Raw genomic sequence first — 56,885 nt, forward strand, 5'->3', positions numbered from 1 at the left:
GGCGGCGACGCGGCGGCGCTGGCGGCGGCCGTTGCGGCCCTGCTCGACGACCCGGACCGGCGCCGGACCATGGGCGCCGCCGCCCAGCGCCGTGCCGCGGCCGAGCATGCGCTGCCGGTCGCCGCCCGTCGGCTCGATGCCATTTTGGGCGGGCTCGTATGACGCCGTTCGCAGCACTGCGCCATGCGCCGACCGCCTGGAACGAGGCGGGCCGGCTGCAGGGCCGGTCCGATCCGCCGCTCAGCCCCGAGGGTCGAGCGCTCGCCCGGCGCTGGTGCCTGCCCCGGGAGGTCGCGGGCTTCCGCTGGCTTGCGAGCCCGCTCGGCCGCGCCGTCGAGACGGCGGAATGCCTGGGGCTTGATGCGGTGATCGAGCCGGCGCTGATCGAGATGGCCTGGGGCGAGTGGGAGGGCCGGACCTTGGCCGGCCTGCGCGCCGCCGACCCGGCCGGCATGGCCTTGGCCGAGGCGCGCGGGCTCGATCTCTCACCGCCCGGCGGCGAGAGCCCACGGATGGTGCAGGCGCGCCTCCGCCCGCTGCTCGAACGGCTTGCCGCCGAACGCCGCCCGACTGGTGCGGTCACGCATAAGGGCGTGCTGCGCGCGCTCCTGGCGCTCGCCACCGGCTGGGATGTGAGAGAGGCCCCGCCGATCAAGCTCAGGCCGGCGACTGTCCATCTCTTCGCGCTCGATCCGGACGGACGGCCACGGCTCCTGCAGGCCAATGTCGAGCTCGACCCCAATTTCAGGTTCGACCGATGACCATCCGCGTGCTGATCCATGTCCAGCACCTGCTGGGCACCGGCCACCTGCAGCGCTCCGCGCTCATCGCCCGCGCGCTCGTCGCCGAGGGGGCGGCCGTGACGCTGGTGACCGGCGGCATGCCGCTGCCGGGCTTCCGCATCGAGGGCGCCCGGATCGTGCAATTGCCGCCCTTGCGCGCGACCGACGCGACGTTCCGCACGCTCGTTGGCAGCGACGGCCGGCCGCTCGACGCGGCGCTCGAGGCGGAACGGCGGCAGCTGGTGCTGGCGGCCTTCGCCGAGAGCCGGCCCCAGGTCGTCGTGACCGAGACCTATCCATTCGGGCGCCGCGCGCTGCGCTTCGAGCTCGAGCCGCTGATCGAGGCCGTGCGCGCGGCCAGGCCGCGGCCGGCGCTCGTCGCCTCGATCCGCGACATCCTGGTGGCAAAGCCGGATGCGGCGAAGCGCCACGCCATGATCGAGCGGTTCGAGGCCGATTACGACCGGCTGCTGGTTCATGCCGACCCGCAGCTGATCCGGCTCGAGGCGAGCCTGCCGGAGGCGGAGGCGCTCGCCGACCGGACCCGCTACACCGGCTTCGTGGCGCCGGCCGCTGCGATCCCCGGCCCGGGCGTGCCGGCCGGCGAGGTCGTGGTCTCGGCCGGCGGCGGCGTGGTCGGTGCCGGCCTGTTGCGCACGGCACTCGAGGCCCGGCCGCTCACCCGCTATGCCGCGACACCCTGGCGCCTCGTTACCGGGCGAAACCTGCCTGAGGATAAGCTCGCGGCGCTCGAACGGCTTGCGGGCGACGGTGTCGCGATCGAGCGGTTCCGGCCCGATCTGCCGGCACTCTTCGCCCGGGCGGCACTGTCGATCAGCCAGGCCGGCTACAACACCGCGATCGAGCTGCTGCAGGCGCGCGTGCCGATGGTGCTGGTGCCGTTCGCGGAAGCGGCCGAGACCGAGCAGACCGTGCGTGCCCGGCTGCTCGCCGCGGCCGGGGCCGCCCAGATGGTCGAGGCCGCGGCACTCGACGCCGCCACCCTCGCTGCGGCGATCGACCAGGCGCGGCGGCCGCCGCTCGTGGCGGTCGATCTGGACGGCGCCCGCAACGCGGCGTGGAACATCCTGCACCTGGCCACAGAAAGAACGCCATGAAAGGGCGCGAAAAGCCGCCGATCCGTGTTACAGAGAAATTCGGAATGCCGCCTCGGCCGCCCACGTCCGCTCGTTATAAGAAGGTTGTTCGCCCTTGAGCCTTTCAGCCCATCCCGTCGCACCGTCCCTGGGGACGTCGATCTGGGCACGGCTCGAAGCCGAGCTCGACGCCTGGGCTGCGGCCGGACACACGGCCCGTTTCTGGTGGCGCGACGACGATGCGACCGAACCGACCGCGGCGCTCGACCGGCTGCTGGCGCTCGCCGGCACGGTGCCGTTGGCGCTCGCCGTCATCCCGGACCGGTCGACGGGCCAGCTGGCTCGTCGGCTCGGCAACGCCGGCAACGTGACCGTGCTGCAGCATGGCATCGCCCATCTCAACCTGGCGCCACCCGGCGCCAAGAAAGCGGAGCTCGGCACGGCACGAACGGCCACGATGCTGGCGAACGCGCTCGGCACCGCACGGCGCCGGCTCGAGGCCCTGTTCGGGCCGCAATTCCGGCCCGTGCTGGTGCCGCCCTGGAACCGCATCGCCGATGATCTGCTGCCGCTCCTGCCGCTGGCCGGTTTCGTCGGCCTGTCGACCGCCGGGCCGCGCCGGACGATCGAGGCCGCGCCCGGCCTGCGGCAGGTCAACACGCATATCGACCCGGTCGACTGGCACGGCACCCGGCGCTGCCGGCCGGTCGCCGATCTCGTGGACGAGACGGTGCGGGCACTCGCCGAGCGCCGCCTGGCGTTGGCTGAAGATCGGTCGGCCGAGGAGCCATTGCGCGAGGATGGGGAGCCGATCGGCCTTCTGACCCATCACCTGCTTGACGACGCGGGGACCGAACGGTTCACGGCCGACCTTGCGGCGATGATCCGGCAGCATCCGTCCGCCGCCTGGACCGGTGTCCGGGAGATCTGGCCCCCATGAGCAAGGGCATGAGCGAGCATCGCTATCCGACCCGCAGCCTGATCGAGGACTATGCCCGGGGCGCCGCCGGGCTCGTCTTTCTCGCAATCGCGCTCGTACCGATGCATTGGGCGTTGCACCTTATCTTCGGACTCGTCGCCGCGTTGCTGCTCGCCTTCGGCGTCCGCACCATTTTGCGCGGGCGCAGCCGGATCCTCGTCGACGACGATGCCATCACGGTCGAAGGGCCGCGGGCCCGCCGGATCGCCTGGCCGGCGCTCGCCGGGCTCAAGCTGCGCTATTTCTCGACCCGCCGCGACCGCAAGCGCGGCTGGATGGAGCTTACGCTCACCGGCCCGGGCGCGACGCTTACGATCGAGAGCCAGATCGAAGGCTTCGAGACCATCGTCCGGCGCGCGGCGCGTGCGGCGGCCGAGAGCGGCCTTGCCGTCGATCCCTCGACCGAGGGCAACCTTGCCGCCCTCGACATTCCCGTGCCGCGCGGGGCCGAGCTCGGCAGGATGGTGCCCGGCTGATGGCCGATCTGCTGGAGATCCGCGACCTCAAGGTCAGTTTCGCGACCCCGGCCGGCCCGTTCGAGGCGGTCCGCGGCGTAAGCTTCCGCGTGCCGCAGGGCGGCACGGTGGCGCTCGTCGGCGAAAGCGGCTCCGGCAAGTCGGTGGTGAGCCAGGCGATCATGGGCATCCTGCCGTCGGCGGGCCGTATCACCGGCGGCGAGATCCTGTTCAACGAGCCGGGGTCGCCCCCATCGATCGACAGGGCACCGATCGACAGGGCACCGATCGACATCGCCGCCTTCGACCGCAACGGCCCGGAGCTCCGGGCGATCCGTGGCGGCAGCATCTCGATCATCTTCCAGGAGCCGATGACTTCGCTGTCGCCGCTGCACACGGTCGGCGATCAGGTTTCCGAAGCGCTGCTGTTGCATCGGCAGGTGAGCAAGTCCGAGGCGCTCGAGCTCACGGCCGAGATGCTGCGGCTCGTGGGCTTCAAGCATCCGAAGCGCGCACTCTCGACATATGCCTTCGAGCTGTCGGGCGGCCTGCGCCAGCGGGCGATGATCGCCATGGCGCTCGTCTGCCGCCCGTCGCTCTTGATCGCCGACGAGCCCACCACCGCACTCGACGTGACGATCCAGGCGCAGATCCTGAAGCTGATCAAGGACCTGCAGGCCGAGCTCGGCATGGCGCTCCTGCTCATCACGCACGACTTGGGCGTGGTCGCGAACGTCGCCGAGGAGGTCGTGGTCATGTACCGCGGCCGGATTGTCGAGCGCGGCAGCGCCGACGACCTGTTCCGCGACCCGCGGCACCCGTATCTGAAGGCGCTCTTGGCCGCGGTGCCGCGATTCGACATGGGGCCCGAGGACCGGCTGGTGCCGATCCGTGAGATCCCGCCGATCTCGGAGACAAAGTTCCTGGCGCCGCGCCAGGTCGAGCGCGACCGGCCGAACGCGCCGCTGCTCACGATCGAAGGGTTGGCCAAGAGTTTCACGACCCGCCGCGGCGGCGAGCCGGTGAAGGCGGTCGACGGCATCGACCTCGCGATCAACGCCGGTGAATGCCTGGGCCTGGTCGGCGAGAGCGGCTGCGGCAAGACCACACTCTCGAAGATGCTGCTGCGCGCCTTGCAGCCCGACGCCGGATCGGTCCGCCTGCGCGACGGCGACCGGGACATCGATGTGCTGGCGCTCGAGGGCCGCGCGCTCACGGAGTTCCGGCGCCGGGTGCAATATGTCTTCCAGGATCCGTTCAGCGCGCTCAACCCGCGCATGACCGTGTTCGACATCCTGGCCGAACCGCTCCTGGTCCACGGCATCGGCGATGCGGCTGAACGGCGCGCCCGGGTCGAGGAGCTGGTCCGCCTGGTCGGGCTCGACCGGCAGCAGCTGAAGCGCTATCCGCACAGTTTCTCCGGCGGCCAGCGCCAGCGCATCGGCATCGCCCGGGCGCTGGCGCTCAACCCGGATCTGCTCATCTGCGACGAGCCGGTCTCCGCCCTCGACGTGTCGATCCAGGCGCAGGTGCTGAACCTGCTCAAGGACCTGCAGCAGCGGCTTGGTCTCACATACCTCTTCGTCTCGCATAATCTGGCGGTCGTCGACTATGTGGCCGACCGGATCGCGGTCATGTGCGCCGGCCGCATCGTCGAGCTGGCACCGCGCCGTACGCTGTTCCGCGATCCGCAGCATCCCTACACCAAGGCGCTGCTGGCCGCGGTGCCGACGCCGGATCTCGGCCACAAGCTCGATTTCGACGCGCTGATGGGCGGCCAGGCCTCGAACCCGGCCGCCTGGCCGCAGCCGTTCACGCGGGACGAGACCCATCGCCCGCGGCCGATCGACTTGGGCGGCGGCCACTGGGTCGAGGCGCTCGGCGCCCTGCCGGTGGGCGCGCTGAAAACGGGCGCACTCACATGAGGCCCCTTGGCATGCGCCGGCTCGCGAGCGTCCTCGCCCTCACGGCTTTGCTGCTGGGCAGCGGCGAGGCCCGGGCACTGACCTATATCGAGACGCCGTCGCTCGCCGAGGATGTCGCGGCCGGCAAGCTGCCGCCGGTCGACAAGCGGGTGCCGACAGATCCGGCGGTCGAGAGCGGGCGCCCGGGCCAACCCGGCGGCGAACTGCACGTGCTCATCAGCAGCGCGCGGGACACGCGGCTGCTCGCAATCATCGGCTATGCCCGGCTCATGGCCTATACGCCCGCCTACGACCTGGTCCCGGACATCCTGGAGAGCGTCGACCAGCACGATCAGCGCATCTATACGCTGCACCTCCGGCCCGGCCACCGCTGGTCCGACGGCGAGCCCTTCACGTCCGAGGATTTCCGCTACTGGTGGGAGGACGTGGCGAACAACAGCAAGCTGTCGCCGACCGGCCCGCCCGTGGCGCTGCTGCGCGAGGGCGAGAAGCCCAAGGTCGAGATCCTGGACCCGCTGACCGTGCGCTATTCCTGGTCGGCGCCGATGCCGACCTTCCTGTCGCTGCTCGCGAGCCCGACGCCGATCACGATCTATCGGCCGGCCCATTACCTGAAGCAGTTCCACGCCAAATACGCCGACAAGGACAAGCTCGATGCCCTCGTCCAGGCGGCGCATGTCCGGAACTGGGCCCAGCTGCACAATCGTGTCGACAATCCGGTGCGCAACGACAATCCGGACCTGCCGACGCTCGATCCCTGGGTGCTGAAGACCGCACCGCCGTCGGAGCGCTTCGTTTTCGAGCGCAACCCGTATTACTACCGGGTCGACCGTGAGGGCCGGCAGCTGCCCTACATCGACCGGATCGACGCCGCGGTCGCCGACAGCAAGATCATCCCGGCCAAGGTCGGCGCCGGCGAGGCGGACCTGCAGTCGCGCTACCTGCGCTTCGACAATTACACGTTCCTGAAGGCCAGCGAGGCGCGCAACAGCTATCGCGTACGCCTGTGGAAGACCGGCTATGGCAGCCAGCTGGCGCTCTATCCGAACCTGAATGTCAACGATCCCGCATGGCGGAACCTGTTGCGCGACGTGCGGTTCCGGCGCGCGCTGTCGCTCGCGATCGACCGGCACGAGATCAACAACGTGATCTATTACGGGCTGGCGCTCGAAGGCCAGAACACCATGCTGCCGGACTCGCCGCTCTACAGTGCGGCCGACCGCAAGGCCTGGGCCGAGTACGACCCGGGCCAAGCGCGGCGGTTGCTCGACGAGATCGGCCTCACCAAGAAGAACAGCGAAGGCATCCGCCTGATGCCGGACGGACGGCCACTGCAGATCGTCGTCGAGATGGCGGGAGCCGCCGCCGAAGAGGGCGACGTGCTCGAGCTCATCCGCGACAATTGGCGCGAGGTCGGCATCAAGCTGTTTGCGAAGCCGCTGCAGATCGAGGTGATGCATAACCGCATCTTCTCGGGCGAGACCGTGATGTGCATCGACCGCGGCCTCGAGAACGGGCTCGCGAACGCCGAAATGAGCCCGGCCCATCTGGCGCCGACACTGCAGAGCGACTGGCAATGGCCGCGCTGGGGCCAGTTCTACGAGACCCACGGCATGTCGGGCGAGGCGCCGGACCTGCCGGTCGGGATGGATCTTCTGAAGCTCGCCCGCCAATGGATGGACGCGACGGATTTCGAGGCGCGCCAGGCGCTCTGGCGGCGCATGCTCGCGATCCATGCGGACCAGGTACTGACGATCGGCCTGGTCGCCGAGGTGCCGCAGCCGGTCGTCGTCTCAGACCGGCTGCGTAATATCCCGGAACAGGGCGTCTACAACTTCGATCCGGGCGCCTTCTTCGGCGTCTACAAGCCCGACCGCTTCTGGTTCGTCCCGGAAGCGCCGGCCGACCAACCGTCCTGACGGAGAGCGAACCGGATGTTCGGCTATGTCGTCCATCGGCTGCTGGTGATGATCCCGACCCTGCTCGCGATCAGCCTGATCGTGTTCATCATCATCCAGCTGCCGCCGGGCGACTATCTCTCGACCTACATGGCCGAACTGCAGGCCCAGGGCGAGGCGGTCGACCCGCAGAAGATCGCATTCCTGCGCGAGGCCTACGGCCTCGATCGGCCGGCCTGGCAGCAATACCTCTTCTGGCTCTGGGGCCTGCTGCACGGCGACATGGGCTATTCCTTCGCCTATAACCTGCCGGTGAGCCAGGTTGTGGGCGACCGGCTGTCGCTCACCTTCATCGTCAGCTTCTCGTGCATCCTCTTTACCTGGGTCGTGGCCTTCCCGATCGGCATCTATTCCGCGACCCACCAGTATAGCTGGGCCGACTACGGCCTGACTTTCCTGGGCTTCGTCGGCCTGGCCACGCCGAACTTCCTGCTGGCGCTCGTGCTGCTCTATTGCGCCAACACCTGGTTCGGCGTCTCGATCGGCGGCCTCATGGACGACAACTACATCGGCCGGCCCTGGAGCTTCGGCAAGGTCGGCTCGGTCCTGGCCCACCTCTGGCTGCCGGTGATCGTCATCGGCCTCTCGGGCACCGCCGGCATGATCCGGCGCCTGCGCGCCAATCTCTTGGACGAGCTGCAGAAGCAATATGTCGTGACCGCGCGCGCCAAGGGCCTGTCGCCGTTCAAGACGCTCGTCAAATATCCGCTGCGCATGGCGCTGAACCCGTTCATCGCCGATATCGGCACGCTTCTGCCCCATGTCGTCTCGGGCTCGGCGATCGTGTCGGTCGTCCTCTCGCTGCCGACGACCGGGCCGATGCTGCTCGACGCGCTCCGCTCCCAGGACATGTACCTCGCCGGCTCGTTTCTGATGTTCCTGGCGCTCTTGACCGTGCTGGGCGTGTTCCTGTCCGACCTGGCGCTGGCGGTGCTCGACCCGCGCATCCGCTTGGGCGCCGGGAGCCTCAAATGAGCGAGACCCGCACGCCGCTCGAGCATTTCGTTTCGGACGAGCCGTTCGAGCCGAACCGGATCGAGCCGATGACGGCGGCGCAGGAGCGCTACTACCGCGCGTCGCAATGGCGGATGATGTGGTGGCGCCTCAAGCGTCACCGGCTCGCCGTCATCTCGGGCGCCGTCCTGGGGCTGCTCTATCTCTCGATCCTGGTGAGCGAGGTGCTGGCGCCCTACAACCTGCACAGCCGCCATACCGATTACATCTATGCCCCGCCACAGCAGGTGCATCTGTTCGACCAAGGCCACTTCGTCGGCCCGTTCGTCTATGGCTTCGACTACACCCTCGACATGAGCAACTTGAAGCGGGTCTATACGCCGAACCCGTCCGAGGTCCAGCCGATCCGCTTCTTCTGCGTCGGCGACGCCTATGATTTCTGGGGCCTTGTCCCGAGCCGCTTCCACCTGATCTGCCCGACCGAGGGCGGCACGCTGTTCCTGCTCGGCACCGACCGCCTGGGCCGCGACATGCTCTCGCGCATTGTCTATGGCACGCGCATTTCGCTGACCATCGGGCTCCTCGGCATCACCATCAGCTTCACGCTCGGCATCGTTATCGGCGGGCTCGCCGGCTATTACGGCAGCTGGGTCGATGCGGTGACCCAGCGCGTGATCGAGATCATCCGCTCGTTCCCGGAGCTGCCGCTGTGGATGGCGCTGTCGGCGGCACTGCCGGTGACCTGGAGCCCGCTCTGGGTCTATTTCGGCATTACCATCATCCTGGGCTTCCTCGACTGGACCGGCCTCGCCCGCGCCGTGCGCTCGAAGTTCCTCGCACTGCGCGAGGAGGATTTCGCGACCGCCGCCATCCTGATGGGCGCCTCGCCGCGGCGCGTCATCTTCCGCCACCTGCTGCCGAGCTTCCTTTCGCACCTGATCGCATCCGCCACGATCTCGATCCCGTCGATGATCCTGGGCGAGACGGCGCTGAGCTTCCTGGGCCTGGGGCTCCGCTCGCCCATCACCAGCTGGGGCGTGCTCCTGAACGAGGCGCAGAACATCAATGTGGTGGCCCTATATCCCTGGCTGATGCTGCCGGTCGTGCCGGTCTTCACCGTCGTGCTCGCCTTCAACTTCTTCGGCGACGGGCTCCGCGACGCGGCCGATCCGTATCGTTAAACCCCCATCCGTCATTCCCGCGAAGGCGGGAATGACGGACGTTGATAAAGATTTTGTCAAAATCATATATTGATCGTCTCACTTGAGCGGAGACGATCGATGCGGCTCACCAATCTCGATATGGACGTGCTGCGCACGCTGGTGACGGCGATCGAGCTCGGCGGGTTCGCGCGGGCGGCGGCGCGGCTTGGCCGGTCGCAGTCGGCAGTCAGCCTGCAGATGCGCCGGCTCGAGGAGCAGCTGGGTGCCACCCTGCTGCGCAAGCAGGGGCGCGGCCTGGCCCTGACCGAAGCGGGCGACGTCGTGCTGGGTTATGCCCGGCGCATCCTGGCCTTGAACGACGAGACGGTCGCGGCCGTGCGCGGGCTCGATCTTGCGGGCGCAGTCAAGCTCGGCCTGCCGCAGGATTTCGCCGAAGTCTGGCTGCCGGCGGCGCTCGGCCGGTTCGCGCGCGCCCATCCGCAGGTGCGCATCGAGGCGCGTGTCGACCGCAACTTCGTGCTCCTGGAGGAACTGACCGCCGGCCGGCTCGACCTGGCGCTGATCTGGGGCGAAGCGCAGCACCCGGGTGCCGAAGTCGTGGCGCGCCTGCCGATCCGTTGGATCGGCCGCAGCGACGTCTCATTCGACCCGGCAGCGCCCTTGCCGCTGATCGCGTTCCAGCCGCCGTGCCAGTTCCGCACCGACGCCATTGCAGCGCTCGACCGGATCGGCCGGCCCTGGCGCCTGAGCTTCACCAGCCCGAGCCTCGCGGGACTATGGGCCGCCGCCGAGGCCGGGCTGGGCGTCACCATGCGGACGCGCATCGGCCTGCCGGCGACGCTCACCGTGCTCGACAACCTGCCGGCACTGCCCGATATCGCACTGACCCTGCACCAGGCGGGGCGCGCGACACCGGTGGTTGACCGGCTGAAGCAGATCCTGGTCGAGACGGTGCACGACGGCATCGGCACCGTGGAGCTGGGTGCTGCCGCGTGAGGCTGGCGCCTGAGACGGGAGCCTGAGACGGGCCTCAGAGTGTGAGCGTCATGCCCTCGCGGGCGACGAGCGTGCCAGGCCGGCGCGCGGCCGCGGCGGCCCCGATCGCGTCCAGCTGATCGTCGGTGCGGCGCGGCGCATGATGGAACAGCACGAGCGTCTTGGCGCCCGATGCTTCCATCAGCTTGATGCCCTCCTGCCAGGTCGAGTGACCCCAGCCGACCTTTTCCGGATATTCCGTGTCGGTGAACATCGCGTCGTAGATGACGTAGTCGGCGCCGGCGATCAGCCCCAGGATATTGTCGTCGAGCCGCCCCGGGAAATGCTCGGTGTCGGTGATGTAGCAAAGCGCGCGTCCACCATATTCGACGCGATAGCCGGTCGCCCGGTTCGGGTGGTTGAGCGGCGCCGTCTTGACCTGGACGCCCGGACAGGGCTGCAGCGTGTCGCCGGCGCGGAAATCGATGAAGGTCTTGTTGGAGTGGAGCGCGTCGACCGGGATCGGAAACAGCGGGTCGGCCATCATCGTGTTCAGCACATCCTCGACCGTGCGCTCCGGCGCCAGGTGGCCGGCGTAGATCTTGAGCCGGTTCTCGGCACTGAACGCCGGCGTGAAGAACGGCAGGCCCACGATATGGTCGAGATGGGTGTGGGTCAGGAAGATGCTGAACTCGAGCGGGCCCGAGATCGGTTCGAGGCTATGGCCGAGCGGCCGGATGCCGCTGCCGGCATCGAGGATCAATCGCTGCTTGCCGCAGACGACCTCGAGGCAGGGCGTATTGCCGCCGTAGCGGACGGTGGCAGGCCCGGGGGCTGAAATGCTGCCGCGCACGCCCCAGAAAGTGCAGGTGAAGGGCCCTTGGGCCGAGGCCTTCGGGCCGGTTTCGTCGCTCACAGCGCTCATGCCCCAGCTTGCCATCCCTGTGTCGGCCTCACGGCCGGCGTCACGGCACCAGGCGATACCCGCCGGGTTCCGTAATCAGTAGTTCCGCCTTGGAAGGATCGGTTTCGATCTTCTGCCTGAGGCGATAGACGTGCGTTTCGAGCGTATGCGTGGTTACAGCCGCGTTGTAGCCCCAGACCTCGTTGAGCAGCAGCTCGCGGCCGGTCGGCCGGTCGCCAGCGCGCAACAGGTACTTCAGGATAGCGGTTTCCTTCTCGGTGAGCCGCACCTTTTTCTTGCCGCCGTCGGCAACCAGGAGTTTTGCGCTCGGCCGGAAGCTGTAGGGTCCGATGGTGAAGATCGCGTCTTCGCTCTGCTCGTGCTGGCGCAGCTGGGCGCGGAGCCGGGCCAGGAGCACGCCCAGGCGGAACGGCTTCGTCACATAGTCGTTGGCGCCGGCGTCGAGGCCGAGGATCGTGTCCGCCTCGCTGTCCGCCCCGGTCAGCATGACGATCGGCGCGCGCACGCCGCTGCGCCTGAGGAGCCGGCAGAGCTCGCGCCCGTCCATGTCGGGCAGGCCCACGTCGAGCACGACGACGTCGAAATAATGTTGCTTGGCGATCTCGAGCGCCGCCGCGGCGCTGTCGGCGAGTTCGGTCACGAATTCCTCATGCAGCCGCAGCTGCTCGGCCAGCGCTTCGCGCAGGGCCTGGTCGTCGTCGACCAGCAGAATCTTCTTCGGTGCCGTCATGGCGTTCCTTTGATCGTCGCCCGCCGGATCAGCGGTTGAACGGCCGTCCAATTCGCCCGAGAGCATAGGGAGCGGCTCGCGAGCGTGCAATCCGGGGCGTGCAATCCGGCAGGATGTCCGGGTCTTTGGTCAAGCCCGCCGGTCACGTTCAGCCGTCGAGCCCCTAGCCATCGAGCCCCACCAGGCGATCGAACGATCGGCCCCAGAGCCGCGCCGTCCCTGCCCAGTCGAGGAAGCCTGCCGCCGCGGCGACGGCGCCCGCCGCGTAAAGCCGGCGCAGGTCCGCGTCGCCGATCATTCGGTCGAGCGCCGCCGTCAGCGCCGCCCGGTCACCGGCCGGCACCAGGATGCCGGCCGTATCCGGCACGGTCTCGGGAATGGCGCCGGCGTCGGTGCCAATCACCGGCAGACCATGGGCCATCGCCTCGGCATAGGCCATGCCGTAACCCTCGTAGAAGGACGGCAGCACGAACACGTCCGCCGCACGATAGGCCTCGGGCAGGATCTCGGGCGGCCATTCGCCCGCGAGCTCGACCTGGGCCGCGAGCCCGTGATCGGCAATCGCCGCATGGAGCGCCGCCACGGTTTCCGGGTCCCGCTCCAGGCTGCCGATCGCTGTCAGCCGCCAGTCGCGCCGGTCGAGCGCCGCCAGCGCGTCCACCAGCAGGCGATGACCCTTGCGCGGCGTTACGGTCGCCACCGTGAGCAACCGGACCGGGCCTGCCCGATCCGTCACGAGCACCGGCGCCGCCGTCGGCCGGTCGGTGCCCGGCGGGACCACGATGATGCGGTCCTGTGGCACGCCATAGGCGGTGACATCGGCGGCGCTGCGCGGGCTCGGGCAGAGCACGCCGCGGCAGAGCGGCAGCAGCGTCCGTTCAAGCGCTGCGTAGCGGTCGGCGTCCTTGGGTGCGAGGCCGGTCTCGAGCGCCAGCGCATGATGGACCAGCACGACGATGGCGAGCCGCCGGGCCGCCGCCGGCAGTGCCTCCTCGAACGCCGCGAGCGCGAGGCCGTCGATGCAGACGAGCGCGCCGTCGGGCAGCGCTGCGAGCACCGCCGCGGCACTGGCACGCGCCACCGTATCCGCGTCCGGAAAGCGGCCCCTCAGTTCGACAAGCCCGACCGGACGGCCATCCGTACGCAGTCCCTCAACGACCCGGCGGTCATAGAGGTAGCCGCCGGTGATCTGGTCGATCGAACCCGGAACGATGAAGGTAAGTGCGCGCTCCATGGCCGGGACTCAGAGCGGCGCGTCGTAGCCGGCCCAGGCGACCGGGGATTCGCGCAGGACCACTTGGAGCGAGGCGAGCGCCCCGGCCGTGCCGGGGCCGAGCGCGCCGGCGGCAACCTGCGCCTTGAGGCGCTGGTGCAGCGCGCCGGCCAGGAACTCGGTCGTGGTGTTGCGTCCGGCGAATTCCGGCAGCTCGTCGAGATTGGCGAAAGCGATGGGCGCCAGCACTTCCTTCAGCAGCTCGAGCGCGCGGCCGATGTCGCACACGATGCCGTCGTCGTCGAGCCGTTCGCGCCGGAACGTCGCCTCGACCGTGTAGGTGGCGCCGTGCAGCCGCTGCGCCGGGCCGAAGATGGCGCCGCGGAAACTATGGGCGATCATGACATGGTCGCTGACGGTGACGCTGTACATGGTGGGGGATCCTGAAGCCTCAAGGATAGAGCACGAGGCGGCACAACGCGCCCACGGCATCGTCGGCGAGCCGCGCCATGGTATCGGGCAGTTCGGAGAATGCACTGTCGCCGTCGAGGAAATGGTCATAGACCGGATCGGCGAGCAGATCGAGCGCGAGCGCGAGCCGCCGCCGGTGTGGCCAGCGCGGCCGCTGGGCGGGCGCCACCTGGCCGACCTGGGACGCGCGGATAGTAAGCCTGCGGGCATGGAACGCCTCGCCTAAGCGCAGCGTCACTGGCCGGTCACCATACCAGCTCATGTCGAGCACGGTCGCCTCGACGCCGGCGAGCCGGAGTGCCAGCGCCAGGCCGTCGGCCGCACCGCTCGCCTGGATGACCAGGTCCTGGTCGTCCGGCGCCGCCGCGGGCGACGCAAAGCCGCAGCCGAGCGCCCGGGCGAGATCGGCGCGCGCCGGATTGCGGTCGATGAGCGTCACCGCTGCGCCCGGCAGCCGCGCCGCAAGGGCCGCGACCAGGCCGCCGACGACGCCGGCGCCGATGATCGCGATGTGCTGGCCCGGCAGCGCGCACGCATCCCAGAGCCCGTTGAGCGCGGTTTCGAGATTGGCCGCCAGCACGGCACGCCGGGTCGGCACGGCATCCGGCACCGGCAGCACCGCCGCGGCCGGCACGACGAAACGGTCCTGATGGGGATGGAGGCAGAAGACCCGGCGGCCGAGGAGCGCTGCCGGCCCCGTTTCGACCTCGCCGACCGCGCTGTAGCCGTATTTGACCGGGCCGGGGAAGTCGCCCTCCTGGAACGGGCAGCGCATCGCCTGATGCTGGCTCACCGGCACGCCGCCGCGATAGACCAGCGTCTCCGTGCCGCGGCTGATGCCGCTCGCCAGCATGCGGACGAGCACCTCGTCCGGCCCCGGTGCCGCGAGCGGCGCCGGCCGGATGGCACCCTGGCCGGGTGCCACAACCCAGAAGGCGCGGGCCGTTCCGCTCACGAGAAATCGCACTCGAACAGCATGTCCTCGCCGAGCGCGAAGCGGCGGAGCCGGGGGCGCAGGCCCTGGGCCAGGTCCTGGATCTCCGGCAGCTGGATGCCGGGCCGGCCCGACCCGATGATGAGCGGCGAGATCGTGAGCTGCAGCCGGTCGAGGGCACCCTGGGCCAGGAAGCGCGACACGGTGATGCCGCCGCCTTCGACGAAGATCCAGCTGAGCCCGCGGCGGCCGAGCAGGTCGACGATGGCGTGGCAGTCGAGCGTGCCGTCCCCGGCGCGCGGCACGGTCAGCACCTCGGCCTGGCCGAGCCGCGGCGGCGGCGCGCGATCGGCGGCGGTGATCACCAGGGTTGCGGCGGCGGCGTCGCGGAACAGGGCATAATCGGGCCCGAGCCCCAGCATCGGGTCGAGCACGACGCGGACCGGGTTGTCGCCCGGACAGCGCCGCACCGTCAGCTGCGGGTCGTCGAGCCGCACCGTGTCGGCACCGACCAGGATCGCATCGGCGAGCGCCCGCATGCGGTGATTGTGCAGCAGGTCCTCAGGTCCCGTGACCCAGCGCGAGGCGCCGTTCGCGGCCGCGATGCGCCCGTCCAGGCTCTGGCCCAGATGGGCGACGGTGAACGGCCGACGGGCCTGGACCGCGAGCGGCAAATAGAGATCGAGCAGGCGGCCGACCGCCGGCAGCGGCACGGGATCGGCCGACCAGCGGCCATCCGGCTCGATCCACAGCCGGCTGTCGCCGATTTCGAGCCACAATGTGCTGCCGTTCGCGGGCGTGCCCGTCCGGCGGGCTGCGCAAATCGCGTCCCAGGCACCGGCTTCGTCGAGTAGGATGGGTGCACGCACCGCTTCTGATCGTCCTGTTGGTCGGGAATGGCTTCCGGCAGACACCGGTCTTAATGCCGAACCTATCTAGCCCGAGTCCGCCACCAATGTCACAACCGCGTGAACGTGCAAAACATTCCCGAACGGGGCAAGCAGAGGTGGATCGATCGCTCGCGGGCCTCACCGTCGCGGGTGTTTTGGCGCTGGCCGGCCTTGCGGCGATGGGCGTCGCGCTGTCGCCGGCGGCACTCGCAGCCGCCCTCGCGGGCTGGCTCCTCTATGCCGGTATCGTCCGCCTGGCCGTGGCCCGCGCCGGCCTCGCCGGCTTCGGTGACGCCAATCGGGTGACGCTGCTGCGCGGTCTGCTCGTCGCTCTCTTGATGCCGTTCCTGATCGTGCCGGGAGGCTGGCTGCCGGTCGGCCTCGGCGCGCTGGCACTGGCACTCGACGGCGTCGACGGGCCGATCGCGCGCCGGACCGGCAGCGCCGGACCGTTCGGCGCGCGCTTCGACATGGAAACCGACGCGCTGACCGTACTGGTGCTGAGCGCGCTCGTGGCGGCGGAGGGTCGGGTCGGCGCCTGGGTGCTGCTGAGCGGCGCGCTCCGCTATCTCTATGTCGCGGCCGGGCAGGTCTGGCCGTGGCTGCGCCGGTCGCCGCCGCCGAGCTTCGCCCGCAAGCTCGTCTGCGTCGTGCAGATCGCGGCGCTGCTGGCCGCGCTCATGCCGATCCTGGCATCGCCCTGGCCATCGCGCGTCGCGGCGGTCGCCCTCGGCCTGCTCGTCTGGTCGTTCGGCCGCGACGTCATATGGCTCCTGCGCGAGCGGGACATGGCGGAATCGCCCGAGGCACCATATCTCAGCGGGAACGGCGGTGTATGATGCGCGCCGGATTGTCGGGTCGACGAGGATGTTGAAGCAAGCAATGGCCAAGACCGGTCAGGAACAGCGCGTATTGCCGCCGCACGAGGTCAACCGCGCGGTCGCCGACCTGCGCCGCGGCGACGTCGTGCTGCTGAGCGACGGCAGCCACGCCGCCCTCATCCAGGCGGCCGAGGCGATCGACGACGAGGGGCTGGCGCGGGCAGCGGCCCTCACCCGGGCCCGCCCCGTCCTGGCCACGACGTTGCGCCGCGCGATCACGCTCGACCTGGCGCCCGATCAGGATTCTGCCGGACGGACCGTCGAGCTGTTGCCGCCGGCGGACGCCAGTGCCGTGTTCCTGCGCGAGCTTGCCGACCCGACGGTCGTGCGCGAGGTGTCAGCGGCGCCGATCGGCGTCACGCAGACAGAGCCTGACAGCCTCACCGCCGGCGCCATCGAGCTTGCCAAGCTCGCCCGCCTGCTGCCCGCGATCGTCTGCTTCCCGATCCCGCCGCGCGAGGGTGCGCTGATCGCCCGGCGCGAGGGCATCATCGAGGTCGGCCTCACCCAGGTGTTCGATCACCGGACCGTGCTGGCGAAGACGTTGCGCCGCGTCGCCGAGGCGAGCGTGCCGCTGGTCGACGCCGAGGACACGCGCGTCATCGCCTTCCGCCCGGACGACGGCGGCACCGATCATCTGGCGATCATGATCGGCGAGCCCAAGGGACCGGCGCCGGTGCTGGCGCGCATCCATTCGGAATGTTTCACCGGCGACCTGCTCGGCAGCCTGCGCTGCGACTGCGGCGACCAGCTCAGGGGCGCCATCCGGGCGATTTCCGAGGCCGGCGGCGGCGTCGTGATCTATCTGGCCCAGGAAGGCCGCGGCATCGGCCTCGTCAACAAGCTCAGGGCCTACAAGCTGCAGGACACAGGCTTCGACACGGTCGACGCCAATTTGCAGCTGGGCTTCGAATCCGACGAGCGCGTCTATCAGCCGGCGGCCGAGATCCTGCGCCAGCTGGGGTTCGACAAGGTGCGGCTCATGACCAACAACCCGGAGAAGGTCAAGGCGCTTGCCCAGCACGACATCGAGATCGTCGAGCGCGTGCCCCATGTCTTCGCATCCAACGACCATAACCGCGGCTATCTCGAGACCAAGGCGAAACGCAGCGGCCATCTGTTCTGACCCGGCATTCCTTGCCGACCGGCAAGGGTGCTCCAAGCTAACCATCTGAAAAACAACAGGCCCGATCTGGCATCGGGCTTGCGTGGCCGACCCGGACACCCGTCAGGGGCCGGATATGGATACGCCTGTCACACCAACCACGGAGACGATCACCGTCCAGGGCCAAGCCCCGGTGCAGGCGGCGAAATCGCATCTGTGGGCGGGCGACCATTTCAGCTTTCACGACCTGCTGGACGCGATCAATCCGCTGCAGCACATCCCGATCATCAGCACGATCTATCGCGAGGTCACCGGCGACACGATCGGCAATGCCGCCCGCGTGGCGGGCGACGGGCTCTACGGCGGCGTCATCGGCGTCATCGCCGGCCTGTTCGACGTCAGCGTGCTCGAGGCGACCGGCAAGGACGTCGGCCAGACCGTGATCGCCGCGGTCACCGGCGACGACGACAAGCCGGCGGTCGCGGCGGCGAGCGATGCGCCGGCGCCCGCCACATCAACCACCGCCACAACGGCCGCGACGCCAGCCTCGCCGCCCCCGTCCACCGCGGCGGCGAGCGCGCCGAAGCCTGCCGCGGACCCGCCGCCGGCAGCGCAAGCCGCGGCAACCGGAATTCCGCTGGTGCCGGCGGCAGCCCCGGCGCCGTTGATGGCGCTCTCGACCGCGCCGAAGCTGATGCCGCTCAACGGTCAGGCGCGCAGCTTCCCGATCGACACCTCGCCCGAGGGCATCCTGGCGCTGCGCACGACGGCCAACAGCGCGCCGAGGCCGGTGCCGCTCAACATTCCCGGCGGCGCGATGCCGCAGTTCCCGCGCGTGCCGACGACCGGCACCGAGTTCGCCCAGCGCATGCAGGAAGGGCTCGACAAGTACAAAGCACTGTTGGCGTCGCGTGCGGCCGGTACCGGCGGCGCCGTCGATCAGCTACAGTAGTGATCGAGACCCAACACCCGAGGATGACCATGGACCTGCTGGTCTCGGGCGACGGCGTCGCCCGGTTCGGCGCGCACACCGTCCGCTGCGCGCTCGGCCGGGGCGGCCTCAGCGCCGACAAGCGCGAAGGTGACGGCGCAACGCCGATCGGCGCGTGGCCGCTGCGCCGCCTGCTCTATCGCCCCGACCGGCTGGAGCCGCCGCCGACCGGCCTGCCGGTGACGCCGATCGCGGCGACCGATGGCTGGTGCGACGCGCCGGGCGACCCGAACTACAACCTGCCGGTCGTCCTGCCCTATCCGGCCAGTACCGAGGCGCTGTGGCGGGAGGATACGGTCTATGACCTGATCGTGCCGCTCGGCTACAACGACACGCCCGTGGTATCGGGCCGCGGCAGCGCCATCTTCCTGCACCTGGCGCGCGACGGCTACTTGCCGACCGAGGGCTGCGTCGCCCTGGCCCGGGCCGATCTGCTCGCCTATCTGACCGTCGCGACGCCCCACTCACGCGTCGTCGTTACGCCTTAGGCTCCACCGTCCGCTCGCCGAAGATCGCCGAGCCGATGCGGACATGGGTCGCGCCGAGCGGCACCGCGAGGCGCCAGTCGGCGCTCATGCCCATACTGAGCGTCTCCAGCCCATGGCGCCGCGCGATCGAGCGCAGCAGCGCGAAATGCAGGCTCGGCTCGTCGTCGACCGGCGGGATGCACATGAGGCCGCGGATCGGCAGCTTCAGCCGCTCGATGCAGTCGCGGATGAAATCATCGGCCTCGCGCGGCAACACGCCGGCCTTCTGCGGCTCCTCGCCCGTGTTCACCTGGATCAGCAGCCCTTGGGTGCGCAGCCCTTGGGTGTGCGCTGGCCCCTTGGCGAACGCCTGGGCCAACGCCTCGGCCAGCTTCGGCCGGTCGACCGTCTCGATCACGTCGAACGTCTCGAGCGCGTCCTTCAACTTGTTGGTCTGCAGCGGCCCGATCAGGTGCAGCACCAGGTCCGGATAGGCCTCGCGTAGCGCCGGAAACTTGGCCATGCCCTCCTGCACGCGGTTCTCGCCGAACCAGCGCTGGCCGGCATCAAGCGCCTCGCGCACCGCGTCTGCGGGCTTGGTCTTGGAAACGGCGACGAGCCGGACGGCATCGGCCGGTCGGCCGGCCTCGAGCGCCAGGGCGGCGAGCTCGGCGCGGATCGCGTCGAGGCGGGAGCGGATCGTGTCGGTCATGGAGGATCGTTTCGGCAGGCCGTCGTTGGGCGAGACAGGGACCCCGCGATCTTACCCTTCGCATGGGGCCGGCGTCATAGGAGAATGCGCAGTCGACCATGCTCGGCGAGCTGACAGCAGAAAACAGCTGCCCGAACGATCAAAATCTGCTTATATTCGGAAACGAACAAAAAAATCGCGAAAACGAACTTGCCATTGCTGAACAGTCGGCTAAAACCGACGAAACCGAACGCGGACACCTGACGATCGCGACAACGCGTCCGCCGGGCGACACGATCGACGGAATCCCTTGGGGTGCTCTTGTAGTGGCGCCGTCGGGGGCGGTAGCTTTCCGCGGATCCGGGCTCGCCCGGTCCAAAGCCGGAAAGCGGGCCAAAACAGGAAAACGGGCCCCAAACAAGAAAACCTTTGGAGGAAGAATGCTCGCCCAAATGCCTCTGCGCACCAGCGTGTCCGCCCTCGCCCTATTGGTCCTCGGCGGCATCGCCTTCGCCCAGGCCGCCGACATCCGGATCGCGTGCTATTCCGACGGCAATGAATGCCCGGCCACGAAGACGCTGGCCGAGCGCTTCATGAAGGACAATCCGGACATCCACATCCAGATCGACGAGATGCCCTACAAGTCGATCCTGGAGAGCGTGCCGGTGCAGCTCGCCGCGGGCAACGGCCCGGACATCGCGCGCGTCAGCGACTTCAGCCAAGTGGTGCCCTACCAGCTCGACCTCACGCCCTATCTCAAGGACGCGGCCTATTGGGAAAAGGCCTATGGCCCCGTGCTCGACTGGATGCGCGCGGGTCCCGAGGACAAGGGCATCTACGGGCTCATGACCCAGCTCACCGTCTCGGCGCCGATCGTCAACAAGACGCTGTTCGACCAGGCCGGCGTGCCGGTGCCGGCCAAGGGTGCGACATGGGATGACTGGGCGGCGGCGGCCCTCAAGGTCGCCAAGGCGACGAAGACGCCCTTCGGCATGGCCTGGGACAGGAGCGGCGCGCGCTTCGCCGGCCCGGCGATCTCGGAAGGTGCCAAGTACTTCTACGCCGCCGGCCACCCGCCGGTGGTCGACGACGGCTACAAGACCATGGCCGCCAAGTGGGTCAAGTGGAACCAGGACGGCACGGTCGACAAGGACGTCTGGGTCGCAACCGGCGGCGGCTATCGCGACGCGTTCGAGGAATTCGCCAACGGCAAGATCGCGGTCTATTTGTCGGGCAGCTGGCAGCTCGCCCGCCTGCAGAAGCAGATCGGCGACGGGTTCGAATGGGTCGTCGGCAGCGCGCCCTGCGGCCCGGCCGCCTGCACCGGCATGCCGGGCGGCGCCGGCTTCGTCGCCTTCAAGGGCACGAAGTCGCCGAAGGAAGTGGCCAAGTTCCTCGATTATCTGGCCCAGCCTGCGGTCTATGGCGAATGGATGGTCATGACCTCGAACCTGCCGGCAAACGTCGAGCTGCAGAAGCAGAAGCTCGACTACAAGCTCTCGCCGGCCGGTTCCGCCGCCATGTCCATGTTCCAGGAGAACGCCACGACCTTGACCCCGCTCGCCTACAAGCTGCAGGGATCGCAGCTCTCCCGGCCGATGTTCAACGCCACCGTCGACCGGATCAGCCAGGCGATCGCCGGGCAGATCACCCTCGACCAGGCCTATGACCGCATCACCGCCGACGTCGCCGACGCGGCGGCGGCCAAGGCGAAGAAGTGACGGTTTCGAACCCGAACATCGCCACATCCGGAGCCGCCCGAGTGTTCGGGCGGCTCTACGGGGCCGTCATGAACCTGCCCGAGCGCCCGATGCGCTGGGCGCAGGCGGCCCTGCCCGACGGCCGGCTCGGCTGGCTGTTCGTCGGGCCGAACCTGCTGATCTTCGGCATCTTCACCTTCCTGCCGATCGTCATCGATTTCTATTATTCCGGCACCGGCGGCACCAACCTGCTGCCGACCGACCGGCCCTGGGTCGGCCCTGAGAATTTCGCCTCGCTGCTCGACTGCAAGAACTATCTCGACCCGAACAGCTGCGTGCGCGACCAGTTCTGGTACGCGATCTGGAACACGGCCGAATTCGTCGTGCTGCAGGTCTCGCTGATGCTGGTGTTCAGCCTGATCACGGCGCTCGTGCTGAACCGCAAGATCATCGGCCGCGGCTTCTTCCGCGCCGCCTTCTTCTATCCCGTGCTGCTGAGCCCGGTCGTCGTCGCCCTCATCTGGAAATGGGTGCTGCAGCGCGACGGCGTGCTGAACGCCGCCTTCATCGCCGGCGGGCTCGATCCGGTCGATTGGCTCTTGAACGCGCGCTCGGCCTTCGGCTGGACCGTGTTCGTGTCGATCTGGGCGCACATGGGTTTCTATACGCTGATCCTTTTGGCCGGCTTGCAGGCGATCCCGGCCGACATCTACGAGGCGGCCGCGATGGATGCCGCCCCGCCGTTCCGCGTGTTCCGGCGCATCACCCTGCCGCTCTTGATGCCGAGCGTGCTCGTCGTGCTGGTGCTGGGCCTGATCCGTGCCGTGCAGATCTTCGACGAAGTCTATGTGCTGACCGGCGGCGGCCCGGGTTCGGCCACGACCTACCTGGTCGAGTTCATCTACAACACCGGCTTCTCGTCCCAGGTCCGGCAGTACGGCCTGGCGGCAGCGGCCTCGCTGCTGCTCGCCGGCGTGCTGCTGGTCCTGACGCTCATCCAGTTGCGCGGCATGCGCGGAAAAGGCGACACACGTGGGTAAGCTCGCGCGCATGCTGACCGCGACACGCGGTCGGGGCCGGATGGATTGGACCGACTGGGCCAGCTACCTCTACCTGGTGCTGGGCACGCTCTTGATGCTGGGGCCAGTCGTCTGGCTGGGGCTGAGCTCGCTCAAGAGCCCGTCAGGCCTGATCGAGTTCCCGCCGACGCTGCTGCCGCAGGAGCAGGCGCGCGCGACGGTGCCCAACTATCCGAACCCCCTGCCGCTCTATCGCATCACCAAGGGCGACCACGCCGGCCAGACCTTGGCCGAGGTGCGCAAGATCGGCCTGCAGGCGACCATGGTCGACCCGGCGGGGCCCGAGACGCTGATCCGCGTGCCGGTCGACGACCGGGCCAAGGTCATGCGCTTCCACGCGGCCTGGGACAATTACACCGACCTGATGCGGAAGTTCGATTTCGGCCGCTACCTGTGGAACAGCGTGTTCATCACGACGGTCGCGACGATCATCACGCTGCTCATGAACTCGATGGCGGCCTTCGCGCTGTCGAAATACCGCTTCGCCGGCCGCGATGCCGTGTTCCTGCTGATGCTGGCCACGCTGATGATCCCGCCGACCATCATCCTGGTGCCGAACTACCTGATCGCGGCCGTGCTGGGCCTGACCGACAATCCGTGGGGCGTCATCTGGCCCGCGGTCGCAACGCCGACCGGCGTGTTCCTGCTCCGGCAGTACATGCTGACCCTGCCCGACGACCTGATCGAGGCGGCCCGCATGGACAATGCGTCGGAATGGCGGATCTATTGGAAGATCGTGCTGCCGCTGTCGCGGCCTGCCTTGGCCGTGCTCGCGATCTTCTCGGTCATGTGGCGCTGGAACGAGTTCCTGTGGCCGATGGTCGTGCTCGGCCGCAATGAAAAATTCACGCTGCCGTTGGCGCTCAATTCCTTCCAGGGCGAGCTTACGACCCAATGGAACTATCTGCTGGCGATGACGGTCGTGACCCTGGTCCCGGTCACGGTCATCTTCGCCTTCCTGCAGCGCCAGATCACCCAGGGCATCGCCTCAGCTGGAGTCAAATGATGGGCCGTACCGACGGCAGTCTCGCCCTCAAGAACGTTGTGAAGCGGTTCGGCGGCACCCAGGTCATCTATGACGTGAGCTTCGACGTGGCCGACGGCGAGTTCGTCGTGTTCGTGGGCCCGTCCGGCTGCGGCAAGTCGACCCTGCTGCGCATGATCTGTGGCCTCGAGAGCGTCAGTGACGGCGAGATCTGCATCGGCGGCGACCGGGTGAACGAAGTCTCGGCCGCCCGGCGCGGCCTCGCCCTCGTGTTCCAGTCCTATGCGCTCTATCCGCATATGACGGTCTACCAGAACATGGCGTTCGGGCTCGAAAACCTGGGCATGCCCCGGGCGGAGATCGAGAAGCGCGTCGCCGAGGCGGCGCGGATGCTGCGCCTCGGCGACTATCTGCAGCGCAAGCCCACGGCGCTGTCGGGCGGCCAGCGCCAGCGCGTCGCGATCGGCCGCGCCATCGTGCGCGAGCCGCGCATCTTCCTGTTCGACGAGCCGCTGTCGAACCTCGATGCCGAGCTGCGCGTCGGCATGCGTGCCGAGCTTGCCGACCTGCATCGGCGCCTGGGCACGACCATGATCTATGTCACCCACGACCAGGTCGAGGCCATGACCATGGCCGACAAGATCGTCGTGCTGCGCGCCGGCCGGGTCGAGCAGGTGGGGGCACCGCTCGAGCTCTACAATCATCCGCAGAACCGCTTCGTCGCGGGCTTCATCGGCTCGCCCCAGATGAATTTCCTCGAGGGCCGCGTCGCCGGCGCCAACGGACCCCGCTTAGCGGTCGAGCTGCCGGGCCTCGGCACCGTCGAAACACGGGTGGGATCGAACCACGCCGCCCCTGGCACCGCCGTCGCGATCGGCATCCGGCCAGAGCATGTCCAGGCCGGCCATCATGACGGCAACAACCTGATCGGCAAGGTCTCGGGCGTCGAGCAGCTCGGCGGCTTGAGCTACGTGCGGCTCGGCAACCCGGACATCACGGTCCAGATCCCCGGCCAGACCCGCCTCGCCCACGGCGAGGCGACGCCGGTGCATTTCCCGGCCGACGCCATTCACGTCTTCGACGCCGACGGGCTGACGCTGTCCGCCCGCGCGTAAGTTTTCGAGCCGCCATCCCCGCATAAGCGGGGATGGCGATGAAACAGCCTAACGGAAAAGCATCCCGATGAAACCGATCCGCCAAGCCGTCCTCGCCGAGACCACAGAGCGGGGCGTCACCCTCGATTGCGGCGACGGCATCCGCTGCCGCATCTCGATCCTGAAGCCCGATCTGGTTCGGGTCCTGTTCGTGCGCGGCGCCGAGCCGCGCCAGCCCCGGACCTGGATGGTGCCGGCCCATGGCACGGCCGACGTGCCGTGGGAAGGCCGCGACCGGCTGGACGAGACGAGCTGGCCGGTACCGGCATTCGACCGCGCCCAGGCAGCGGACGCCATCACGCTCAAGACGGCGGCGTTGACACTCCGGATCGGCCTCCAGCCGCTGGCGCTCACCTGGTCGCTGCCCGACGGTAACGTGTTCGCCCGCGACCGCTCGAACCATGCTTACCTGTTCGGCCAGAAGCTGCGCCATCACCATGAGCGCCATGAGGGCGACCGCTATCACGGGCTCGGCGACAAGACCGGGCGCTTGAACCTGCATGGCCGCCGGCTCAGGACGACCATGCTCGACAGCCTCGGCTTTGATCCGGAATGGGGCGACCCGCTCTACAAGCATTGGCCGTTCGTCATCACCCGCGATGGTGCCACCGGCGTCAATTGGGGCATCTTCTACGACAACCTGGCCGACGCCACATTCGACCTGGGCGCCGAGCACGATAATTACTATGGCCTGTTCCGCGGCTACGAGGCAGCGGACGGCGATCTCGACTATTACGTCTTTGTCGGCCCCGACCTGGATGCGGTGACGGGGAAGTTCCTTGATCTCACCGGCCGCGCCCCGGTGCCGCCACGCTGGACGCTGGGCTTCTCCCAGACGGCGATGGCGATCGCCGACAGCGCCAATGCGCAGGCGCGCATGCACGAGTTCATCGAGAAATGCGGCGCCGAGCGCATTCCGGTGAGCGCGTTCCATTTCGGCTCCGGCTACACCTCGATCGGGCCGAAGCGCTATGTCTTCACCTGGAACCTGTCGAAATATCCGGAGCCCAGGAAGCTGACCGACGCGTTCCATGCGGCCGGCATCAAGATCGTCGCCAACCTCAAGCCGTGCCTGCTCGACGATCACCCCGCATATCGGGTGGCGCTCGAGGCCGGCGCCTTTATCCGCGACCGGGCGACCGGCCAGCCGGTCATCACCCAGTTCTGGGACGGCGAAGGCGCCCATCTCGATTTCACCAACCAGGCCGGCATCCGCTGGTGGCAGGACGGGGTTCGAAACCAGGTGCTGGATTACGGCATCGACATCGCCTGGAACGACAACAACGAATATACCCTCTGGGACGACGGTCCCGAATGCGCCGGCTTCGGCACGGCCATCCCGCTCGAGCTCGCGCGCGGCCTGCAGCCGCTGCTGATGACGCGCGCCTCGCTCGAGGCGCAGCAGGAGCGGAAGCCCGACGAGCGGCCCTTCAGCGTTACCCGCGCCGGCTGCCCGGGCATCCAGCGCTATGCCCAGACCTGGAGCGGCGACAATTCGACGAGCTGGCGCAGCCTGAAATGGAACCTGCGCACCGGCCTGCAGATGAGCCTGTCCGGCATGCACAACATCGGCCATGACGTCGGCGGCTTCTCAGGCCCCGTGCCCGATGCGGAGCTGCTGGTGCGCTGGACCCAGATGGGCTCGGTCCACCCGCGCTTCATCATGAATTCCTGGAAGCCCGACGGCGTCTATACCGCCCCCTGGCTGCATGCCGAGGCGATCCCGGCGATCCGCAGCGCCATCCGCCTGCGCTACCGCCTGCTGCCCTATTTCTACGCGCTGATGCATCAGGCGGCCGAAGGCGGCCCCGCCCCGCTCCGGCCGACCTTCGCGGCGTTCGATCGGGATCCCGCGACCTTCGTCGACAATGACGAGCTGATGGTCGGGCCGCACCTGCTGGCGGCCCCGGTGGTCGAGCCGGGCGCCCGGTCGCGCGCGGTCTATCTGCCGGCCGGACCCGAATGCTGGTTCGATTTCTGGAGCGGCGAGCGTCTGCCGGCCGGCGCCGAGGCGCTGCTCGCGGCCCCGCTCGACCGCCTGCCGCTCGTGGCCCCGGCCGGCGCCATCATCCCGATGACCGACGAGCCGGCGGATTTCTCCCGCCTGCATGACGAACCGAGCCGTTGCCTGCGCCTGTTCCCGGGCCCGGGAACAGGCAGCAGCCGCTTCACGCTCTACGAGGATGACGGCATTTCGGTCGCGGGTCCGGTCGCGAAGCTGCGGTTCGAGCTTGCCTGGACGCCCGAGACGGTCACGCTCACCGCCGATGGCCCGGCGCCGATCAACGCCACGCCGGCCGGCATGGCGCCGATCGGCGTGTCGCTGCCGCTCGCCGACCGCCGCACGCTCGTACTGAACGGCACCGGCGTGGCGCTCGAGCCGCGGCCGTTCCGGGCGACGCTCGACGCCTGAATCCGATCCCCGAACCCGATCGACGCGCAAATGAAAAAGGGGGAGAGCGGCTTGCCGCTCTCCCCCTCGACGTTTGCGGACCAGCCTAGCTGATTACCACTTGAACGACGTCTCCATGATGAGCGCCGTCGAGTTGTAGCTCTTGGCGTAGACGTTGTTGTTCGCCGGCACGCCGCCGTTGCCCGGCGTGAAGTTCGAGCCGTTCGGCACATAGGCGCCGTTCGGATCGTACAGCGTCTGCTGGATCAGGCCGGCGATGTTGACGCCCGGCCCGACCGAGTAGGTCGCACCGACCTGGATCACATCGTTGATCGCGGCGCGCTTGATGTTGGTGAGATCGCCGGTGATGCCTTCGAACTCGCCGCGCGACCATTCCGCACCCATGCGGATGGCACCGACGGTGTAGGAGATGTTGAGGTCGGAGTTCTTGTTGATCAGCTCGTTCGACTTCAAGGCGATCGCCTGCTGATAGCCGCTCATGAGGCCGCCCGGGATGCCCTGCGACAGCTCATAGTCGAATCCCAGTTCCCACGGGCCGTAATTGACCTGGAAGCCGGTATTGTAGACGTGCGGATCGGCATTGTTGGTCGAGGTCAGCAAGCAGTCGGTCGGGTTGCCGAGCGTGCCTGCCGCGTCGTTGCCGAGTGCCACCTTGCTGGAGCAGGCGCCCTTGCGGCTCGCGGTCGAGTAGCCGGCCGTCCAGGCCGCCTTCACCGGGCCGACCGTGCCGTTCCAGCCGGTCGTGAGCGACCAGTAGTTATAGGCGGACGCGTTGTTGAGGTAGCTCGGCGTCAGGCCGTTCGTCTGGTTGTCGGTCGGGCCGTTGTTGTCGCCGATGTTGCCGGGACCGTTGGTGTGGCCGCCGGCCTTGTCCGGCGTGTAGCTGGCGCCGAAGTGGAAACCGGCGATCGTCGGGCTGTAGTAGACGATCTTGGTGCCGCGACCGTCGAGGTTCAGCGTTGTCAGGTTGAACACGGGCGAGCCCGAGAAATAGATATCGGACGAGTTCGCGCCGATGTTCTGGTCGCCGGTGACGCCGGCATTGGCGCCGACCGCATCGTTGCGGCGGACGTCGCTGTCGTCACCGATGCGCACTTCGCCCCAGCTCTGGGCGTTCTTCAGGTAGATATAGCTGTCCTTGATCGTCGTGTTGTTCGAGCTCTGGAAGCCGTTCGACGTGTTGACCGTGCCATTGGGCGCGCTGAACGCGTTCAAACGGGTGAAGACGCCGGCGGTGATGCCGTTCGAGAAGGTGGTCGAGCCCATAAAACGGATCAGGAAATAGTCCTGGAACCCGGTCGGCTGGCGCTTGTAGCCGGCCTCACCCGGCTGATCGTCCTGCGAGATCATCGCAGCGGCGCCGGTGTAATACTGGCCGCCGAGCCGCATCTGGATCGGCTGATCGGTGCTCGCGGTCTGCGCGTGGGCGCCGTTCGCGAGAAGGCCCGCCGCGACGAACGCGGACGTCTGGAGAAGCAGTTTCTTCATGGTAGGCGTTGGCCCTCGATGGGCCTGATCGTCTGCCGACGACCAGGTTTGCCGTAGCGTGCCCCCACACGACTACAGCAGCGGTAAACCTCCGCCGCGGACCATAAAGAACAGAGGCGGACGGTCAAGCAATCAGCCTGGTCGCTGCGAGTAATTTGCCTCACTGTTGCCAACAAAACACAACGGTGGCGCCGAGAGGGCAAAGGCGGCTCGGTTCGCCGGCATTGCCGGCGAACCGAGAGGGGAACGGCAGGCGCACCACCCTCTCTCAGGCTTCGGCCGCACTGCATCATGCGTGGCGAGCCCGAGCGCCACGCGTCGGCGCGACGAGACGGTCAAATCGCTCATCCCGCTCGGATCAGACTTTTTAGATATGATATATTATCCAATCGATCTTGGAAATGAGTCGACCCTCTGCCGATATGTAGGCCACAGAGTTGCTCCACGCCGAATTGTCATGTCGTCTGGAGCGGTATTTCCTGCTGCGCTGCAGCGTATTGTACGAAGTATTCGCTCCGCGCGACATGATGATACCAGTGAAAGAGTTTATTTTGTCTCTTGTGTGCCAATAGCGTTCGAAGCAGATCGAGTCCCCAAGCCGAACGCAGCGTAAGTGCCTGGAAAGCGCATCCCATACAGGTGCGGGGAAACCTCCCACCGTGCCTGTCGAACTTCCCGTCGCCGGTCCCCCGTGCCCCCATCACGGCCCGGCGGCGGGAGTTCACCCTCTCATCAATGACAGATCGATGACTTCGGCTCTCTCGTCGAATGACTTGAAGGGTCAGGCTGGTACTACGGGTAACAGGATTTTCATTGGCATCCCTGCCAAGCAAAACTGTCGCATTGAAGTGCCGCCGCCTCGCCCCATCTAACCTCGCGATTTGCGGCTCGGGGGGTATGAGATGGAAGCGCGCCACCTGCGGTACTTCGTCGCCGTCGCCGAAGAGTTGAGCTTCAGCCGCGCCGCCGAGCGGCTCAACATCGCGCAGCCACCCTTGAGCCAACAGATCAAGCATCTGGAGGCGGAAATCGGCCAGCAGCTGCTCGAGCGTGGCACCCGGCCGCTTCGCCTGACCGAGGCGGGGCGCTTCTTCCAGCGGCAGGCGCTCGAAATCCTGGCCAAGATGGAGGATGCCGTCGCAGGCACGCGCCGCATCGGCCGCGGCGAGACCGGCTGGCTCGGCATCGGCTATATCGGCTCCGCCATCAACACGCTGCTGCCGCCGGTGCTCCGTCGCTTCGGCGTCGAGTATCCGGGCGTCCATGTCTCGACGTTCGAGATGCATTTCGAGGAGCAGGCGGCGGCCCTGCAGAATCGTCAGATCCATATCGGCTTCGCCCGCTCGTCCAACGGCGCCGATCTCTTCGTCGAAGATCTGCTTTACGAGGAACGAGTGGTCGCCGCCGTGCCGTCGACCCATCCGTTCGCCGGCCGGTCACGGATCTCGCTGGCGGAGCTTGCGGGCGAGCCGGTCGTGCTGTGCAGCAGCCGGGCACCCCGGGGTGTCGATGCCGGCTGCCTGCTCGCCATCTTCCGCAGCGCCGGGATCGAGCCCAACATCGCACTCGAAGCGATGAACATGGAGTCGGCGCTGGGCCTGGTGCGCGCCGGCCTGGGCGTGACCCTGGCCAGCCACGGCTACGCCCAGACTCAGCGGCCCGGCATCCAGTTCCTGTCGCTGGGCCCGGAAAGCCCGCTGCTGCCCATGAAGGCGATCTATCGGCCCGGCGACCAGTCGCCGATGCTGAAGGCGATCCTGGGCATCATCCACGAAGAAGCGGCGACCCTGTCGCGCAGCGCGCTCGCGGCCTGAGGCTAGCGTCGGCCTGCGCGGGTCACCCCTTGCGCCGGTCCACGACTGTCCGGCTTATTTTTCCCGTCATCCCCGCGAAGGCGGGGATCCAGGGCCATGCGCTCCAGCGGCAGGGGAAAGCAAGGAGTTTCTGTGGACCGCCGAAGTCTTTACGGCCACCCTGGATCCCCGCCTTCGCGGGGATGACGGTGTTTAAGACGGCACGCGCGCGCGCATGCGCCCGGAGTAACGGGAAAGCTAAACCAAACCGCCGTGGCGCAGGTCACAGATAGCCGAAGCGGCGCATCTCCTCGCCGTGGTCGTCTTCGATCCGGGCGACCTGCGCCGGGGTCAGCAGCTTCCGCCATTGGCCGGCCCGGCCCTCGCGGAAGAAGGCGGCGTCGGCGCGCTTCGGCCGCTCGATGAACCCTTTGCGCTGCTCCTGCGCCTTCAGCACCTTGAACGAGCTCATCTTCATCGCCTTCTCGAGGCGCGGCCGTGCCACGTCCAAGCCCAGGAAGCGGGCAACGGCGCCAAAGCTCTTCACCGGCTGGTCCAGCATGTCCTCGTAGCGCAGCACCAGGAGGCTGCGGTTGGGCGTGTGCGTCCAGGAATGGACATGCTGCGACCAGCTCGACAGATATTCATAGACGTTGCTGCCGTCACCGGCCGTGCAGGCGGCCTGATCGCGCATCATGTCGATAATGTAGTCGATCGACTGGCCCTGGTGGTGGCTGTAGGAGATCACCACGTCGCGCGGGTCGCGGATCATGTAGATGGCGCCGGCCGTGACCTCCATCGTCACCAGCGGCATGCCCTGATCCTCGAGCAGCGCGTTGTGGGTCTTGACGAAGATGCTGTCGGCCGACAAGCCGGTCAGATGGCGATGCACCTGCGGGCGCATCCGCTGCACGTCGGCCAGCGAATATTCCGTGTCCGGCCGCGGGTCGAACAGGCGGAACCAGCGCACCTGCGCCTCACCATAGGTGAAGTCGGTCAGCGTGTTGATGTCGTAGGATTCCGTCGGGTTGCGCAGCAGGTTGTGCAGGAACGAACGCATCCAGGTATTGCCCGATTTCGGGTAGGACGCGAGCCAGATGATGGCGCCCATGAGGTTTGACGATCTCTAGACGGAATAAGGACGGAGGCCCCGTGTCATAGCACCCGTTCCGGACAAACAAAAAGGGGGAGAGCGGCGAGCCGCTCTCCCCCCAAGATCTTGAAGCGACGAACCGCTTACCAGCGGAACGACGTTTCCATGATGAGCGCCGTCGAGTTGAAGCTCTTGGCGTAGACGTTGTTGTTGCCCGCAACGCCGCCGGTGCCCGGCGCGAAGCTGGAGCCAGCCGGCACGTAGGCGCCGTTCGGATCGTACAGGGTCTGCTGGATCAGGCCGGCGATGTTCACGCCCGGGCCGACCGAGTAGGTCGCACCGACCTGGATCACGTCGTTGATCGCGGCGCGCTTCACGTTCGCGTCGCCGGTGATGCCTTCGAACTCACCGCGCGACCATTCCGCACCGAGGCGGATCGCGCCGACGGTGTAGGAAATATTGAGGTCGGACTGCTTGTTGGTCATCTCGTTCGTGCGGTTGAAGAACGCCGTCGGCAGACCGGCCGCATTGAACGCGATCGCCTGGCCCTGGCCGCCAACGGCCGGGCTCGGGAGCGCTTGCGACAGTTCGTAGTTGAAGCCGAGTTCCCACGGGCCGTAGTTGACCTGGATGCCGCTGTTGTAGACCTTCGGATCGGCGTTGGTGGTGCTGTTGGCTTCGACGGTGTTGCTGCTGCTGAAGCCGCAAGCCGCATCGTTACCAAGCGCCACCTTCACGCTCGTGCTGCAGCCGCCCTTGCGGCTGCCGGTCGAGTAGCCGGCCGTCCACGCGAACTTCACCGGGCCGAACGTGCCGTTGTAGCCGGTCGTGAGCGACCAGTAGTTATAGGCCGTGGCATTGTTGAGATAGCTCGGCGTCAGGCCGTTCGTCTGGTTGTCGGTCAGGCCGTTGTTGTCGCCGATGTTGCCCGGGCCGTTGGTGTGGCCGCCCGCCTTGTCCGGCGTGTAGCTGGCGCCGAAGTGGAAGCCGGCGATCGTCGGGCTGTAGTAGACGATCTTGGTGCCGCGGCTGTCCAGGTTGAGGGTCGTGAAGTTGTAGACCGGCGAGTTCGAGAAATAGATGGCGCCCGAGTTGGCACCGATGTTGCCGTCGCCCGTGACACCGGCGTTGTTGCCGACCGCGTCGTTGCGGCGGACGTCGCTGTCGTCACCGATGCGGAACTCGCCCCAGGAGGCGTTCTTCAGGTAGACGTACGAGTCCTTGATCGTCGTGTTGTTCGAGCTCTGGAAGCCGTTCGTCGTGTTGGCCTGGCCGTTCGGTGCCGAGAAGGCATTGAGACGGGTCCAGACACCGGCGGTGATGCCGTTCGAGAACGTGGTCGAGCCCAGGAAGCGGATCAGGAAATAGTCCTGGAACCCGGTCGGCTGGCGCTTGTAGCCGGCATCACCCGGCTGGTCATCCTGCGAGATCATCGCGGCGGCGCCGGTATAGTACTGGCCACCGAACTTCATCTGGATCGGCTGATCCGTGGTCGCGGTCTGCGCGTGCGCGCCGTTCGAGAAAAGGCCCGCCGCGACGAGCGCGGAAGTCCCCAACAGTAACTTCTTCATGATTCCCCTCCAGAAGTGCCTACTTTCGCGCACCATGGCCGGTGTGATCTGGCCTCGGTGGCCGCGGCGGGTCCCCATGCGAGCCGCGGTCGAATCTTTCGCAATCCCATGCTGGAAGGTACGGGAAGCTGCTGAAGGGTCAAGAAAGACGACGGTTTGACGCGGGCATTTCCAAATACTGTTGCCGAGACACCACAATTCCGTCCAGGCGGCCGGACGGGCCCGGTCGAGGCCGCCGTGCGTTTCAGCCGCTTTGAAGCAGCGCCGGAACATGCTAGGAACCGTGCGCGAAAGATCTGCAGCCCCGCCGATGGTTCATCAAGCCGACCTTGCCGGTCGTCCGGGCCCGAGGCGTGGCGTTCGAGGAGTCTCATGGTCAACCGTCTGCGCGCTACCACCCTTGCCCTCGGCCTCGCCACCGCCGCCGTTCTGGCCGGCTGCAGCGACATTTCCCCGTCGGACACTGCCTATCGGCCGAACGACCCGCGGTACCAGGAAGAGACGCAAGGGGACAATTCGTTGTTCGGTTCAGGCGGCCTGGTGGGCCTGCTCGGCGGCGGCTCCAAGAAGGACGCGCCGGGCGCCCAGGGCATCGGCGTCAACACGTTCCTGTGGCGCGCCTCGCTCGATACGGTGTCGTTCATGCCGCTCACCTCGGCCGACCCGTTCGGCGGCGTGATCATCACCGATTGGTATACGCCGCCGGAGACCCCGAACGAGCGCTTCAAGCTCAATGTCTATATCCTGGATCGCCAGCTGCGCGCCGACGGCATCAAGGCAACGGTCTTCCGCCAGAGCCACACGCCCGACGGCCGCTGGGTCGACGCGACGGTCGATCCGAAGACGGCCGCCGACCTGGAAAACGCCATCCTTACCCGCGCCCGCCAATTGCGGGTGAACACGGCGCAGCAGTCGTCGTAACGGGACCGGCAGCCGCTTTTATATATTGCGCGGCTGCCATGCGGATTGGATTAAAGGCGGCCGCCGGATCCGACGCCCCTCGCTCCCAGCATCCTTGCACGGGCGATCGTCGGAGCCGGCGCCGCCCGGCAAGGTGAATGGAGATGGATCGGTATAATTTTCATGAGGCCGAGGGCCGTTGGCAGTCGGTCTGGCGCGAGCGCGGCAGCTTTGCCGCCAAGACCGATCCGAGCCGTCCGAAATACTACGTGCTGGAGATGTTCCCGTATCCGTCGGGCAAGCTCCATGTCGGCCATGTCCGCAATTACACGATGGGCGACGTCGTCAGCCGCTACAAGCGGGCGCGCGGCTTCAACGTGCTGCACCCGATGGGCTGGGACGCGTTCGGCCTGCCCGCCGAGAACGCCGCCATCGCCGGCGGCATCCATCCGGGCAAGTGGACCTACGAGAATATCGCCACCATGGGCGAGCAGCTGAAGCTGATCGGCCTCGCCTACGACTGGGACCGCGAGATCGCGACCTGCCATCCGGAATATTACCGGCACGAGCAGAAGATGTTCCTGGACTTCCTCGCGAACGGCTTGGCTTATCGCAAGGAATCCTGGGTCAACTGGGACCCGGTCGAGCATACCGTGCTGGCCAACGAGCAGGTCATCGACGGCCGCGGCTGGCGCTCGGGCGCGCTGGTCGAGAAGCGCCTGCTCTCGCAGTGGTTCCTCAAGATCACCGACTTCGCCGACGAGCTCCTGGCCGGCATCGACACGCTCGACCGCTGGCCCGAGCGCGTGCGCGTCATGCAGTCGAACTGGATCGGCCGCTCCGAGGGTGCCCGCGTGCAGTTCACGCTCGAGGGCGAGGGCTTCGCCGGCGAACAGCTCGAGATCTTCACGACCCGGCCGGACACGCTTTTCGGCGCGTCCTTCTGCGCCCTCTCGGCCAACCACCCGGTCGCCCAGCGGCTCGCCCTCGAAAACCCGACGGTCGCCGCATTCAACGCCGACTGCAACCGCATGGGCACGTCGGAAGCCGCGATCGAGACGGCGGAGAAGCTGGGCTTGAAGACCCGGCTGACGGTGGCGCACCCGCTGATGCCCGGCGTCAGCCTGCCGCTCTATATCGCGAACTTCGTGCTGATGGAGTACGGCACCGGCGCCATCTTCGGCTGCCCGGCCCATGATCAGCGCGACCTGGACTTCGCGCGCAAATACGGGCTGCCGGTCAAGACCGTGGTCAAGCCCGCCGACGGCCCGGCGCCGGAGATCGGCACCGAGGCCTTCGTCTCGACCGATGGCGTCGCGGTCAATTCCGGCTTCCTCGACGGGCTCGCCGTGCCCGCGGCCAAGCGTGCCGCCATCGAGCGGCTGGAGAGCCTCGGCATCGGCAAGGGCACGATCCAGTACCGCCTGCGCGACTGGGGCGTGTCGCGCCAGCGCTACTGGGGCTGCCCGATCCCGGTCATCCATTGCCCGGCCTGCGGCATCGTGCCGGTGCCGGCCCAGGACCTGCCGGTCAAGCTGCCGGACGACGTGAGCTTCGACCAGCCCGGCAACCCGCTCGACCGGCATCCGACCTGGAAGCATGTCAATTGCCCGACATGCGGCGGCAAGGCGACGCGCGAGACCGACACGTTCGATACGTTCTTCGAGTCCTCGTGGTATTTCGCGCGCTTCTGCTCGCCCCGCTCCGAGAATGCGTTCGACCGGGCCGACGTCGATTACTGGCTGCCGGTCGACCAGTATATCGGCGGCATCGAGCACGCGATCCTGCATCTGCTCTATTCGCGCTTCTTCGTGCGCGCGCTCAAGAAATGCGGCTATCTGGACCTGGACGAGCCGTTCGCCGGCCTGTTCACCCAGGGCATGGTCTGCCACCAGACCTATCAGGACGAGGACGGCAACTGGCTGTTCCCGGAACAGGTGACGCTCGACGCCAACGGGGTTGCCACCTCGAACGGCCGGCCGGTCGTGATCGGCCGTCTCGAAAAGATGTCCAAGTCCAAGAAGAACCTGGTCGGCCTGGAAACCATCGTCGAGAGCTACGGTGCCGACACGGCGCGCCTGTTCCTGCTGTCGGACAGCCCGCCGGAACGCGATCTCGAATGGACCGAGGCCGGCGTCGAGGGCACCTGGCGCTACGTCAACCGGCTGTTCCGGCTCATCCAGGACCATCGCGAGCGCCTGGCGCCGATCGGGGCCGCGACCGATGATGCCGGCGAGACCCGGCGGATGGTGCACAAGACCGTAGCCGCCGTGACGGAAGACCTGGAGCAGTTCCGCTTCAACCGCGGCGTCGCCCGGCTGCGCGAGCTGTCGAACCATCTTGAAACCGTCGCCGCCACGCTTGACGGCGCCGTGCTGCGCGAGGCGTTCGAGACGCTGACCGTCCTCCTCGGCCCGATGATGCCTCATCTGGCCGAGGAGCTGTGGCACATGCTCGGCCACGAGACGCTGCTCGTCGATCAGCCCTGGCCGACCCCGCTGGCCGCCCTGGTGCGCGACGACACGGTGACGCTCGCGGTCCAGGTCAACGGCAAGCTGCGCGCGACGCTCGACCAGCCGCGCGACGTCGACCAGGAGGCGGCGCGCGTCGCGGCGCTGGCGCTCCCCGAAGTCCAGCGCGCGCTCGACGGCAAGCCGGCGCGCAAGGTCATCGTCGTACCGAACCGGGTGATCAATGTCGTGGCGTAACCGCCTTTCCGCCGCCGTCGGCCTGGCCCTGCTCGGCACGGGCCTCGCCGGCTGCGGCTTCCATCCGCTCTATGCGGCGCATGACGAGAACGGGCTCGACACCGGCCTCGCCTCGGTCCAGGTCGACCAGATCCGCGATCGGCTCGGCCAGGTGCTGACCAACCAGCTGCGCGACGGCTTCAACCCGACATCGGCCAGCGTGCCGGCGCGCTATCGGCTCTCCGTGGCGCTGATCAAGCAGGAGTACGACTCAGCGACGCGGTCGGACGGCACGGCCAGCCACACGACCGTCCGCTTCCTCGCGGATTACGCGCTGCGCAACATCGCCGACAACAAGCCGGTCATCTCGGGCCAGATCCGGTCCGACAACGGGCTCGACGTGCTCGACAACCAGTACGCCAACACGATCGGCGAACAGACCGAGGAATTGCGCGCGGTGCACGACGTCGGCGACCAGCTGCATGAGCGTGTAGCGCTCTATCTGCGGCAGGTCGCGGCCAAGCAATGATCTCAGGGCAATGATCTCCGCCCAGGCAACGTCCTGACGTCGACGCCATGAAGCTGAGCGGCGCCCAGCTTGCCAATTTCCTGAAGCGGCCGGACGGCGCCGTCACCGTGGCGCTCGTGTTCGGACCGGACGACGGCCTGGTGCGCGAGCGCGCCGACCTCATTGCCAAGGCCGTGCTGGGCGACGCCGGCGACGATCCGTTTCGTCTGGCGCTCCTGACCGCCGACAAGATCCGGCAGGATCCGGCCCTGCTCGCCGACGAGGCCGCCGCCATGAGCCTGATGGGTGGGCGTCGGGTCGTGCGCGTGCGCGATGCCGCCGACGGCGTCGCCGTGCCGCTGAAGCATGTGCTGGAGACCGGCCGCGGCGACGCGCTGATCGTGCTCGAGGCCGGCGACCTTGGCAAGAGCTCGTCACTGCGCAAACTGTGCGAGGCGGCCGACACGGCCGTCGCCATTCCCTGCTATGCCGATGGCCCCCGCGAGATCGCCAGCCTGATCCGTGACACCCTGCAGGCCCAGCGCATCCAGATTGCCGACGAGGCGGTCGAGTATCTTGTCGGCAACCTGGGCAGCGATCGCGGCGTCAGCCGACAGGAGATCGAGAAGCTGGTGCTCTATGCCGGCGCCGGCGGCCGGATCGAGCTCCCCGACGCCGTCGCTTCGGTCGGCGATTCGAGCGCGCTCGAGCTCGAGGACGTGGTCTATGACGCGCTCGACGGCCGGACCGGCAACCTGGACGGCGCCCTCACCCGCCTGTTTCTCGAAGGCCAGGCGCCGGTGTCGATCGTGCGCGCCGTCATGCGCCATGCCCAGCGGCTGCATCTCTGTGCCGCCCAAGTCGCGGCGGGCCAGCCGGCCGACGTGGTGGTGCGCGGCCTCAGGCCCCCGATCTTCTTCAAATACACCGACCGGTTCCGCCGGCAGGTCGAGCAATGGCCGCTCGACCGGTGCGAGCGCCTGCTGAAGCGCCTGACCCAAGCCGAGCTGGACCTGAAGCGCACAGGCTATCCGGACGAGACCCTGTGCCGCCACCTGCTGCTCCATCTCGCGCGCCTCGGCCCTGCACGTCGCTAATGGGCTCGCCGCTGATCCGCGCGTTGGCAATCAACTGAATGGCGATTTTCGGCAATCAACTGTAATCGGCGCGGGTGCTCTCGCTCTTTACGCCGAATTAATTCCCGACCGACAGTATCCACTCCGATAGCACAGGGTGCCCGGCTGGCGATTATTTTCGCCTGCAAGGAATTTTGGGATGGAGGCCAGGGATGATCAAGCTCGATCGTTTGACGATCCGGACGAAGCTGCTGCTGCTGACCGGACTGGCCGTGCTCGTCGCGGCGATCCTCGTGGCGATCAGCGCCTATGACACGCGGGCACGCATGATCGAGGACCGCAAGGACGAGCTCAGATCCATCATCGGCGCGACCGTCGGCGTCGCCCAGAAGCTCGAGGCTGAAGTCCAGGCCGGCCACTTGACCCATGAGGCCGCCGTCGCCTCGCTGCGCCAGACCATCGAGGCGATGCGCTATCGGCCAACCAAGGAATATGTCTTCGCCTATCTGATGGACGGGACCAGCATCGCCCATGGCGGCAATCCCGCCCAGGTCGGCACCAACCGCATGGGGGTGAAGGACGCGACCGGCAAGCTCATCACCGCCGGCTTCGTCGAGGCGCTGAAGCATGCCGACGAGGCGTTCTACACCTACATCTACCCGCGCGCGAGCGGTGGCGAGCCGCTGCCGAAACTCACCTTCATCAAGCGCTTCGCCCCCTGGGACATCTTCATCGGCAGCGGCGTCTACACCGACGACATCGAGGCCGACTTCCAGACCATGATGGGCGAGATCGGTATCGTGGCGTTCGTGCTGCTGGTGCTGCTGGCGGCGGTCGCCCTCGTTATCTCGCGCGACGTGTCTCGCTCGATCGGCCGGCTCCAGCACAAGATGGCGGCGCTTGCGGCGGGCGATCTCTCCGTCACGATCGAGGAGGCCGCGCGGGGCGACGAGATCGGCCGCATGGCCGCCGCCGTGCAGGTGTTCAAGGAACACGCGCTCGAGATCGAGCAGTTGCGTCAGGCACAGGAGGCGACCGAACGCCAGGCGGCGGAACAGCGCCGGGCCGAGACGCTGAAGCTCGCCGGCGCGTTCGAGCAGACCGTGGGCGGCATCGTCGACGCGGTCGGCAGCGCCGCCGACGAGATGCAGCGCGAGGCCGAGAGCCTGTCGAGCAGCGCCCAGGCGGCAAGCGCCGAGGCCCGCGGCATCGCCTCGGGTGCCTCCGAGGCCGAGGGCAATGTCCAGACCGTGGCGGCAGCCGCCGAGGAGCTCTCGGCCTCGATCGCCGAGATCGGCCGGCAGGTCCGCCAGAGCGCCGATATCGCCGGCAAGGCAGTCCATGCGACGGCCCTCACCGACGACCGGGTGAGCGCGCTCGCCGGCGCCGCCCAGCGCATCGGCGAGGTCGTCGGCCTGATCCAGGCGATCGCGAGCCAGACCAACCTGCTGGCCTTGAACGCCACGATCGAGGCCGCGCGCGCCGGCGAGGCCGGCAAGGGCTTCGCTGTCGTGGCGTCGGAGGTGAAGTCGCTCGCGAACCAGACGGCCCAGGCGACCGACGACATCCGCCAGCAGGTCGAAGCAATCCAGGGCTCGACCGCCGAGGTCGTGACCGCAATCCGCGGCATTGCCGAGACGATCCGCGAGATGAACGAGATCGGCGGCGCCATCGCCGCCGCGATCGATCAGCAGAGCGGCGCCACGCGCGACATTTCCGCCAATGTCCAGGAAGCGGCCCGGCACACCTCGTCCGTTTCGGACGGGGTCGGCGCCGTGACCGGCACGTCCGAACGGGTCGGCGGCGCCGCCGGCCGCGTGCTCAGCGCCGCCCAGGGCTTGAGCGACCAGGCGGACGCTCTGAAGCGCCAGGTCGGCCAGTTTCTGGCGACGGTCAGGGCGGCATAAGCCACCCGCCGTCATCTCCGCCTGCGCGGGGATGACGGATAAAGGCAGCGCCCGCCTACCGCAGCCGCTTCAAGAGATGGTCGAGCTGGTCGAGCGTGCGGAACTGGATCGAGACCTCGCCGCCCGAACCTTGCGTCCGGATCTTGACCGCGAGGCCGAGCGAGCCGGTGAGTTCGCGCTCGAGCGCCAGTGTGTCGGCATCGGGCTCGCGCCCACCCCTGCCGGCGCCGTTCTTGTCCGACGCGGGCTTGCGGCCTTGCTGGACCAGGGCTTCGACCTGGCGCACGTTTAGGCCGCGCTCGACGATCTCATCGGCGAGCACCTCCGACGCCTCGACGCCGACGAGCGCCCGGGCATGGCCGGCGCTGAGCTTGCCGTCGGCGAGCAGCCCCTTGACCCGCGGGGCGAGACTCAGAAGACGCAGCGTATTGGCGACGTGGCTGCGGCTCTTGCCGACCGCGCGCGCCAGTTCCTCCTGGGTATGGCCGAATTCTTCCATCAGCCGCTGATAGGCCTCGGCCTCCTCGAGCGCGTTCAGGTCTTCGCGCTGCAGGTTCTCGACGAGCGCGATCTCGAGCGTCTCGCGGTCGCTGAGATCGCGGACGATGACCGGCACGTCGTGCAGCTGCGCCTTCTGCGCCGCGCGCCAGCGGCGTTCGCCGGCGATCAGCTCATAAGCGTTGTGGATCGTCGGATGCACCCGCACCAGAAGCGGCGACAGGATGCCCTTGTCGCGGATCGAGTCGACCAGGCCGGCCAGCTTCTCGTCGTCGAACACCCGGCGCGGCTGGTACCGGCCCGGATGGATCTGGCCGATGGCGACGGTGCGCGACGGCTTGCGCGCCGCCTCCGCATCGGACTCGACATCCTCGCCGAACAGCGCCGACAGGCCACGGCCCAGCTTGCGCGGCTTCCCCTCTTCCGCCATGACGCGGGACCTCGCCTCAATCTCGCTCAATGCGCGTAATCCTGTTCGCGATACAGCACCTCGCTCGCGAGGTGGATATAGGCCTGTGATCCGGCGCAGCGCCAATCATAGAGCAGCACCGGCTTGCCGTGGCTCGGCGCCTCGGAGATGCGCACGTTGCGGGGAATGGTCGTGTTGTAGACCTTCTCGCCGAAATAGCCGCGCACGTCGGACGCGACCAGGTCGCAGAGATTGTTGCGCTTGTCGAACATGGTCAGCACGACGCCCTGCAGGTCAAGCGACGGGTTCAGCGACTTCTTGACCCGGTCGATGGTGCGGACCAGATGGCTCAGGCCCTCGAGCGCATAGAACTCGCACTGCAGCGGCACCAGCACCGCGTTGGCCGCGACCATGCCGTTCAGGGTCAGGAGGCCCAGCGACGGCGGGCAATCGACCAGGACATAGTCATAGACAACCTTGAGCCGCTCGATCGCGTCCTTGAGGCGGTATTCCCGGCGCGCGGTCTCGACCAGCTCGACCTCGGCGCCGGCGAGCTCGACCGAAGCCGGCACCAGCTGCAAGCCCGGCACGGAGGTCGAGACCAGCGCGCCGCCGATCTCATCCATGCCCATCAGCACTTCATAGGTCGTGATGACTCGCTGCTTCTGGCTGATGCCGAGCCCGGTCGAGGCATTGCCCTGCGGGTCGAGATCGATCAGCAGCACGCGCTTCTCGGCCGCGGCCAGCGCCGTCGCCAAGTTGATCGCCGTCGTTGTCTTGCCGACCCCGCCCTTCTGATTGACGATCGCGAACACGCGCGGCGTCTTGGCGTTCGTTTTGCCGGCACCGACGATCCCGATCGCCTCGTTTTTACCGCTCACGAGTCGGAGACTCCACTTCGAGTATAACGCCTGAAGGATCGGAGAGGCTCGGCCGCTCCGTAACCCTCATGTGCCAGGATTTTCGCGCTTCGGTCAATTCATCGGCCTGACGCGCGCCCTTGAGAAATACGCATTTGCCCGCCGGTTTCAGGAACCTCACGGCATGGTCGAGCAATTGCGCGAGCGGCGCAAGGGCGCGGGCCGTCACCACGTCGGCCTCGAACGGTGGCACGGCCTCGATCCGCTTGTTGTGAATCGTGACTGCTGTGCCGGTAACCCGCGCTGCCTCATGGAGAAATGCGCATTTGCGCGCGTCCGATTCAATCAGATGGACGCGCGGGCCGCCGAGGATCGCCAGGATCAGGCCGGGCAGGCCGGCCCCGCTGCCGAGGTCGACGAGCACCTCCGCGGCAGCGACTCGGTCGTGGATCTGCGCCGAATCGAGAATGTGCCGGCGCCAGACGTCGCCGAGCGTCGCCGGGCCGACCAGATTGATCTTGGCGTTCCACTTGGCGAGCAGCGCCACATAGGCAACGAGCCGGTCCCGTGTTTCACGTGAAACAGCGGCAAGGACAGCGAATTCGGCCTCGGTCAGCGGCGCTGTCATGCCGAGGCGCCCTGCCCTTGCGGTGTTTCACGTGAAACACCGTTAGCACTGTTCAGTTTGATCATCTTTACGCCGAGAGCCGGAGCTTGCCGCGCCGCACATGCTTCAGGAGTGCCATCAGCGCCGCCGGCGTCACGCCAGGGATCCGGCCGGCCGCGCCCAGCGTCGCAGGCCGGGCCTGGCTCAACTTCTGACGCACCTCGTTCGACAGGCTGCCGACCTCGGCATAGTCAAGATCCACCGGCAGCTCCAACGTCTCGTCGCGCCGGAACGCGGCAATGTCGGCCTCCTGGCGGGCGATATAGGCGGCATAGCGGCAATCGATCTCGATCTGCTCCGCCACGTCCGGCCGCAGCTCGGCGAGCGCCGGCCAGACGCGAGCGAGCCGTGCCAAGTCCATCTCCGGATGGGCCAGCAGCTGAGCGACCGAGCGCACCTGTCCGTCTTCGTTGACTGCGATACCGTGACGCTTCAGCGCCGGTGGCGTCATGGCGAGACCGACGACCAGACTCCTGGCCTCGGCGAGCGCCCCTCGCTTCGCCTGCCAATGCGCCCGCCGCTCGGCGCCGACGCAGCCGATCGCGAGACCGAGATCGGTCAGGCGCCGATCGGCATTGTCGGCACGCTGCAGCAGCCGGTATTCGGCGCGGGACGTAAACATGCGGTAGGGCTCGCTGGTGCCGCGGCCGATCAGGTCGTCGATCATCACGCCGACGAAGGCATCAGCGCGGTCGAGCGTAAAGGCCTCGGAACCGCCGGCCGCAAGCGCGGCATTGAGCCCCGCCATCAGCCCCTGCCCCGCCGCTTCCTCGTAGCCGGTCGTGCCGTTGATCTGGCCGGCAAGATAGAGGCCGGGAATGCGCCTGGTCTCGAGCGTCGCCCCGAGCTCGCGCGGATCGACGAAGTCATACTCGATGGCATAGCCCGGCCGCAGCATGACCGCCTGCTCCAGGCCCGGAATGGTCTTCAGCATCGCCAGCTGCACCTCTTCCGGCAGCGAGGTCGAGATGCCGTTCGGATAGACCGTGTCGTCGTCGAGCCCCTCTGGCTCGAGAAAGATCTGGTGCCGCTCGCGGTCACCGAAGCGCACGACCTTGTCCTCGATCGACGGGCAATAGCGCGGGCCGGTGCCCTCGATCTGGCCGGAATAGACCGGCGCCTGGTCAAGGTTGGCGCGGATGATCTCGTGGGTCGCCGTGGTCGTACCGGTTATGTGGCAGGCGATCTGCGGCGTCGTAATCCTGGTCGTCAGGAACGAGAACGGCTCCGGCGGATCGTCGCCCGGCTGCATGTCGAGCTGGTTCCAGGCGATGGTCCGCCCGTCAAGCCGTGCCGGCGTGCCGGTCTTCAAGCGGCCGAGCGCGAAGCCGGCGCGGGCGAGCGTGGCGCTCACGCCCAAGGACGGCGCCTCGCCGACCCGGCCGGCCGGGATCTTCTTGCGTCCAATATGGATGAGGCCGCGCAGGAACGTGCCGGTCGTCAGCACGACCCGGCCGGTCGCGATCGTCCGGCCATCACCCAGCACGACGCCCGCGACCCGGCCTTCGGCATCGAGCGTCAGATCCTCGACCGCGCCCTCGACGATGGCGAGATTGTCGTACTCGGCCAGGATCTCGGTCATGGCCTGGCGATAGAGCTTGCGGTCGGCCTGGGCGCGCGGCCCTCGCACCGCCGGGCCCTTCGACGCATTCAGCATGCGGAACTGGATGCCGGCGCGGTCGATCGCCCGGCCCATGACGCCGTCGAGCGCATCGATCTCGCGCACGATATGGCCCTTGCCGAGCCCGCCGATCGCCGGGTTGCACGACATCTCGCCGATCGTCGAGCGCTTGTGAGTGACCAGCGCTGTATAGGCGCCGAGCCGCGCTGCCGCGGCCGCAGCCTCGCAGCCGGCATGGCCGCCGCCCACGATGACGACGTCGAATTTGGTCAAGGAATTCATGGCGGGCCGGACATTACGCTTTCCGACCCCCGCCCGTCGAGGTCGCTATTTGCCGATGCAGAAATCGCGAAAGATCACATCCAGCAGATCTTCGACATCGACCCGCCCGGTAATGCGGCCGAGCGCACGGACCGCCAGCCGCAGGTCTTCGGCAACCAGCGCCGGGTCCCGCCCGACAATCGCCCGGCCGAGACAGGCGGCGCATTCCTCCAAGGCTGCGCGATGGCGTTCGCGCGTCACCACCGGCGCATCGCCGCTGGCAAGCAGCCCCTCGGCCCGCACGGCGAGGGCCGCGACCAGATCCCCCATCCCAGCCCCCGTCGTCGCGGACACGCCAAGCCCATCGGGCGGCACCGGCGCCAGATCGGTCTTGTTCCAGACCAGCACGGTCGCGTCGTCGCGCAAGGCCACGAAATCGACAACATGCGCCGGCCGCGTCGCATCGAGCACGAGCAGGCGCAGGTCTGCGGCCTCAGCCCGCGCCCGCGCCCGGCGGATGCCTTCGGCCTCGATCGGGTCGGCACCGTCGCGAATGCCGGCGGTATCGGCCAGGATGACCGGATATCCCTCCAGATCCAGATGCACCTCGATCACGTCGCGCGTCGTGCCGGCGTGGGCCGAGACGATTGCGGCGTCGCGGCCGGCAAGCGCATTCATCAGGCTCGACTTGCCGGAATTGGGCGGCCCGATCAGCGCCACCGACAAGCCGTCGCGCAGGATCTCGCCACGCCGCCCGTCGGCCAGCCGTGCGCGGATCTCCCGCTCCAGCGCCTCGGCTGCCGCCCGGGCTGGGCCCAGCAGATCCTCGGGCAGGTCTTCGTCCGGGAAATCGATCGCCGCCTCGACATGGGCGAGCGTGCGGGTCAGGCGCAACGCCCAGTCCTCGGCGATCCGGGCGAAGCCGCCCGCCATCTGACCCAGGGCCTGGCGCCGCTGGGCCGCCGTTTCGGCCGCGATCAGGTCGCCCAAGCCCTCCGCCTGGGTCAGGTCAAGCTTGCCGTTCAGGAAGGCGCGCCGGGTGAATTCGCCAGGCTCTGCCATGCGGCAGTCGGCGAGCCGCCCGAGTGCCGCCAGCAAACCCGAGATCACGGCCGGGCCGCCATGCACGTGAAACTCGGCGACATCCTCGCCCGTGAAGCTCGCCGGTCCGGGGAACCACAGCACCAGGCCGCGGTCGATCGTCTCACCTGTCGCCGGATCGACGAGTGCTGCAAGATGCGCGGTGCGCGGCGCCGGCACGCCGCCGGCGATCGCGGCCAGGCTCGCGCCAGCCGCTGGCCCCGACACGCGCACAACCGCGACCCCTGCCCGGCCGCGCGCGGTCGCCGGCGCGAAGATGGTGCGGCCCGTCATGGGATGCGACCCGGCATGGCCTTGTCAGCCCGCCGCCGGCACCTGGTCCGGCGCAAGCCGCAGCCGCTCGACCGGCCGGCCGCCCACCAGGTGGCTTTCCAGGATCTCGTCGATGTCTTCCCGGGTGCGATAGCCGTACCAGACACCTTCCGGATAGATCACCATGACCGGGCCCAGCTCGCAGCGGTCGAGGCATCCCGCACTATTGACACGGGTTGCCGGCAGCCCCAGCTCCTTAACACGTACCTTCATGTAATCCCTGAGTTTTTCGGATCCTCCGTCGGCGCAGCAGCCGCGTTTATGGCCCGGTGGCCGGACGTTCGTGCAGCAGAAGACATGGGTCCTGAAATAGGGTCGCTCGGCCGTATCCATCGTCGCTCCTGGTCGTCCAAGCCGCCTTGGCCTGGTGCCGGGAAACCTAATAGGATGCGGCGATTGGAACAACGGCGGCATAGCCGCTCGAACGAGGTGCCATGGCATCGAATCAGCTCGCCGCCGAGACCAGTCCCTACCTGCTGCAGCACAAGGACAACCCGGTGCACTGGCGGGCCTGGGGTGCGGCGGCACTCGCCGAGGCGCAGGCGACTGACAAGCCGGTCCTGCTGTCGGTCGGCTACGCCGCTTGTCACTGGTGCCATGTCATGGCAGCGGAGAGCTTCGAGAATCCCGAGATCGCCGCGGTGATGAACGAGCTCTACGTGCCGATCAAGGTCGACCGCGAGGAGCGGCCCGACATCGACGCGATCTACCAGCAGGCACTGGCGCTGATGGGCGAACAGGGCGGCTGGCCCTTGACCATGTTCCTGACGCCCAAAGGCGAGCCGTTCTGGGGTGGCACCTATTTCCCGCCAGCCCAGCGCTGGGGCCGGCCCGGCTTTCCGGACGTGCTGCGCGGCGTCGCGGCGCATTACCGGCGCGAGCCCGACAAGATCGCCCGCAACGTCACGGCGCTGGCGAACGGCCTCGCGCAATCCTCGACGGCGCGCTCGGCCGAGGATGCGATCACCCCCGCCCTGCTCGACCAGATCGCCGAGCGTTTGGCCCAGGCGGTCGACCCGGTCCATGGCGGCTTCGGCCAAGCCCCGAAATTCCCGAATCCGTCCAATCTCGAGCTGCTGTGGCGCGGCTGGACGCGCGCGCGCCTCGATCTCTGCCGCGACCGCGTGCTCTTGACGCTCGACGCCATGTGCCAAGGCGGCATCTACGATCATATCGGCGGCGGCTTTGCCCGCTATTCGACCGACGAGCAGTGGCTGGTGCCGCATTTCGAGAAGATGCTGTACGACAACGCCCAGCTGGTTTCGCTGCTGACCGCCGCCTGGCAGGAGACCAAATCGTCGCTCTATGCCGCCCGGATCGACGAGACGATCGGCTGGGTCCTGCGCGAGATGCGGGCGCCGGACGGCGGCTTCTCCTCAACCATCGATGCCGATGCCGAGCATGAGGAAGGCAAGTTCACCGTCTGGACCGAGGCGGAGATCGACCGGCTGCTCGGGCCTGATGCCGGCCTGTTCAAGGCGCATTACGACGTGACCACCGCCGGCAACTGGGAAGGCAAGACCATTCTCAACCGGCGCAATCGGCCCGGTTTCGCCCATCCGGAGGTCGAGGCCACCCTCGCCCGCTGCCGTGCCGTGTTGTTTGCGGCCCGCGAGCAGCGGGTGCATCCAGGGCTCGACGACAAGGTGCTGGCCGACTGGAACGGCCTGATGATCACCGCGCTCGCCGAGGCAAGCCTGGCATTCGATCGGCCGGACTGGCTCGCCGCCGCGGCCGAGGCCTGGCGCTTCGTTACGACGCGGATGATGCCGGCAGACGACCGCCTCCATCATTCCTGGCGTGGCGGCCGGCATCACCCGGGCACGCTCGACGACTACGTCGACATGGCGCGCGCCGGTTTAGCCCTCCACGAGGCAACCGGCGACGACGCTTATCTGGCCCAGGTCGAGCGCTGGGTTGCCGTACTCGATCGCCATTTCGGCGATCCGGCCGGCGGCTATTTCTTTACGGCCGACGATACCGAAGCACTGATCGTCCGCACCAAGAGCGTCGCCGACAATGCCGTGCCGGCCGGCAATGGCACGCTGGTCCATGTCCTCGCCCGCCTCTGGGCGAGCACCGGCCGCGCGGAACATCGCCGGGCGCTCGACCGTCAGATCGCTGCCTTCGCCGGCGAGCTCGAGCGGAATTTCTATCCGCTCGGCACCTACCTGAACGGGCTCGATTTCGCCATGCGTCCCGTCCAGATCACGATCGTGGGCGCGCGGGATGCCGAAGACGCCAAGGCCCTGCTCGCCGCGGTCCATGAGACGAGCCTGCCCAATCGGCTGGTGCAGGTCGTGGCCGACACCGGCAGCCTGCCGGCCACCCATCCGGCCATCGGCAAGGCGCGTCTCGGCCGGGCCGCGACGGCCTATGTCTGCATCGGCGAGACCTGTTCCTTGCCGATCACCGAACCCGCGGCGCTTGCCGCAGCGCTTGCGGGCGTTTGAACCAGCGACGTCTTCTTCCTGCCAAGAGGCCTCTGATGAACACAATAACGATCGAAACCGGCGACGGCCCCATGAATGCCTATCTGGCCTTGCCGCCCAGCGGCCATGGTCCCGGCATCGTCCTGATCCAGGAGATCTTTGGCGTGAACCAGGTCATGCGCGATCTGGCCAACGCATTCGCCGCCAAGGGCTATGTCGTTGCCTGTCCCGATCTGTTCTGGCGCATCGAGCCCGGCATCGACATCACCGATAAGACCGAGGCCGAATGGGCCCGCGCCTTCGACCTGTTCAAACTGTTTCACGTGGAACACGGCGTGCGCGACCTGCGGGCGACGCTGGCGGCACTGCGGGCCCATTCCGCCTGCAGCGGCAAGGTCGGCGCGGTTGGCTACTGCCTCGGCGGCAAGCTCGCCTATCTGATGGCAACCCGCACCGACGTCGACTGCGTGGTCGGCTATTACGGCGTCGGGCTCGACGAGCTGCTGGGCGAAGCGGTCCATATCCACAAGCCGCTGATGCTCCATGTCGCCGGGCGCGACCAATTCGTGCCGCCGGCAGCCCAGGCCAAGATCCACGAAGTGCTGGACAAGCATCACCACGTGACAATCCACGACTATCCGTCGAACGATCATGCCTTCGCCCGGGTCGGCGGCGCCCACTACGATCCGGAGGAAGCCCATATCGCCAACGGCCTGACCGAGCATTTCTTCGCTCGCCACCTGTCCTGACAGCGGAGACGCAAACCATGGTCCACGCCATCCGCATCCATAAGCCAGGCGGTCCGGAAGCGCTGCAGTGGGACGAGATCGAGGTCGGGGCACCCGGCCCCGGTCAGATCCGTCTGCGCCACACCGCGGTCGGCCTCAACTTCATCGACGTCTATCACCGTACCGGCCTCTACCCGCAGCCCCTGCCCTTCATACCCGGCATGGAAGGCGCCGGCGTGGTCGAGGCAGTCGGGCCGAATGTCACCAGCCTGAAGATCGGCGACCGGGTCGCCTATGCCGGCTCCATCGGCAGCTATGCCGAGGCCCGGCTGATCCAGGCCGACCGGGTCGTCAAGCTACCGGCCGGCATCACCGACCAGCAGGCGGCCGCGATGATGCTGCAAGGCATGACGGTCCGCTACCTGATCCGCGAGGTCTATCCGGTCAAGGCCGGCGACACGATCCTGATCCACGCCGCGGCCGGCGGCGTCGGCCTGATCCTGTGCCAATGGGCGAACGCGCTCGGCGCCACCGTCATCGGCACGGTGTCGAGCGAGGAGAAGGCGGCGCTCGCCCGAGCCAACGGCTGCCATCACCCGATCATCTACACCCACGAGGATTTCCAGAAGCGGGTCGTCGAGATCACCCAGGGCAAGAAGCTGCCGGTCGTCTATGACTCGATCGGCCGCGATACATTCAACCAGTCGCTCGACTGCCTCAGGCCGCGTGGCCTGCTGGCGCTGTTCGGCCAGGCCTCCGGCACGGTGCCGCCGGTCGACCTCAATATCCTGGCCCAGAAGGGCTCGCTCTCCATCACCCGGCCGACGCTGCAGACCTTCATCGCGACCGCGGACGATCTCAAGACCACGGCTGAGGATCTGTTCGACGTCGTCTTGGGCGGCAAGGTCAAGATCTCGGTCAATCAGACTTATCCGCTGAAGAATGCCGAGCAGGCCCATCGCGATCTCGAAGCGCGCAAGACCACCGGCTCGACCGTTCTGACCGTCTGACAGCTTCGAAAAAGGCAAATAAAAACGGCGGCGTATTTGACTACGCCGCCGTTTCTATTTCGACTTGATCGAGAGATCAAGTATTCATCGCATCGAAGAAGTCGGCATTCGTTTTCGATTGCTTGAGCTTCTCGAGCAGGAACTCCATGCCGTCGACGACGCCCATCGGCATGAGCACGCGGCGCAGCACCCACATCTTCGAGAGCGTGCCCTTCTCGACCAGCAACTCTTCCTTGCGAGTGCCGGACTTCGTAATGTCGAGCGCCGGGAACGTACGCTTGTCGGCGACCTTGCGGTCGAGCACGATTTCCGAATTGCCGGTACCCTTGAACTCTTCGAAGATCACCTCGTCCATGCGCGAGCCGGTGTCGATCAGCGCGGTCGAGATGATGGTGAGCGAGCCGCCCTCCTCGATGTTGCGCGCGGCACCGAAGAAGCGCTTCGGCCGCTGCAGCGCGTTGGCGTCGACGCCGCCGGTCAGCACCTTGCCCGAGGACGGCACGACCGTGTTGTAGGCGCGGGCCAGGCGGGTGATCGAGTCCAGCAGGATGACGACGTCGCGCTTGTGCTCGACCAGCCGCTTCGCCTTTTCGATGACCATTTCCGCGACCGAGACATGGCGCGAGGCCGGCTCGTCGAAGGTCGAGCTCACGACCTCGCCCTTGACCGAGCGGGCCATGTCGGTCACTTCCTCCGGCCGCTCGTCGATCAACAGGACGATCAGATAGACTTCCGGGTGATTGTGCGAGATCGCATGCGCGATGTTCTGCAGCATCACCGTCTTGCCGGTCCGCGGCGGCGCCACGATGATCGCGCGCTGGCCCTTGCCCAAGGGCGAGATCAGGTCGATGACGCGCGTCGTCATGTCCTTGCGCGTCGGGTCCTGGTTCTCGAGCTTCAGCTTCTCGTCAGGGTAGAGCGGCGTCAGGTTGTCGAAGTTGATGCGGTGGCGGACCCGGTCCGGCTCGTCGAAATTGATCGAGTTGAGCTTCAAGAGCGCGAAATAACGCTCGCCGTCCTTGGGCGCACGGATCTGGCCCTCGACCGTGTCGCCCGTGCGGAGGCCAAAGCGGCGCACCTGACTCGGGCTCACATAGATGTCGTCCGGGCCGGGCAGATAGTTCGCTTCGGGCGAGCGCAGGAAGCCGAACCCGTCCTGCAGGATCTCGAGCACGCCGTCGCCGAAGATCGCGACGTCATTCTCGGCGAGCTGCTTCAGGATCGCGAACATCATGTCCTGCTTGCGCAGGGACGAGGCGTTCTCGATCTGCAGTTCCTCGGCAAAGGCGAGGAGCTCGGCCGGAGTCTTGCGCTTGAGTTCCTGGAGATTCATCGGTGCGGTCGCAATAGGGAAGAAGGAATGGGGAAGCCCGAGATGACATGAACCGTGCAAAGGGGCAGGACAGACCCGCCGGCATGCAACCGGACACGCTAGACAATTTCGGGAAAGAGACGCCGGAGACCCGGCTGCTTTGCTTGTTTAGGCGAGGTGCCCGCTCAAGTCAAATGCGTTGTGGAGACCTCTGCCTGTTCGCTGGGCATGCCGCTGGTCAAAAGGGTTTCACCACCACCAGAATCACGATCCCGATCATGAGGACTGTCGGCACTTCGTTCACCACGCGATAGAAACGCTCGGAATGGCGGTTCCGATCCTCGGCGAACGCACGACGCCAGCCACCGAGAAAATGCTGAACCACCAGCATGGCGAAAACAAGGCCAAGCTTGGCATGGATCCAGCCGTTATGCCAGTCGACGACGCCGGGTGTCGACAGCAGCAAGCCGCCGAACACAAGGGTCGCGGTCATCGCCGGCAGCATGATGCCGCGCGACAGGCGCCGTTCCATGACCTTGAATATCTCCGACTGGGCCGAGCCCGCAGGCGCCGCCGCGTGATAGACGAACAGACGCGGCAGATAGAGCATGGACGCCATCCAGGCGATCACGCTGATGATGTGCAGCGACTTGATCCAGGGATAGGCGGCGGCGAGAAAATCCATGCTATGACCCCATCTGTCCACAAGGGCAGCCGGACCGGCCGGTCGAGCAGATCCTGTGGCCGGCGCTTGACCGGATCGGTTCCGGTGCGGCGATCGCCCGGCGCACCTCATCGGCGAGGCCCGCAATGAAATCGGCGTCCGCGCCGACGGTCGGCACCCGGACATAGGCCGGAACGCCTCGCTCCTCGGCAAGCGTGCGATATTCGATGTCGAGCTCGACCAGCGTCTCGGAATGGTCGGAGACGAAGGCGATCGGCACGACCAAGAGCGGCACGACATCGGCGCCGCCACGCCTGACCTCGGCCTCGGTCGACGGCCCGATCCATTCGAGCGGCCCGACGCGGCTCTGATAGCAGATCACCCAGTCGAGCGCCGGCATGGCGAGCTCGGCCAGCACTGCGGCGACACTGCGTTCGACCTGTTCCTGATAGGGATCGCCGGCGTCGATCACCTTCTTCGGCAGGCCATGGGCGGAGAACAGCACGCGCGGCTTCAGCGTCGGATCGAACTGGGCGAGCCCGCGACGCACGCCGTTCGCCACTGCCGTGACGAAGCCGGCGTTATCGGGATAGCAGCAGAGCGTCGTCGTCGGCACGGTGAGGCCGACCCGGGCCGCCTCGCGCTGCCACTCGCGCACGGAGGAGGCCGTGGTCGTCGTCGAGAATTGCGGGTAGAGCGGCAGCAGCAGCACGCGGTCCGGCGCCCATTGCTTGACGGCCGCGACCAGGCCACGGGCGCGCGGATGCCAATAGCGCATGGCGATGAAGCATTTGAAGTCGAGCCCGAGCAATGCATCGAGCGCCCGGGCCTGTTCTTCGGTATTGGCCACGATCGGCGAGCGACCGCCCATATGCTCGTAGATCGATCGAGCGGTCGGCGCCCGCCGGCTCGAGATCAGTTGCGCCACCATCCAGCGCAACGGTTGCGGCAAGCCGATGATTGCCGGGTCGTTGAACAGGTTGAACAGGAAGGGCTTGACCGCGTCGAGCCGGTCCGGCCCGCCGAGATTGAACAGGATGATGGCGGTTCTCATGGTCGACCGCAAAGATGGGTCGGCCGATCCCGGAATCCAGCCCTGCCAAGCCAGGTTTGTGTGAGGACGGCCGCGCTCAAGCGCGCGCGGGCCGGCTCATGCGCACGAGTTCGACCAGCTTGGCCACGTGCTCGGGCGGCGTCTGCGGCACAATGCCATGCCCCAGGTTGAACACGAACCGGCCGCGGCCGAGCGCATCGATGATCGCGCGGACCCGTTCCTCGAGCGCCGAACCGCCGGCGACGAGCACCAGCGGGTCGAGATTGCCCTGGACCGCAATGGCCGGCTGCAGAACATCGCGGGCGAAGCCCAGCGGCACGTCCTGGTCGAGCGAGACGGCGTCGATGCCGGTTGCCTTGGCGTAGCCCAGGTAAAGAGCGCCGGCACCACGCGGAAAGCCGATGATCGGCAGCTTCGGATGCTTGGCCTTGAGCGCTGCGACAATGCGCTTCGCCGGCGCCATGACCCAGCGCTCGAACGCATCGCCCTCGAGGGCGCCTGCCCAACTGTCGAACAGCTGCACCACTTCGGCGCCGGCCGCGACCTGGGCGTCCAGATGGGCGATGGTTGCATCCGTCAGCAGGTCGATCAGCGCCTCGAAGCTCGTCTTGTCCTCGGTCGCGAACCGGCGGCAGGTCTCGAACGTCCGACTGCTGCCGCCCTCGATCATGTAGGTCGCGACCGTCCAGGGTGCGCCCGCGAAGCCGATGAGCGTCGTCTCGGCCGGGAGATCCTGCTTCAGGCGGGCGACCGTCTCATAGACCGGGGCCAAGCGCTCGACCATGCCATCGGGCACCAGGGCCGCGAGCTCCGCTGCGTTGCGGATGGGATCGAGCTTCGGGCCTTCTCCCTCCTGAAAGCCGACCTTCTGCTTCAGCCCCCACGGAACAACGAGGATGTCCGAGAACAGGATGGCCGCGTCCAGCCCGAACCGGCGGATCGGCTGCAGTGTCACCTCGGTCGCAAGCTCCGGCGTGAAGCACAGGTCGAGGAAGTTGCCGGCCTTGGCCCTCACCTCGCGATATTCCGGCAGATAACGACCGGCCTGACGCATCAGCCAGATGGGATGGCGGTCGACGGGGGCGCCGCGCAGCGCGCGCGGCAGCAGTTTCTCTTCAGTGCGCATGACGGCGGCGATTGTCGGCCAGCGTTGGGCCGCTTGTCCACCTTGCCATACATCTGAGGGAAGGGTTTTGATGGAATAAGGAGGTAGTGGTTGTTGATGGATGTGCGCAACGGGGATTACCGCTAACCTCGAATTCATCCACAGCCGGATAATCGATCGAGCGGCGTCGGCAGGACACTGTGGACCGATTTCGGGCAAGTCTGCGTCTAGTTTGAGAGAGCAAGAACGGTACGGGCCGGACGAAAGCTGGGGATAACGGGGATGAAATGGGCACTGCACCCGATATCCCCGGAGCACGGACCGGTCGGGCCGATCCGTCCCGGGGCGGATCAGTCCCGGGACGGACGATGGGTGGTCGGGGATTGAATTCGAGATCTTGGGACAACGGGGCAGTTATCCCCATTAACCAGGAAGTTTTCCACAGAGACGAGGAAACTTTTGTGACCGTAAACCGTTTCCACCTCCACCTCGTGTCGGACTCGACGGGTGATACGGTCCATGCGCTGGCACGCGCCTGCCTCGTGCAGTTCGAGGATGCCGAGCCGATCGAGCACATCTGGTCGATGGTGCGCACCAAGGTGCAGGTCGAGCGCGTCGTGGCCGGCATCGAGGCCAACCCGGGCGTCGTGCTCTACACGTTGGTGAACGAGCATCTGCGCCAGCCGCTGCAGGAGCGCTGCCGGGAACTGGGCGTGCCGGCGATCCCGGTGCTGGACCCGGTCATCGGCATGTTCGGCTCGTTCCTGGGCCGCCGAGCGCGCGCGCTGCCCGGCCAGCAGCATGCGCTCAATCACGAGTATTTCGCGCGCATCGACGCGATGACCTTCGCCATGACCCATGACGACGGCCAGGCGCCCTGGGGCCTGAACCAGGCCGATGTCGTGCTAGTCGGCGTCTCCCGGTCATCGAAGACGCCAACCTGCATCTATCTCGCCAACCGCGGGATCAAGGCGGCGAACGTGCCGCTGGTACCCGGCGTCCCGCTGCCGCCCGAGCTGTTTCTGGCCGACAGACCACTGATCGTCGGCCTGACCAACGATCCGGAACGGCTGGTCGCCCTCCGCCGCAATCGGCTGACGAGCCTGCAGAGTGATCCCAAGATCGATTACGTCGATCTGGATTCGGTGCAGTCCGAGGTCGTGGCCGCCCGCCGGCTGTGCCAGGAACATAAATGGCCGGTCATCGACGTGACCCGCCGGTCGATCGAGGAGACGGCGGCGGCGATCCTGAAGCTGTTCGCCAAGCGCCAGGGGCTCGACGCATGAGCCCGCTCGGCCCGCCGATTATCCTCGCCTCCGGCAGCAAGACCCGGCTCGCTTTGCTCGAACAGGCCGGGCTCATCGTCGACGCCGACCCTCCCGCTGTCGACGAGCAGGAGATGAAGGCCGCGTTCCAGGCCGAGAAGGCCCCGGCCGAAGCCTGCGCCGAGGCGCTCGCTGAACTCAAGGCGATGCGCGTCTCGCAGCGCCATCCGGGAGCGCTCGTGATTGGCGCCGATCAGATGCTCGATTTGGGCGGTGTCTGGTTCGACAAGCCGGCCGATCTCGACCATGCGCGCGCCCATCTGATGGCGCTCCGTGGCCGGACGCACCAGCTCGTGACGGTGGCGGTCGTCGCGCGCAACGGCTCACGGATCTGGCACACGATCGATACCGCGCGCCTCACCATGCGCCCGTTCAGCGACGGCTTCCTCGACGAATACCTGCGCCGGCTGGGTCCGGCTGTGCTGTCGTCGGTCGGGGCCTACCAGCTCGAAGGCCTGGGCGCACAGCTGTTCGACCGGATCGACGGCGATTTCTTCACGATCCTGGGCCTGCCGCTGCTGCCGCTCCTGGGTTTCCTGCGCGATCACGGCGCGCTTGCCCGATGAGTACGTCCTATCGACTGAGCGGCGTTCTCGGCTGGCCTGTCGGCCATTCCCGCTCGCCCCTGCTACACGGCCATTGGCTGAAGCGCTACGGTGTTGCCGGCGCCTATGTGGCCCTGCCGGTTCGGCCGGAAGATTTTGAGCAAGCGCTCCGGGCCCTGCCGCTCCTGGGTTTCGCCGGCTGCAACGTCACGGTGCCGCACAAGGAAGCCGCGTTTCGCCTGGTCGACCGTGTCGACCCTTCGGCCGCCCGGCTTGGTGCGGTCAACACGATCGTGGTCCGGCCCGACCGCACGCTCGAAGGGTTCAACACGGACGGCGAGGGCTTCCTCCGGCATCTCGAGGCCAGCGCGCCCGAATGGCGTGCCGCCGGACGGCCGGTCCTGGTGATCGGTGCCGGCGGTGCCGCCCGCGCGGTCGTCGGTGTCCTTGCCGACGCGGGCGTGCCGGAAATCCGCGTCGCGAACCGTACCGGCGCCCGCGCCGAGGCGCTCGCGGCGGAGTTCGGCCGACCGCTCATGGCCTGGCCATGGAGCCACCGGGCGGAAGGGCTCGCCGGCTCCAGCCTGGTCGTCAACACCACCCAGCTCGGCATGGACGGCTGGCCGGCGCTCGATCTGCCGCTCGACGCTATGCCTGCGGACGGTGTCGTCTACGACATCGTCTATACGCCGCTCGAAACGCCGCTGCTCGCCGCGGCGCGCCGGCGAGGACTTGCGACGGTCGACGGGCTCGGCATGCTGCTGCACCAGGCGCGCGCCGGCTTCGCGGCCTGGTTCGGCGTCGAGCCGGTCGTCGACGAGGCGCTGCGCCGGGCGGTGCTTGGGGAAGAGAGCCCATGATCCTCGTCGGGCTCACGGGCTCGATCGGCATGGGCAAATCGACGGCAGCCAAGGCGCTGCGCCGGCTCGGCCTGCCGGTGCATGACGCCGACGCGGCGGTCCATCGGCTGCTGGCGCCTGGCGGCGCGGCGGTGCAGCCGGTCCTGGCGCTGTTCCCGGATGTTGCGGATCCTGCGGGCGG

At 67.7% G+C, this 56,885-nt stretch carries 51 protein-coding genes (1 of these 51 running past the window's edge); 31 read left to right on the forward strand and 20 right to left on the reverse strand.

All coding sequences use genetic code 11. From position 1 onward, the window contains the following. Positions 1–158: 158 nt before the first annotated feature. From IEY58_RS21530 to IEY58_RS21570, 9 genes are all read left to right on the forward strand, one after another. A complete protein-coding gene (locus IEY58_RS21530) occupies positions 159–761 on the forward strand; it encodes a histidine phosphatase family protein (RefSeq protein WP_189049635.1) in 603 nt (200 codons plus the stop codon). Next, a complete protein-coding gene (locus IEY58_RS21535) occupies positions 758–1,900 on the forward strand; it encodes a glycosyltransferase family protein (protein ID WP_229743861.1) in 1,143 nt (380 codons plus the stop codon). Before IEY58_RS21530 ends, IEY58_RS21535 begins: the two co-directional genes overlap by 4 nt. Positions 1,901–1,994: 94 nt before the next feature. Continuing rightward, positions 1,995–2,819 carry a polysaccharide deacetylase family protein gene (locus tag IEY58_RS21540; protein WP_229743862.1) on the forward strand — a complete coding sequence of 275 codons (825 nt, stop codon included), beginning with the start codon at positions 1,995–1,997 and terminating at the stop codon, positions 2,817–2,819. Then, the gene (locus IEY58_RS21545; protein ID WP_189049637.1) at positions 2,816–3,334 is read left to right on the forward strand and encodes a hypothetical protein; all 519 of its coding nucleotides are present in this window, start codon (positions 2,816–2,818) and stop codon (positions 3,332–3,334) included. Before IEY58_RS21540 ends, IEY58_RS21545 begins: the two co-directional genes overlap by 4 nt. After that, complete coding sequence (locus IEY58_RS21550) at positions 3,334–5,238, forward strand: ABC transporter ATP-binding protein (RefSeq protein WP_189049639.1); 1,905 nt, start codon at positions 3,334–3,336, stop codon at positions 5,236–5,238. Before IEY58_RS21545 ends, IEY58_RS21550 begins: the two co-directional genes overlap by 1 nt. Further along, positions 5,235–7,157, forward strand: coding sequence for an ABC transporter substrate-binding protein (locus IEY58_RS21555; protein WP_229743863.1), 1,923 nt, complete (start codon positions 5,235–5,237; stop codon positions 7,155–7,157). The genes IEY58_RS21550 and IEY58_RS21555 overlap by 4 nt, the downstream gene beginning before the upstream one ends. A gap of 15 nt (positions 7,158–7,172) precedes the next feature. Continuing rightward, positions 7,173–8,171, forward strand: coding sequence for an ABC transporter permease (locus IEY58_RS21560; protein WP_189049641.1), 999 nt, complete (start codon positions 7,173–7,175; stop codon positions 8,169–8,171). Further along, positions 8,168–9,331, forward strand: coding sequence for an ABC transporter permease (locus tag IEY58_RS21565; RefSeq protein ID WP_189049643.1), 1,164 nt, complete (start codon positions 8,168–8,170; stop codon positions 9,329–9,331). Before IEY58_RS21560 ends, IEY58_RS21565 begins: the two co-directional genes overlap by 4 nt. 99 nt (positions 9,332–9,430) lie before the next feature. Then, a complete protein-coding gene (locus tag IEY58_RS21570; protein ID WP_189049645.1) occupies positions 9,431–10,309 on the forward strand; it encodes a LysR substrate-binding domain-containing protein in 879 nt (292 codons plus the stop codon). Between the two features lie 34 nt (positions 10,310–10,343). Here IEY58_RS21570 and IEY58_RS21575 read toward each other — a convergent pair whose 3' ends face one another. The 6 genes from IEY58_RS21575 to IEY58_RS21600 form a co-directional block, all read right to left on the reverse strand. Then, positions 10,344–11,213: an MBL fold metallo-hydrolase gene (locus tag IEY58_RS21575; protein ID WP_189049647.1), complete on the reverse strand. Its 870-nt coding sequence runs from the start codon at positions 11,211–11,213 to the stop codon at positions 10,344–10,346. Between the two features lie 40 nt (positions 11,214–11,253). Next, positions 11,254–11,943: a response regulator transcription factor gene (locus tag IEY58_RS21580; protein ID WP_189049649.1), complete on the reverse strand. Its 690-nt coding sequence runs from the start codon at positions 11,941–11,943 to the stop codon at positions 11,254–11,256. 163 nt (positions 11,944–12,106) lie between these two features. After that, on the reverse strand, positions 12,107–13,177 hold the full coding sequence (locus IEY58_RS21585; protein WP_189049651.1) for a glycosyltransferase family 4 protein: 1,071 nt from the start codon (positions 13,175–13,177) through the stop codon (positions 12,107–12,109). 9 nt (positions 13,178–13,186) lie between these two features. Next, positions 13,187–13,588 (reverse strand): 6-pyruvoyl trahydropterin synthase family protein, encoded by a 402-nt coding sequence (locus IEY58_RS21590; RefSeq protein WP_189049653.1) that lies wholly within the window; start codon positions 13,586–13,588, stop codon positions 13,187–13,189. A 19-nt stretch (positions 13,589–13,607) separates the two neighbouring features. Further along, a complete protein-coding gene (locus IEY58_RS21595; protein WP_189049655.1) occupies positions 13,608–14,582 on the reverse strand; it encodes a zinc-dependent alcohol dehydrogenase in 975 nt (324 codons plus the stop codon). Continuing rightward, positions 14,579–15,430, reverse strand: coding sequence for a RibD family protein (locus IEY58_RS21600; RefSeq protein ID WP_189049657.1), 852 nt, complete (start codon positions 15,428–15,430; stop codon positions 14,579–14,581). Before IEY58_RS21600 ends, IEY58_RS21595 begins: the two co-directional genes overlap by 4 nt. 137 nt (positions 15,431–15,567) lie before the next feature. Here IEY58_RS21600 and IEY58_RS21605 point away from each other — a divergent pair, with 137 nt between their 5' ends. From IEY58_RS21605 to IEY58_RS21620, 4 genes are all read left to right on the forward strand, one after another. Continuing rightward, positions 15,568–16,290, forward strand: coding sequence for a CDP-alcohol phosphatidyltransferase family protein (locus IEY58_RS21605; RefSeq protein ID WP_229743864.1), 723 nt, complete (start codon positions 15,568–15,570; stop codon positions 16,288–16,290). 43 nt (positions 16,291–16,333) lie between these two features. Then, the gene (gene ribA, locus IEY58_RS21610) at positions 16,334–17,458 is read left to right on the forward strand and encodes a GTP cyclohydrolase II (protein WP_189049661.1); all 1,125 of its coding nucleotides are present in this window, start codon (positions 16,334–16,336) and stop codon (positions 17,456–17,458) included. Between the two features lie 115 nt (positions 17,459–17,573). Further along, complete coding sequence (locus IEY58_RS21615) at positions 17,574–18,389, forward strand: hypothetical protein (RefSeq protein ID WP_189049663.1); 816 nt, start codon at positions 17,574–17,576, stop codon at positions 18,387–18,389. Positions 18,390–18,418: 29 nt separating this feature from the next. Next, positions 18,419–18,916 carry a L,D-transpeptidase family protein gene (locus tag IEY58_RS21620; protein ID WP_229743865.1) on the forward strand — a complete coding sequence of 166 codons (498 nt, stop codon included), beginning with the start codon at positions 18,419–18,421 and terminating at the stop codon, positions 18,914–18,916. On the opposite strand, the gene IEY58_RS21625 is transcribed toward IEY58_RS21620, so the two are convergent. Then, the gene (locus IEY58_RS21625; RefSeq protein ID WP_189049665.1) at positions 18,906–19,607 is read right to left on the reverse strand and encodes a YggS family pyridoxal phosphate-dependent enzyme; all 702 of its coding nucleotides are present in this window, start codon (positions 19,605–19,607) and stop codon (positions 18,906–18,908) included. The two genes, IEY58_RS21620 and IEY58_RS21625, sit on opposite strands and share 11 nt — an antisense overlap. Positions 19,608–20,026: 419 nt before the next feature. On the opposite strand from IEY58_RS21625, the gene IEY58_RS21630 reads away from it, so the two are divergent. The 5 genes from IEY58_RS21630 to IEY58_RS21650 all read left to right on the forward strand — a co-directional run bounded on the left by IEY58_RS21630 (position 20,027) and on the right by IEY58_RS21650 (position 26,917). Further along, entirely contained in the window at positions 20,027–21,307 is a 1,281-nt protein-coding gene (locus IEY58_RS21630) for an ABC transporter substrate-binding protein (RefSeq protein ID WP_229743866.1), read from the forward strand. Next, a complete protein-coding gene (locus IEY58_RS21635) occupies positions 21,304–22,326 on the forward strand; it encodes a carbohydrate ABC transporter permease (protein ID WP_229743867.1) in 1,023 nt (340 codons plus the stop codon). The genes IEY58_RS21630 and IEY58_RS21635 overlap by 4 nt, the downstream gene beginning before the upstream one ends. Continuing rightward, complete coding sequence (locus IEY58_RS21640; protein ID WP_229743868.1) at positions 22,319–23,371, forward strand: carbohydrate ABC transporter permease; 1,053 nt, start codon at positions 22,319–22,321, stop codon at positions 23,369–23,371. Before IEY58_RS21635 ends, IEY58_RS21640 begins: the two co-directional genes overlap by 8 nt. After that, positions 23,368–24,465 (forward strand): ABC transporter ATP-binding protein, encoded by a 1,098-nt coding sequence (locus tag IEY58_RS21645; RefSeq protein ID WP_308422443.1) that lies wholly within the window; start codon positions 23,368–23,370, stop codon positions 24,463–24,465. The genes IEY58_RS21640 and IEY58_RS21645 overlap by 4 nt, the downstream gene beginning before the upstream one ends. A 67-nt stretch (positions 24,466–24,532) precedes the next feature. Then, positions 24,533–26,917, forward strand: a complete 2,385-nt coding sequence (locus IEY58_RS21650; RefSeq protein ID WP_189049667.1) for a glycoside hydrolase family 31 protein — start codon at positions 24,533–24,535, stop codon at positions 26,915–26,917. Positions 26,918–27,010: 93 nt separating this feature from the next. Here IEY58_RS21650 and IEY58_RS21655 read toward each other — a convergent pair whose 3' ends face one another. Next, positions 27,011–28,405, reverse strand: a complete 1,395-nt coding sequence (locus tag IEY58_RS21655; RefSeq protein ID WP_189049669.1) for a porin — start codon at positions 28,403–28,405, stop codon at positions 27,011–27,013. 902 nt (positions 28,406–29,307) lie between these two features. Here IEY58_RS21655 and IEY58_RS21660 point away from each other — a divergent pair. After that, on the forward strand, positions 29,308–30,219 hold the full coding sequence (locus tag IEY58_RS21660) for a LysR substrate-binding domain-containing protein (protein WP_189049671.1): 912 nt from the start codon (positions 29,308–29,310) through the stop codon (positions 30,217–30,219). A 262-nt stretch (positions 30,220–30,481) separates the two neighbouring features. On the opposite strand, the gene IEY58_RS21665 is transcribed toward IEY58_RS21660, so the two are convergent. Next, the gene (locus IEY58_RS21665; protein WP_189049673.1) at positions 30,482–31,309 is read right to left on the reverse strand and encodes a sulfotransferase domain-containing protein; all 828 of its coding nucleotides are present in this window, start codon (positions 31,307–31,309) and stop codon (positions 30,482–30,484) included. Positions 31,310–31,434: 125 nt separating this feature from the next. Next, positions 31,435–32,862: a porin gene (locus IEY58_RS21670; RefSeq protein WP_189049675.1), complete on the reverse strand. Its 1,428-nt coding sequence runs from the start codon at positions 32,860–32,862 to the stop codon at positions 31,435–31,437. 372 nt (positions 32,863–33,234) lie between these two features. Between IEY58_RS21670 and IEY58_RS21675 the strand changes: the two genes are divergently transcribed. The 5 genes from IEY58_RS21675 (at position 33,235) to IEY58_RS21695 (ending at position 39,940) form a co-directional block, all read left to right on the forward strand. Then, a complete protein-coding gene (locus IEY58_RS21675) occupies positions 33,235–33,783 on the forward strand; it encodes a DUF3576 domain-containing protein (RefSeq protein ID WP_189049677.1) in 549 nt (182 codons plus the stop codon). 143 nt (positions 33,784–33,926) lie between these two features. Continuing rightward, entirely contained in the window at positions 33,927–36,470 is a 2,544-nt protein-coding gene (leuS, locus tag IEY58_RS21680; protein WP_189049679.1) for a leucine--tRNA ligase, read from the forward strand. Next, a complete protein-coding gene (gene lptE / locus IEY58_RS21685; protein ID WP_189049681.1) occupies positions 36,457–36,978 on the forward strand; it encodes an LPS assembly lipoprotein LptE in 522 nt (173 codons plus the stop codon). The genes leuS and lptE overlap by 14 nt, the downstream gene beginning before the upstream one ends. A gap of 47 nt (positions 36,979–37,025) precedes the next feature. Beyond that, a complete protein-coding gene (gene holA / locus IEY58_RS21690; protein ID WP_189049683.1) occupies positions 37,026–38,054 on the forward strand; it encodes a DNA polymerase III subunit delta in 1,029 nt (342 codons plus the stop codon). Between the two features lie 191 nt (positions 38,055–38,245). Continuing rightward, entirely contained in the window at positions 38,246–39,940 is a 1,695-nt protein-coding gene (locus IEY58_RS21695) for a methyl-accepting chemotaxis protein (protein ID WP_189049685.1), read from the forward strand. A 55-nt stretch (positions 39,941–39,995) separates the two neighbouring features. Here the strand turns inward: IEY58_RS21695 and IEY58_RS21700 are convergent, their stop codons facing one another. From IEY58_RS21700 to IEY58_RS21725, 6 genes are all read right to left on the reverse strand, one after another. Further along, complete coding sequence (locus IEY58_RS21700) at positions 39,996–40,898, reverse strand: ParB/RepB/Spo0J family partition protein (RefSeq protein ID WP_229743869.1); 903 nt, start codon at positions 40,896–40,898, stop codon at positions 39,996–39,998. Beyond that, complete coding sequence (locus tag IEY58_RS21705) at positions 40,895–41,701, reverse strand: ParA family protein (RefSeq protein WP_189050091.1); 807 nt, start codon at positions 41,699–41,701, stop codon at positions 40,895–40,897. Before IEY58_RS21705 ends, IEY58_RS21700 begins: the two co-directional genes overlap by 4 nt. A 16-nt stretch (positions 41,702–41,717) precedes the next feature. Beyond that, positions 41,718–42,323 (reverse strand): 16S rRNA (guanine(527)-N(7))-methyltransferase RsmG, encoded by a 606-nt coding sequence (gene rsmG, locus IEY58_RS21710; protein ID WP_407648429.1) that lies wholly within the window; start codon positions 42,321–42,323, stop codon positions 41,718–41,720. Positions 42,324–42,402: 79 nt separating this feature from the next. Further along, a complete protein-coding gene (gene mnmG, locus IEY58_RS21715; RefSeq protein WP_189049689.1) occupies positions 42,403–44,277 on the reverse strand; it encodes a tRNA uridine-5-carboxymethylaminomethyl(34) synthesis enzyme MnmG in 1,875 nt (624 codons plus the stop codon). A 45-nt stretch (positions 44,278–44,322) separates the two neighbouring features. Then, complete coding sequence (gene mnmE / locus IEY58_RS21720; protein WP_189049691.1) at positions 44,323–45,630, reverse strand: tRNA uridine-5-carboxymethylaminomethyl(34) synthesis GTPase MnmE; 1,308 nt, start codon at positions 45,628–45,630, stop codon at positions 44,323–44,325. A gap of 24 nt (positions 45,631–45,654) precedes the next feature. After that, positions 45,655–46,002 (reverse strand): (2Fe-2S) ferredoxin domain-containing protein, encoded by a 348-nt coding sequence (locus IEY58_RS21725; protein WP_189049693.1) that lies wholly within the window; start codon positions 46,000–46,002, stop codon positions 45,655–45,657. A 101-nt stretch (positions 46,003–46,103) separates the two neighbouring features. Here IEY58_RS21725 and IEY58_RS21730 point away from each other — a divergent pair, with 101 nt between their 5' ends. Genes IEY58_RS21730 through IEY58_RS21740 form a run of 3 tightly spaced genes read left to right on the forward strand, consistent with a single transcriptional unit; the run spans position 46,104 to position 49,839 of the window. Beyond that, complete coding sequence (locus tag IEY58_RS21730) at positions 46,104–48,122, forward strand: thioredoxin domain-containing protein (RefSeq protein ID WP_189049695.1); 2,019 nt, start codon at positions 46,104–46,106, stop codon at positions 48,120–48,122. Positions 48,123–48,157: 35 nt separating this feature from the next. Then, positions 48,158–48,850: a dienelactone hydrolase family protein gene (locus IEY58_RS21735; protein WP_229743870.1), complete on the forward strand. Its 693-nt coding sequence runs from the start codon at positions 48,158–48,160 to the stop codon at positions 48,848–48,850. Between the two features lie 17 nt (positions 48,851–48,867). After that, positions 48,868–49,839 carry a quinone oxidoreductase family protein gene (locus tag IEY58_RS21740; RefSeq protein ID WP_189049697.1) on the forward strand — a complete coding sequence of 324 codons (972 nt, stop codon included), beginning with the start codon at positions 48,868–48,870 and terminating at the stop codon, positions 49,837–49,839. Between the two features lie 76 nt (positions 49,840–49,915). Here IEY58_RS21740 and rho read toward each other — a convergent pair whose 3' ends face one another. The 4 genes from rho to hemE all read right to left on the reverse strand — a co-directional run bounded on the left by rho (position 49,916) and on the right by hemE (position 53,995). After that, on the reverse strand, positions 49,916–51,172 hold the full coding sequence (gene rho / locus IEY58_RS21745; protein ID WP_189049699.1) for a transcription termination factor Rho: 1,257 nt from the start codon (positions 51,170–51,172) through the stop codon (positions 49,916–49,918). A gap of 217 nt (positions 51,173–51,389) precedes the next feature. After that, positions 51,390–51,836, reverse strand: a complete 447-nt coding sequence (gene hemJ / locus IEY58_RS21750; RefSeq protein WP_189049700.1) for a protoporphyrinogen oxidase HemJ — start codon at positions 51,834–51,836, stop codon at positions 51,390–51,392. Position 51,837: 1 nt separating this feature from the next. Continuing rightward, positions 51,838–52,869 carry a ferrochelatase gene (gene hemH, locus IEY58_RS21755; protein ID WP_189049702.1) on the reverse strand — a complete coding sequence of 344 codons (1,032 nt, stop codon included), beginning with the start codon at positions 52,867–52,869 and terminating at the stop codon, positions 51,838–51,840. Between the two features lie 76 nt (positions 52,870–52,945). Next, entirely contained in the window at positions 52,946–53,995 is a 1,050-nt protein-coding gene (hemE, locus tag IEY58_RS21760; protein ID WP_407648420.1) for a uroporphyrinogen decarboxylase, read from the reverse strand. Between the two features lie 440 nt (positions 53,996–54,435). On the opposite strand from hemE, the gene IEY58_RS21765 reads away from it, so the two are divergent. The 4 genes in view from IEY58_RS21765 to coaE are tightly spaced (each overlapping or abutting the next) and all read left to right on the forward strand, a layout consistent with a single transcriptional unit that may run on beyond the window. Then, positions 54,436–55,260: a pyruvate, water dikinase regulatory protein gene (locus IEY58_RS21765; RefSeq protein ID WP_229743871.1), complete on the forward strand. Its 825-nt coding sequence runs from the start codon at positions 54,436–54,438 to the stop codon at positions 55,258–55,260. Further along, entirely contained in the window at positions 55,257–55,865 is a 609-nt protein-coding gene (locus tag IEY58_RS21770; protein ID WP_189049706.1) for a Maf family protein, read from the forward strand. The genes IEY58_RS21765 and IEY58_RS21770 overlap by 4 nt, the downstream gene beginning before the upstream one ends. After that, positions 55,862–56,704, forward strand: a complete 843-nt coding sequence (locus tag IEY58_RS21775; protein ID WP_189049708.1) for a shikimate dehydrogenase — start codon at positions 55,862–55,864, stop codon at positions 56,702–56,704. The genes IEY58_RS21770 and IEY58_RS21775 overlap by 4 nt, the downstream gene beginning before the upstream one ends. Continuing rightward, positions 56,701–56,885 carry the start of a dephospho-CoA kinase gene (gene coaE, locus IEY58_RS21780; RefSeq protein WP_189049710.1) on the forward strand. The gene runs 430 nt beyond the window's last position, so the window shows 185 of its 615 coding nt (coding positions 1–185); its start codon is at positions 56,701–56,703; its stop codon lies beyond the right edge, outside the window. Before IEY58_RS21775 ends, coaE begins: the two co-directional genes overlap by 4 nt.

The sequence above is a fragment of the Aliidongia dinghuensis genome, from assembly GCF_014643535.1.
Classification (GTDB): domain Bacteria; phylum Pseudomonadota; class Alphaproteobacteria; order ATCC43930; family CGMCC-115725; genus Aliidongia; species Aliidongia dinghuensis.

What these genes read in the sequence shown, in the direction of transcription:
- IEY58_RS21770 (WP_189049706.1), top strand. Translation starts at nt 55,257, where the DNA reads ATGAGCCCGCTCGGCCCGCCGATTATCCTCGCCTCCGGCAGCAAGACC.
- IEY58_RS21630 (WP_229743866.1), top strand. Translation starts at nt 20,027, where the DNA reads ATGCTCGCCCAAATGCCTCTGCGCACCAGCGTGTCCGCCCTCGCCCTA.
- IEY58_RS21620 (WP_229743865.1), top strand. Translation starts at nt 18,419, where the DNA reads ATGGACCTGCTGGTCTCGGGCGACGGCGTCGCCCGGTTCGGCGCGCAC.
- IEY58_RS21580 (WP_189049649.1), bottom strand. Translation starts at nt 11,943, where the DNA reads ATGACGGCACCGAAGAAGATTCTGCTGGTCGACGACGACCAGGCCCTG.
- IEY58_RS21555 (WP_229743863.1), top strand. Translation starts at nt 5,235, where the DNA reads ATGAGGCCCCTTGGCATGCGCCGGCTCGCGAGCGTCCTCGCCCTCACG.
- IEY58_RS21615 (WP_189049663.1), top strand. Translation starts at nt 17,574, where the DNA reads ATGGATACGCCTGTCACACCAACCACGGAGACGATCACCGTCCAGGGC.
- IEY58_RS21735 (WP_229743870.1), top strand. Translation starts at nt 48,158, where the DNA reads ATGAACACAATAACGATCGAAACCGGCGACGGCCCCATGAATGCCTAT.
- IEY58_RS21565 (WP_189049643.1), top strand. Translation starts at nt 8,168, where the DNA reads ATGAGCGAGACCCGCACGCCGCTCGAGCATTTCGTTTCGGACGAGCCG.
- rho (WP_189049699.1), bottom strand. Translation starts at nt 51,172, where the DNA reads ATGAATCTCCAGGAACTCAAGCGCAAGACTCCGGCCGAGCTCCTCGCC.
- IEY58_RS21730 (WP_189049695.1), top strand. Translation starts at nt 46,104, where the DNA reads ATGGCATCGAATCAGCTCGCCGCCGAGACCAGTCCCTACCTGCTGCAG.
- IEY58_RS21590 (WP_189049653.1), bottom strand. Translation starts at nt 13,588, where the DNA reads ATGTACAGCGTCACCGTCAGCGACCATGTCATGATCGCCCATAGTTTC.
- hemE (WP_407648420.1), bottom strand. Translation starts at nt 53,995, where the DNA reads ATGCGCACTGAAGAGAAACTGCTGCCGCGCGCGCTGCGCGGCGCCCCC.
- IEY58_RS21530 (WP_189049635.1), top strand. Translation starts at nt 159, where the DNA reads ATGACGCCGTTCGCAGCACTGCGCCATGCGCCGACCGCCTGGAACGAG.
- IEY58_RS21570 (WP_189049645.1), top strand. Translation starts at nt 9,431, where the DNA reads ATGCGGCTCACCAATCTCGATATGGACGTGCTGCGCACGCTGGTGACG.
- IEY58_RS21645 (WP_308422443.1), top strand. Translation starts at nt 23,368, where the DNA reads ATGATGGGCCGTACCGACGGCAGTCTCGCCCTCAAGAACGTTGTGAAG.
- hemH (WP_189049702.1), bottom strand. Translation starts at nt 52,869, where the DNA reads ATGAGAACCGCCATCATCCTGTTCAATCTCGGCGGGCCGGACCGGCTC.
- mnmE (WP_189049691.1), bottom strand. Translation starts at nt 45,630, where the DNA reads ATGACGGGCCGCACCATCTTCGCGCCGGCGACCGCGCGCGGCCGGGCA.
- holA (WP_189049683.1), top strand. Translation starts at nt 37,026, where the DNA reads ATGAAGCTGAGCGGCGCCCAGCTTGCCAATTTCCTGAAGCGGCCGGAC.
- IEY58_RS21670 (WP_189049675.1), bottom strand. Translation starts at nt 32,862, where the DNA reads ATGAAGAAGTTACTGTTGGGGACTTCCGCGCTCGTCGCGGCGGGCCTT.
- hemJ (WP_189049700.1), bottom strand. Translation starts at nt 51,836, where the DNA reads ATGGATTTTCTCGCCGCCGCCTATCCCTGGATCAAGTCGCTGCACATC.
- IEY58_RS21660 (WP_189049671.1), top strand. Translation starts at nt 29,308, where the DNA reads ATGGAAGCGCGCCACCTGCGGTACTTCGTCGCCGTCGCCGAAGAGTTG.
- IEY58_RS21695 (WP_189049685.1), top strand. Translation starts at nt 38,246, where the DNA reads ATGATCAAGCTCGATCGTTTGACGATCCGGACGAAGCTGCTGCTGCTG.
- IEY58_RS21725 (WP_189049693.1), bottom strand. Translation starts at nt 46,002, where the DNA reads ATGGATACGGCCGAGCGACCCTATTTCAGGACCCATGTCTTCTGCTGC.
- lptE (WP_189049681.1), top strand. Translation starts at nt 36,457, where the DNA reads ATGTCGTGGCGTAACCGCCTTTCCGCCGCCGTCGGCCTGGCCCTGCTC.
- mnmG (WP_189049689.1), bottom strand. Translation starts at nt 44,277, where the DNA reads ATGAATTCCTTGACCAAATTCGACGTCGTCATCGTGGGCGGCGGCCAT.
- IEY58_RS21625 (WP_189049665.1), bottom strand. Translation starts at nt 19,607, where the DNA reads ATGACCGACACGATCCGCTCCCGCCTCGACGCGATCCGCGCCGAGCTC.
- IEY58_RS21560 (WP_189049641.1), top strand. Translation starts at nt 7,173, where the DNA reads ATGTTCGGCTATGTCGTCCATCGGCTGCTGGTGATGATCCCGACCCTG.
- IEY58_RS21575 (WP_189049647.1), bottom strand. Translation starts at nt 11,213, where the DNA reads ATGAGCGCTGTGAGCGACGAAACCGGCCCGAAGGCCTCGGCCCAAGGG.
- ribA (WP_189049661.1), top strand. Translation starts at nt 16,334, where the DNA reads ATGGCCAAGACCGGTCAGGAACAGCGCGTATTGCCGCCGCACGAGGTC.
- IEY58_RS21650 (WP_189049667.1), top strand. Translation starts at nt 24,533, where the DNA reads ATGAAACCGATCCGCCAAGCCGTCCTCGCCGAGACCACAGAGCGGGGC.
- IEY58_RS21545 (WP_189049637.1), top strand. Translation starts at nt 2,816, where the DNA reads ATGAGCAAGGGCATGAGCGAGCATCGCTATCCGACCCGCAGCCTGATC.
- IEY58_RS21655 (WP_189049669.1), bottom strand. Translation starts at nt 28,405, where the DNA reads ATGAAGAAACTGCTTCTCCAGACGTCCGCGTTCGTCGCGGCGGGCCTT.
- IEY58_RS21550 (WP_189049639.1), top strand. Translation starts at nt 3,334, where the DNA reads ATGGCCGATCTGCTGGAGATCCGCGACCTCAAGGTCAGTTTCGCGACC.
- IEY58_RS21665 (WP_189049673.1), bottom strand. Translation starts at nt 31,309, where the DNA reads ATGGGCGCCATCATCTGGCTCGCGTCCTACCCGAAATCGGGCAATACC.
- IEY58_RS21535 (WP_229743861.1), top strand. Translation starts at nt 758, where the DNA reads ATGACCATCCGCGTGCTGATCCATGTCCAGCACCTGCTGGGCACCGGC.
- IEY58_RS21775 (WP_189049708.1), top strand. Translation starts at nt 55,862, where the DNA reads ATGAGTACGTCCTATCGACTGAGCGGCGTTCTCGGCTGGCCTGTCGGC.
- IEY58_RS21675 (WP_189049677.1), top strand. Translation starts at nt 33,235, where the DNA reads ATGGTCAACCGTCTGCGCGCTACCACCCTTGCCCTCGGCCTCGCCACC.
- IEY58_RS21585 (WP_189049651.1), bottom strand. Translation starts at nt 13,177, where the DNA reads ATGGAGCGCGCACTTACCTTCATCGTTCCGGGTTCGATCGACCAGATC.
- IEY58_RS21740 (WP_189049697.1), top strand. Translation starts at nt 48,868, where the DNA reads ATGGTCCACGCCATCCGCATCCATAAGCCAGGCGGTCCGGAAGCGCTG.
- leuS (WP_189049679.1), top strand. Translation starts at nt 33,927, where the DNA reads ATGGATCGGTATAATTTTCATGAGGCCGAGGGCCGTTGGCAGTCGGTC.